General features: G+C 63.2%; 40 protein-coding genes (1 of these 40 cut by a window edge). 15 read left to right on the top strand and 25 right to left on the bottom strand.

Annotated elements, in window-relative coordinates; genetic code table 11:
* Nucleotides 1-247: 247 nt before the first annotated feature.
* Both ACIP1G_RS19490 and ACIP1G_RS19485 read left to right on the top strand, forming a co-directional pair.
* The gene (locus ACIP1G_RS19490; RefSeq protein ID WP_400740036.1) at nucleotides 248-604 is read left to right on the top strand and encodes a VOC family protein; all 357 of its coding nucleotides are present in this window, start codon (nucleotides 248-250) and stop codon (nucleotides 602-604) included.
* Nucleotides 604-1,224 (top strand): TetR/AcrR family transcriptional regulator, encoded by a 621-nt coding sequence (locus tag ACIP1G_RS19485; RefSeq protein WP_400740047.1) that lies wholly within the window; start codon nucleotides 604-606, stop codon nucleotides 1,222-1,224. The genes ACIP1G_RS19490 and ACIP1G_RS19485 overlap by 1 nt, the downstream gene beginning before the upstream one ends.
* Before the next feature lie 130 nt (nucleotides 1,225-1,354).
* On the opposite strand, the gene preA is transcribed toward ACIP1G_RS19485, so the two are convergent.
* From preA to hydA, 3 genes are all read right to left on the bottom strand, one after another.
* Nucleotides 1,355-2,629: an NAD-dependent dihydropyrimidine dehydrogenase subunit PreA gene (gene preA, locus ACIP1G_RS19480; RefSeq protein WP_400740033.1), complete on the bottom strand. Its 1,275-nt coding sequence runs from the start codon at nucleotides 2,627-2,629 to the stop codon at nucleotides 1,355-1,357.
* Entirely contained in the window at nucleotides 2,630-3,997 is a 1,368-nt protein-coding gene (locus ACIP1G_RS19475) for an NAD(P)-dependent oxidoreductase (protein ID WP_400740030.1), read from the bottom strand.
* 162 nt (nucleotides 3,998-4,159) lie between these two features.
* The gene (gene hydA / locus ACIP1G_RS19470; protein WP_400740027.1) at nucleotides 4,160-5,599 is read right to left on the bottom strand and encodes a dihydropyrimidinase; all 1,440 of its coding nucleotides are present in this window, start codon (nucleotides 5,597-5,599) and stop codon (nucleotides 4,160-4,162) included.
* Between the two features lie 341 nt (nucleotides 5,600-5,940).
* On the opposite strand from hydA, the gene ACIP1G_RS19465 reads away from it, so the two are divergent.
* The gene (locus ACIP1G_RS19465; RefSeq protein ID WP_400740026.1) at nucleotides 5,941-7,431 is read left to right on the top strand and encodes an NCS1 family nucleobase:cation symporter-1; all 1,491 of its coding nucleotides are present in this window, start codon (nucleotides 5,941-5,943) and stop codon (nucleotides 7,429-7,431) included.
* A gap of 128 nt (nucleotides 7,432-7,559) precedes the next feature.
* A complete protein-coding gene (locus tag ACIP1G_RS19460; RefSeq protein ID WP_400740024.1) occupies nucleotides 7,560-8,843 on the top strand; it encodes a Zn-dependent hydrolase in 1,284 nt (427 codons plus the stop codon).
* A gap of 362 nt (nucleotides 8,844-9,205) precedes the next feature.
* Here the strand turns inward: ACIP1G_RS19460 and ACIP1G_RS19455 are convergent, their stop codons facing one another.
* The 5 genes from ACIP1G_RS19455 to nhaB all read right to left on the bottom strand — a co-directional run bounded on the left by ACIP1G_RS19455 (nucleotide 9,206) and on the right by nhaB (nucleotide 14,050).
* A complete protein-coding gene (locus tag ACIP1G_RS19455) occupies nucleotides 9,206-10,165 on the bottom strand; it encodes a ribonuclease Z (protein WP_400740021.1) in 960 nt (319 codons plus the stop codon).
* A 16-nt stretch (nucleotides 10,166-10,181) separates the two neighbouring features.
* Nucleotides 10,182-10,643: an NUDIX hydrolase gene (locus ACIP1G_RS19450; RefSeq protein WP_400740018.1), complete on the bottom strand. Its 462-nt coding sequence runs from the start codon at nucleotides 10,641-10,643 to the stop codon at nucleotides 10,182-10,184.
* Between the two features lie 70 nt (nucleotides 10,644-10,713).
* Entirely contained in the window at nucleotides 10,714-11,259 is a 546-nt protein-coding gene (locus ACIP1G_RS19445) for a lipocalin family protein (protein ID WP_400740015.1), read from the bottom strand.
* A gap of 467 nt (nucleotides 11,260-11,726) precedes the next feature.
* Nucleotides 11,727-12,350, bottom strand: coding sequence for a dihydrofolate reductase family protein (locus ACIP1G_RS19440; protein ID WP_400740012.1), 624 nt, complete (start codon nucleotides 12,348-12,350; stop codon nucleotides 11,727-11,729).
* Between the two features lie 197 nt (nucleotides 12,351-12,547).
* Nucleotides 12,548-14,050 carry a sodium/proton antiporter NhaB gene (nhaB, locus tag ACIP1G_RS19435; RefSeq protein ID WP_400740010.1) on the bottom strand — a complete coding sequence of 501 codons (1,503 nt, stop codon included), beginning with the start codon at nucleotides 14,048-14,050 and terminating at the stop codon, nucleotides 12,548-12,550.
* A 150-nt stretch (nucleotides 14,051-14,200) separates the two neighbouring features.
* On the opposite strand from nhaB, the gene ACIP1G_RS19430 reads away from it, so the two are divergent.
* Together ACIP1G_RS19430 and nudC are read left to right on the top strand one after the other, a co-directional pair.
* Nucleotides 14,201-15,013, top strand: coding sequence for a crotonase/enoyl-CoA hydratase family protein (locus tag ACIP1G_RS19430; RefSeq protein WP_400740007.1), 813 nt, complete (start codon nucleotides 14,201-14,203; stop codon nucleotides 15,011-15,013).
* Between the two features lie 36 nt (nucleotides 15,014-15,049).
* Entirely contained in the window at nucleotides 15,050-15,880 is an 831-nt protein-coding gene (nudC, locus tag ACIP1G_RS19425) for an NAD(+) diphosphatase (protein WP_400740004.1), read from the top strand.
* Here nudC and ACIP1G_RS19420 read toward each other — a convergent pair.
* The 11 genes from ACIP1G_RS19420 to ACIP1G_RS19370 all read right to left on the bottom strand — a co-directional run bounded on the left by ACIP1G_RS19420 (nucleotide 15,848) and on the right by ACIP1G_RS19370 (nucleotide 29,531).
* A complete protein-coding gene (locus ACIP1G_RS19420; RefSeq protein ID WP_400740002.1) occupies nucleotides 15,848-16,627 on the bottom strand; it encodes a TSUP family transporter in 780 nt (259 codons plus the stop codon). The two genes, nudC and ACIP1G_RS19420, sit on opposite strands and share 33 nt — an antisense overlap.
* A 183-nt stretch (nucleotides 16,628-16,810) precedes the next feature.
* The gene (locus ACIP1G_RS19415; protein ID WP_400739999.1) at nucleotides 16,811-17,641 is read right to left on the bottom strand and encodes an alpha/beta fold hydrolase; all 831 of its coding nucleotides are present in this window, start codon (nucleotides 17,639-17,641) and stop codon (nucleotides 16,811-16,813) included.
* A 236-nt stretch (nucleotides 17,642-17,877) separates the two neighbouring features.
* Nucleotides 17,878-19,167, bottom strand: coding sequence for an NAD(P)/FAD-dependent oxidoreductase (locus tag ACIP1G_RS19410; RefSeq protein WP_400739997.1), 1,290 nt, complete (start codon nucleotides 19,165-19,167; stop codon nucleotides 17,878-17,880).
* Between the two features lie 221 nt (nucleotides 19,168-19,388).
* Nucleotides 19,389-21,350, bottom strand: coding sequence for a DNA topoisomerase III (locus ACIP1G_RS19405; RefSeq protein ID WP_400740045.1), 1,962 nt, complete (start codon nucleotides 21,348-21,350; stop codon nucleotides 19,389-19,391).
* A gap of 230 nt (nucleotides 21,351-21,580) precedes the next feature.
* Nucleotides 21,581-22,009, bottom strand: coding sequence for a GNAT family N-acetyltransferase (locus ACIP1G_RS19400; RefSeq protein WP_400739994.1), 429 nt, complete (start codon nucleotides 22,007-22,009; stop codon nucleotides 21,581-21,583).
* Entirely contained in the window at nucleotides 22,002-23,168 is a 1,167-nt protein-coding gene (locus tag ACIP1G_RS19395) for a JmjC domain-containing protein (RefSeq protein WP_400739991.1), read from the bottom strand. The genes ACIP1G_RS19400 and ACIP1G_RS19395 overlap by 8 nt, the downstream gene beginning before the upstream one ends.
* Nucleotides 23,169-23,249: 81 nt before the next feature.
* On the bottom strand, nucleotides 23,250-24,620 hold the full coding sequence (gene purB, locus ACIP1G_RS19390) for an adenylosuccinate lyase (protein WP_400739989.1): 1,371 nt from the start codon (nucleotides 24,618-24,620) through the stop codon (nucleotides 23,250-23,252).
* A gap of 247 nt (nucleotides 24,621-24,867) precedes the next feature.
* On the bottom strand, nucleotides 24,868-25,494 hold the full coding sequence (gene hflD / locus ACIP1G_RS19385; RefSeq protein WP_015270973.1) for a high frequency lysogenization protein HflD: 627 nt from the start codon (nucleotides 25,492-25,494) through the stop codon (nucleotides 24,868-24,870).
* On the bottom strand, nucleotides 25,491-26,615 hold the full coding sequence (gene mnmA, locus ACIP1G_RS19380; RefSeq protein WP_400739985.1) for a tRNA 2-thiouridine(34) synthase MnmA: 1,125 nt from the start codon (nucleotides 26,613-26,615) through the stop codon (nucleotides 25,491-25,493). The genes hflD and mnmA overlap by 4 nt, the downstream gene beginning before the upstream one ends.
* Nucleotides 26,616-26,673: 58 nt before the next feature.
* Nucleotides 26,674-27,114: an NUDIX hydrolase gene (locus tag ACIP1G_RS19375; RefSeq protein WP_400739982.1), complete on the bottom strand. Its 441-nt coding sequence runs from the start codon at nucleotides 27,112-27,114 to the stop codon at nucleotides 26,674-26,676.
* Nucleotides 27,115-27,305: 191 nt separating this feature from the next.
* On the bottom strand, nucleotides 27,306-29,531 hold the full coding sequence (locus ACIP1G_RS19370) for an NADP-dependent isocitrate dehydrogenase (RefSeq protein ID WP_400739979.1): 2,226 nt from the start codon (nucleotides 29,529-29,531) through the stop codon (nucleotides 27,306-27,308).
* Between the two features lie 414 nt (nucleotides 29,532-29,945).
* Between ACIP1G_RS19370 and icd the strand changes: the two genes are divergently transcribed.
* Nucleotides 29,946-31,202 (top strand): NADP-dependent isocitrate dehydrogenase, encoded by a 1,257-nt coding sequence (icd, locus tag ACIP1G_RS19365; protein ID WP_400739976.1) that lies wholly within the window; start codon nucleotides 29,946-29,948, stop codon nucleotides 31,200-31,202.
* A gap of 73 nt (nucleotides 31,203-31,275) precedes the next feature.
* On the opposite strand, the gene cspD is transcribed toward icd, so the two are convergent.
* A complete protein-coding gene (gene cspD / locus ACIP1G_RS19360) occupies nucleotides 31,276-31,536 on the bottom strand; it encodes a cold shock domain-containing protein CspD (protein ID WP_400739974.1) in 261 nt (86 codons plus the stop codon).
* Nucleotides 31,537-31,766: 230 nt separating this feature from the next.
* On the opposite strand from cspD, the gene clpS reads away from it, so the two are divergent.
* Both clpS and clpA read left to right on the top strand, forming a co-directional pair.
* Complete coding sequence (gene clpS, locus ACIP1G_RS19355) at nucleotides 31,767-32,129, top strand: ATP-dependent Clp protease adapter ClpS (RefSeq protein ID WP_003251220.1); 363 nt, start codon at nucleotides 31,767-31,769, stop codon at nucleotides 32,127-32,129.
* Between the two features lie 30 nt (nucleotides 32,130-32,159).
* Nucleotides 32,160-34,430: an ATP-dependent Clp protease ATP-binding subunit ClpA gene (gene clpA, locus ACIP1G_RS19350; protein ID WP_400739972.1), complete on the top strand. Its 2,271-nt coding sequence runs from the start codon at nucleotides 32,160-32,162 to the stop codon at nucleotides 34,428-34,430.
* A gap of 184 nt (nucleotides 34,431-34,614) precedes the next feature.
* On the opposite strand, the gene infA is transcribed toward clpA, so the two are convergent.
* From infA to aat, 3 genes are all read right to left on the bottom strand, one after another.
* Complete coding sequence (gene infA / locus ACIP1G_RS19345; protein WP_002553999.1) at nucleotides 34,615-34,833, bottom strand: translation initiation factor IF-1; 219 nt, start codon at nucleotides 34,831-34,833, stop codon at nucleotides 34,615-34,617.
* Nucleotides 34,834-34,935: 102 nt separating this feature from the next.
* The gene (locus ACIP1G_RS19340) at nucleotides 34,936-35,643 is read right to left on the bottom strand and encodes an arginyltransferase (protein WP_322362595.1); all 708 of its coding nucleotides are present in this window, start codon (nucleotides 35,641-35,643) and stop codon (nucleotides 34,936-34,938) included.
* Between the two features lie 56 nt (nucleotides 35,644-35,699).
* The gene (gene aat, locus ACIP1G_RS19335; RefSeq protein WP_400739969.1) at nucleotides 35,700-36,383 is read right to left on the bottom strand and encodes a leucyl/phenylalanyl-tRNA--protein transferase; all 684 of its coding nucleotides are present in this window, start codon (nucleotides 36,381-36,383) and stop codon (nucleotides 35,700-35,702) included.
* A gap of 445 nt (nucleotides 36,384-36,828) precedes the next feature.
* Here aat and ACIP1G_RS19330 point away from each other — a divergent pair, with 445 nt between their 5' ends.
* The 6 genes from ACIP1G_RS19330 (at nucleotide 36,829) to cysG (ending at nucleotide 44,455) form a co-directional block, all read left to right on the top strand.
* Nucleotides 36,829-39,357, top strand: a complete 2,529-nt coding sequence (locus tag ACIP1G_RS19330) for a DNA translocase FtsK (protein WP_400739966.1) — start codon at nucleotides 36,829-36,831, stop codon at nucleotides 39,355-39,357.
* 62 nt (nucleotides 39,358-39,419) lie between these two features.
* The gene (gene lolA / locus ACIP1G_RS19325) at nucleotides 39,420-40,043 is read left to right on the top strand and encodes an outer membrane lipoprotein chaperone LolA (protein WP_346646098.1); all 624 of its coding nucleotides are present in this window, start codon (nucleotides 39,420-39,422) and stop codon (nucleotides 40,041-40,043) included.
* 12 nt (nucleotides 40,044-40,055) lie between these two features.
* Complete coding sequence (locus ACIP1G_RS19320; protein ID WP_400739963.1) at nucleotides 40,056-41,381, top strand: replication-associated recombination protein A; 1,326 nt, start codon at nucleotides 40,056-40,058, stop codon at nucleotides 41,379-41,381.
* Nucleotides 41,378-41,752: a fluoride efflux transporter CrcB gene (gene crcB, locus ACIP1G_RS19315; RefSeq protein WP_400739960.1), complete on the top strand. Its 375-nt coding sequence runs from the start codon at nucleotides 41,378-41,380 to the stop codon at nucleotides 41,750-41,752. Before ACIP1G_RS19320 ends, crcB begins: the two co-directional genes overlap by 4 nt.
* A gap of 30 nt (nucleotides 41,753-41,782) precedes the next feature.
* Entirely contained in the window at nucleotides 41,783-43,063 is a 1,281-nt protein-coding gene (gene serS / locus ACIP1G_RS19310; RefSeq protein ID WP_400739958.1) for a serine--tRNA ligase, read from the top strand.
* Nucleotides 43,064-44,455, top strand: coding sequence for a siroheme synthase CysG (gene cysG, locus ACIP1G_RS19305; RefSeq protein WP_400739956.1), 1,392 nt, complete (start codon nucleotides 43,064-43,066; stop codon nucleotides 44,453-44,455). It abuts the gene before it with no gap.
* 137 nt (nucleotides 44,456-44,592) lie between these two features.
* On the opposite strand, the gene ACIP1G_RS19300 is transcribed toward cysG, so the two are convergent.
* Nucleotides 44,593-45,552 (bottom strand): glutathione S-transferase family protein, encoded by a 960-nt coding sequence (locus tag ACIP1G_RS19300; protein ID WP_400739953.1) that lies wholly within the window; start codon nucleotides 45,550-45,552, stop codon nucleotides 44,593-44,595.
* 94 nt (nucleotides 45,553-45,646) lie between these two features.
* Nucleotides 45,647-45,675 carry the 3' portion of a glycosyl transferase family protein gene (locus tag ACIP1G_RS19295; RefSeq protein WP_400740043.1) on the bottom strand. Its footprint extends 973 nt past the window's final position, so only the last 29 of its 1,002 coding nucleotides appear in the window; the start codon falls outside the window, past its right edge; its stop codon occupies nucleotides 45,647-45,649.

Here is a 45,675-nt window from a genome sequence, read left to right as displayed (position 1 = left end):
CCGCATCGTTGATGCGGGGCATTTTGCAGGAGCTGGCTCAAAATTTCAGGTTTTCACACAGCCTGTGTAGGAGCGGCCTTGTGTCGCGATCGGGCCGCGGAGCGGCCCCAGCGAGTTCAGCGGCGAAGCTGAAAATTTGGGTCCGCTCCGCGGCCCGATCGCGACACAAGGCCGCTCCTACAGGGATTGCACCAGCTTCGAACAAGCGGAGTAGACTAGGCCAAACACCATTCGGCACGGAGCACACATGGGTATTCGCGGTACGGATCGGCAGATCGACAACATCGAGTTCAATGTCAGTGACATCGCACGCAGCAAGGCCTTCTATGGCAGTGTGTTCGGCTGGGCCTTCACCGACTACGGGCCGACCTACGCCGAGTTCAGCGATGGTCGCCTGACCGGCGACTTTACCACAGGTGAGCCGGTGCGCCCGGGCGGGCCGCTGGTGATCCTGTACGCCGATGACCTGGAAGCCACGCAGCAACGGGTCGAGGCGGCGGGGATGAAGATCAGCCGGGCGACCTTTGCCTTCCCTGGCGGGCGGCGCTTCCATTTCATCGACCCGGACGGCTATGAACTGGCGGTGTGGACGGCCCAAGCCTGATGGCCAACCACAAGATCGAAATCCGCCGACGCAATATCGAGAAGATTCTGCAGGCGGCGGAAAAGATGTTCGCCGAGAAGGGCTTCGGCGCCACCTCCATGGGCGATATTGCCGAGCAGGCCGAGTTGCCGCGTTCCAACCTGCATTACTACTTCAGCACCAAGGACGAGCTGTTCCGCGCAGTGCTGCAGGACCTGCTGGATGTATGGAAGCAGGACGCGCTGTGCTTCGAGAATTTCGACGACCCGCGTGTGGTGCTGACCAGTTACATCCGGGCGAAAATGGGCCATTCGCGCTCACGGCCGTTGGGCTCGAAGATCTGGGCCGAAGAGATGCTGCACGGGGCGCCGGTGCTGGGGGTGAACCTGGACGAAAGCCTGGTGCCCTGGGCCAAACTGAAGGAAGCCAAGATCCGCCGCTGGGTGGAGGAAGGGCGCATCCTGCCGGTGGAACCGTCGGCGCTGCTGTACATGATCTGGGCTTCGACCCAGCACTATGCCGACTTTGGTTACCAGGTGGAACTGCTCAATGGCGGTGAGGCGCTGTCGGACATGGCCTTTGAAAGTGCAGTGCAGACGGTGACCAGCGTGATCTTGCGGGGGATTGGGCTGGAGCCTTGAATCGGCGGTTGCCTGAGCGAATGGGGCCGCTGTGCGGCCCTTCGCGGGTAAACCCGCTCCTATAGGTTTATCGTTGCCCTTGTAGGAGCGGGTTCACCCGCGAAGGGCTGCGCAGCAGCCCCAATCTACCTCAACTGGCCTCGCGATAGGGGTTGCGCGGGTCTTGCGTCCAGTTCAAATAAGGCTTGCCGGTGTCCTGCGCCTCCATGTCGATGCAGTTCTCCACCGGGCAGGTTATCTGGCACAGGTTGCAGCCCACGCATTCCTCCTCGATTACGCTGTAGGCATGCGTGCCGTCAGCCTTCAGCGTGCTGGCAATGGCCTGGTGCGAGGTATCCTCGCAGGCAATGTGGCAGCGCCCGCAGCCAATGCACGCCGCCTGGTCGATGTGCGCCACCGATTTGTAGTTCATGTCCAGGTACTTCCAGTCGGTGGTGTGCCCCACCGCCTGGCCACGGAACGCTTCGATGTTGCGGTGGCCGTGCTGGTCCATCCAGCGCGCCAGGCCGTCCTTCATGTCCTCGACAATGCGGAACCCATGCAGCATCGCCGCCGTGCACACCTGCACGGCGCCACTGCCCAGGGCCATGAACTCCGCCGCATCACGCCAGTTGCCAATGCCGCCAATGCCACAAATCGGCAAGCCGCGGGTTTCCGGGTCGCGGGCAATTTCCGCCACCATGTTCAGCGCAATCGGCTTCACCGCCGAACCGCAGTAACCGCCATGGGTGCTCTGGTCGCCGACGATGGGGTGGGCCACCATGCGGTCGAGGTCGACGCTGGTGATGGAGTTGATGGTGTTGATCAGCGACACCGCATCGGCCCCGCCTCGGTGCGCGGCGCGGGCTGACTGGCGGATGTCGGTGATGTTCGGCGTAAGCTTGACGATCACCGGTAGCGAGCAGTACGTCTTGCACCAGCGGGTGACCATCTCCACGTATTCCGGCACCTGGCCCACCGCAGCGCCCATGCCGCGCTCCGGCATGCCGTGCGGGCAACCGAAGTTCAGCTCGATGCCATCGGCACCGGTGGCCTCCACCAGTGGCAGGATGAACTTCCAGGATTCTTCTTCACATGGCACCATCAGCGACACGATCAGCGCACGGTCGGGCCAGTCCTTCTTCACCTGGGTAATTTCACGCAGGTTGATTTCCAGCGAACGGTCGGTGATCAGTTCGATGTTGTTGATGCCCTGCACCTGGCGGTTGGGGCCATAGTGCGCCGAATAGCGCGACGACACGTTGACCGCTGCCGGGTCTTCGCCCAGGGTTTTCCAGACCACGCCGCCCCAGCCAGCCTCGAAGGCGCGGACCACGTTGTAGGCCTTGTCGGTTGGCGGCGCGGAAGCCAGCCAGAACGGGTTGGGTGCCTTGATGCCGGCGAACACAATAGACAAGTCGGCCATTTATGCTGCCTCCACGTTGAGCATGAGTTGGGCATGGATGGCTTCGGCGGCCAGCTTGCCGTGTTGCACAGCCTGGACAGTGAGGTCCTGGCCCAGCGCGGTGCAGTCGCCACCGGCGTACACGCCCGGCAGGCTGGTCTGCAGGGTTTCGTCGACGCGAATGCGTTCACCTTCGCGGGCCAGTTGCGCGGCCACCGGGTCACCAAGGCTGGCGCCGTCGAAGCGCTGGCCGATGGCCTTGAAGATGGCATCGGCGGCCAGCTCGAAGGTTTCGCCGGTGTCGCGCAGGCGGCCGTCCGCCAGTTCGGTGCGGGCAAAGCGCATGCCACGCACCTTGCCGGTGTCGTCCAGCAGCACGGCATCGGGGCGCGCCCAGGTGTGCAGGCGGACCTGGTTGGCCTTGGCGATGTCCTGCTCGTGGCCGGTGGCGCCCATGTCGGCGTGGCCACGGCGGTATACCAAATTGACGTCGCGGGCCCCCAGGCGGCTCATCTGCACGGCCATGTCGATGGCGGTGTTGCCGGCGCCGATCACCAGGCAGCGGTCGGCCAGCGGCAGCTGGCTCAGGTCATCGGCCTGGCGCAGTTCGCGGATATATTCAGTGGCGGCGAGCAGGCCGGGGGCTTCTTCATCGGCCAGGCCGAGTTGGCGCACTGCATTCAGGCCGAGGCCGAGGAACACCGCGTCGTACTGGTCGCGCAGCTCGCCCAGGCTGAGGTTGCTGCCCAGGCGCTGACCATGGCGAATCTCGATGCCGCCGATGCCGAGTAAAAACTCCACCTCACGCTGGGCATAGTCGTCCACCAGCTTGTAGCGGGCGATGCCGTACTCGTTGAGGCCGCCGGCCTTGTCGCAGGCTTCGAACACCACCACATCATGGCCGTGCATGGCCAGGCGGTGTGCGCAAGACAGCCCGGCAGGGCCGGCGCCGACCACGGCAATGCGTTTACCGGTAGCGGGGGAGCGCTTGAACGGGTGCTCGCTGAACTGGGCGTTGTCCAGGGCATAGCGTTGCAACTGGCCGATCAGTACCGGTGCACATTCCTGGGCATTGTTGCGCACGCAGGCTTGCTGGCAAAGGATTTCGGTGGGGCAGACGCGGGCGCAGCTGCCGCCGAGAATGTTGGCCGAGAGAATACGTTCGGCGGCGCCTTGCAGGTTTTCGTCGCTGATGCGGTGGATGAAGGAAGGGATGTCAATTTCGCTGGGGCACGCGTTGACGCAGGGGGCGTCGTAGCAATACAGGCAGCGCGCGCTTTCCACGGCAGCCTGGCGGGCGGTGAGGGGTGGGGCCAGGTCGCTGAAGCGCTCGGCCAACTGGTCGGCGCCGGCCCGGGGGCGCGGCAAGTGGTTCAGGGCGTCGATCACGGTTGTAGCCTCTCTATTTTTTATGGTGCAGGCGACAGGTGTTGCGAGGGTGGGGGCCGCTGTGCGGCCCATCGCGACACAAGGCCGCTCCTACAAGGGACCGCGTACTCCTGTAGGAGCGGCCTTGTGTCGCGAAAGGGCTGCGCAGCAGCCCCAATGGCCTCAGCGCTGAACCGGCGTCGGCCGCTGCAGGTCGGCCCGCCGCCCCAGCACCTCATACACCGACGGATACGCCGGCCGCTCCACATAGCGCCCCGCGCCCGCCTCGGCGCGCAGGTCGCCATCGGCCCAGAGCACCTTGCCCTGGCTGATGGTGTGGCTGGGGATGCCGCGCACGGTGCGGCCTTCGAAAATGTTGAAGTCCACCCGCTGGTGGTGGGTCTGGGCCGAGATGGTGCGGGTGCCTTGCGGGTCCCACAGCACCAGGTCGGCATCGGCGCCAACGCGGATGGCACCCTTGCGCGGGAACAAGTTGAAGATCTTCGCGGTGTTGGTCGACGTCAGTGCAACGAACTCATGCATCGACAGGCGCCCGCTGTTGACCCCGGCATCCCACAGCACCGCCATGCGGTCTTCGATGCCGGCGGTGCCGTTGGGGATGCGGCTGAAGTCGTCGCGGCCCATGGCTTTCTGCTCGGCGCAGAAGCAGCAGTGGTCGGTAGCGGTGGTGTGCAGGTTGCCCGACTGCAAGCCGCGCCACAGCGCTTCCTGGTGTTCGCGCGGGCGGAACGGTGGGCTCATCACATAGCCGGCGGCGGTGGCCCAGTCGGGGTCACGGTAGACGCTGTCGTCCAGCAACAGGTGGCCAGGCAGTACCTCGCCGTATACCGGCTGGCCCTTAGCCCGGGCGTAGGTGATTTCGTCCAGTGCTTCACGGCTGGAAATGTGCACCACATACAGCGGCGTACCAATCGTTTCGGCGATGCGGATAGCGCGGCTGGCCGCTTCACCTTCTACTTGGGAAGGGCGCGAAAGCGGATGCGCCTCTGGCCCGGTCAACCCTTGGGCCAGCAGTTTTTTCTGCAGGTGGTACACCAACTCGCCATTCTCGGCATGCACGGTGGGCACCGCACCCAGTTGCAGGCAGCGCTCGAAGCTGGCCACCAGGGTGTCGTCGGCGGCCATGATCGCGTTCTTGTAGGCCATGAAGTGCTTGAAGCTGTTCACCCCATGCTTGGCTACCAGTTCGCCCATCTCTTCGGCCACCTGCTCGCTCCACCAGGTGATGGCGACGTGGAAACCATAATCGCTGGCGCTTTTCTGCGCCCAGCCACGCCAGGTATGGAAGGCCTCCAGCAACGACTGCTGCGGGTTGGGGATGACAAAGTCGATGATCGAGGTGGTGCCACCGGCCAGGCCTGCCGCGGTGCCGCTAAAGAAGTCTTCGCTGGCCACGGTGCCCATGAACGGCAACTGCATGTGGGTGTGCGGGTCGATGCCGCCGGGCATCAGGTACTGGCCGCTGCCGTCTAGGATCTCGCAGTCGGTAGGCGGTTCGAGGTTTTGCCCAATGGCGCGAATCAGGCCATCGGCACACAGGACATCGGCGGGGTAACTCTCTTCGTGGGTAACCACGGTGGCGCCACGGATCAACAGGGACATGCCGTTTTCCTCGCAGGCTGACCGGTCTGGGCCGGTTCTTGGAATTGTCTGGGTGCCGGGCGGGCAGGGCGGTTAATCCTGTCAGGCCTGACAAGATTGGAGGCTAGATGCTGATCCGTAATTCAGCAAGGAAGTTTTCTTATAAATATTTTGGTTTTTAAATTATTGAATTTAAAAGATTATTTTGTTCAGTTGTGCTGACTACGGGTCTTTCAGAAATTTTGACTAACTTGACAAGATGAAAATCTGGTCGAGATTTCTAAGCACAATATGCGTGTGTACTCCGGCCATCGAATTAGCCCGATGAGCAAACAACTACAAGAAAATCTGGAGAAGGGCCCATGCAACAGAGCAGATCGGAAGTGGTCGAGAAGGATGGCCTGTTCGAGCTGTCCGAGGGCAGTGATGTTCTCGACAGCCCGCGCTACAACCACGACATCGCACCGACCAAGGTGCACCAGCGCACCTGGAACAAATGGCACATCACCGCCCTGTGGGTAGGCATGTCCATCTGCGTGCCCACCTACACCCTCGGCGGCGTGCTCACCGCCTACTTCGGCCTCAGCGTGGGCGAGGCCTTGCTGGCGATTCTGCTGGCCAACCTGATCGTGCTCATCCCGCTCACCCTCAACGCCTTTCCGGGCACCAAGTACGGCATCCCGTTTCCGGTGCTGCTGCGTTCGTCGTTCGGCATTCTCGGCTCCAACGTGCCGTGCCTGATCCGCGCGGTGGTGGCCTGTGGCTGGTTCGGTATCCAGACCATGTTCGGCGGGCTGGCCATTCACCTGTTCCTTGGCTCGGTGTTCGACGGCTGGAAGGCCCTGGGCGGTACCGGCGAGGTGATCGGCTTCATGATCTTCTGGTGCCTGAACCTGTGGGTGGTGCTGCGCGGCGCCGAATCGATCAAGTGGCTGGAAACGCTGTCGGCACCGCTGCTGGTGGCGGTGGGTGTGGGCCTGCTGTTCTGGGCCTTGCCGCACATGTCGATGACCGAACTGCTGGCCCAGCCACCCAAGCGCCCGGAAGGGGCGAGCGTGGTCAGCTACTTCTGCGCCGGGCTTACCGCCATGGTCGGCTTCTGGGCCACGCTGTCGCTGAACATTCCCGACTTCAGCCGCTATGCCCGCAGCCAGAAGGACCAGATTCTCGGACAGATCTTCGGCCTGCCGCTGACCATGTTCCTGTTCGCCGCGCTGGGGGTGGTACTGACTGCCGCCTCGGCGTCGCTGGTAGGCGAGACCGTTTCCGACCCGGTCAGCCTGATCGGCAAGATCCACAGCCCGTTCTGGGTGGCCCTGGCCATGGCGCTGATCGTGATCGCCACGCTGTCGACCAACACTGCGGCGAATATCGTGTCACCCACCAACGACTTCCAGAACATCGCCCCACGGTTGATCGGGCGCAGCCGGGCGGTATGGCTGACCGGCTTCATCGGCCTGGCGCTGATGGGCCATGAGTTGCTGAAGAAGCTGGGTTGGATCGTCTCCGACCTGAGCCTGGAGAGCGTGTACTCCAACTGGTTGCTGGGCTATTCCAGCCTGCTCGGGCCGATTGCCGGGATCATGGTGGTGGACTACTTCCTGATCCGCCGGCAGAAGCTGGACCTGGCCGGGCTGTACCGCGACGACGTGTACCCGGCGTGGAACTGGGCTGGCTTCGCCGCTTTTGCGTTGCCGGTGGCGCTGACGGTGATGGCCATTGGTAACAGCAGTTTCAGCTGGTTCTACGACTACGGCTGGTTTACCGGCTCGCTGCTGGGTGGGGGGCTGTATTACCTCTTCGCCGGCGTGGTCGCGCGTAGTCCGGCGCGGGTGGCCAAGCCCTTGCCTTGAGACCGCGCTGGCTTCTTCGCGGGTGAACCCGCTCCTACAAAGATCGCGGGCTGCGCTGGCCTTTGTAGGAGCGGGTTTACCCGCGAAGAGGCCAGCACAGACAACAAAAAAGCCTGAAGGAAAAACCCATGACCCCAGTCAAAGAGATCCTGAAGACCACCGCCCACCACATCAACAGCACCCGCCTGTGGCAATCCCTGATGGACCTCGCCCACCTCGGCGCCACCGCCAAGGGCGGCGTGTGCCGCCTGGCCCTGACCGACCTCGATCGCCAGGCCCGCGACCTGTTCGTCCAATGGTGCGAGGCTGCCGGTTGCACGGTCAGCATCGACGCCGTCGGCAATATCTTCGCCCGTCGCCCGGGGCGTAACCCCAAGCTGCCCCCGGTGATGACCGGCAGCCATATCGACACCCAACCCACCGGCGGCAAGTTCGATGGCTGCTTCGGTGTGATGGCCGGGCTGGAGGTAATCCGCACCCTCAACGACCTGGGCGTGGAAACCGAAGCGCCGCTGGAAGTGGTGGTGTGGACCAACGAAGAAGGCTCGCGCTTTGCCCCGTGCATGATGGGTTCGGGGGTGTTCGCCGGCAAGTTCACCCTGGAGGAGACTTTGGCCAAACGCGATGCCCAAGGTGTCAGCGTTGGCGAAGCCTTGAACGCCATCGGCTACGCCGGCCCACGCGCGGTGCTGGGGCACCCGGTGGGGGCGTATTTCGAAGCGCATATCGAACAGGGGCCGATTCTCGAAGACCAAGCCAAGACCATCGGCGTGGTGCTGGGTGCCCTGGGCCAGAAGTGGTTCGACCTTACCCTGCGCGGTGTCGAAGCCCATGCCGGCCCTACGCCCATGCACCTGCGCAAGGACGCCTTGGTCGGCGCGGCGGCCGTGGTGGAGGCGGTCAACCGTACTGCCCTTGGCCACCAGCCGCATGCTTGTGGCACGGTGGGTTGCCTGCAGGCGTACCCAGGCTCGCGTAATGTGATCCCGGGCGAAGTGCGCATGACCCTGGACTTCCGTCACCTGCAAGGCGAGCAACTAGATGCGATGATTGCCGAAGTGCGGGGAGTAATCGAGGCGACCTGTGCCAAGCATGGTTTGAGCCACGAGTTGGTGCCTACGGCCGACTTCCCGGCGCTTTACTTCGATAAAGACTGTGTGGATGCCGTGCGCGAGTCGGCCAAGGCGCTGGGCTTGCCGCACATGGACATCGTCAGCGGCGCCGGGCATGACGCAATCTTCCTGGCCGAACTGGGGCCAGCGGGGATGATTTTCGTGCCGTGCGAAAACGGCATCAGCCACAACGAGATCGAGAACGCTACGCCTGACGATCTGGCGGCGGGTTGTGCGGTGTTGCTGCGGGCGATGCTGGCGGCGTCGGAGGCGATTGCCAGCGGGCGTCTGGCGGCATAGTGGAACGGCGGGTTGTGAAGGGCTTCGCATGTGTTCGCCACAACATCTTCATTGCCTGTGAAATCGAGCGCCGCCCGCGCGGCGCTTCGCGGCACAAGGCCGCTCCCACTGTCTGTTTCGGGCCAGTCACTTCTGTGAAGTCACCGCTGTCCGCCTTGTTTGTTCCATTGGATATCGAAGGGAACGCAGTTGTTCTTCATCAATTTCCAGCCATGCACCAGGGCTGCAACCCACCTGGCACAGAAATAACTGGCCCGAAACAGACAGTGGGAGCGGCCTTGTGCCGCGAAGCGCCGCGCGGGCGGCGCTCGATTCCACAGGCGATGAAAATGTAGTGGCAAGCACCCGCGAAGCTCCACAATTCATCCCGCCGGCTCCAGACAGCCATCACGGCCGATGTGGTAGCGCTGCAGGTCCTGCGCCAGAACCAGCCGCCCGTTATAGTGGGCCAGCGCCTCGGCACGCACATCGTCGATGCTCGGGCTGCGTTTCGGGTCGTTCTGGTAGCGGGCACTGAAGTGCGTCAGTACCAGGTTGCGCACACCTGCAGCTTCGGCAAAGCGTGCCACCGCAGCCGCGGTGCTGTGGCCGAAGGTAACCCCGGTGCGCTCGACCACCGCCTGGGTGAAGGTGGCTTCGTGTACCAGCACATCCGCGCCTTTGGCGGCGTCAGCCAACAGTTCGGGGTTGTCGTTGTCCCCGCACACGATCACCCGCCGTGGTGGGCGCGAGGGGCGCAGGTAGTCGTTGCCGTTCAGCACCTGCTCGCCATGCTGCACCGCCAGGCCCTTGGCCAGGTCGCCCCACAGCGGGCCACGGGGTATGCCTTCAGCCTCCAGGCGCAGGATGTCCAGGCGTGGTTCGGGGTTGCGTTCGGTGAACACGAAACCCACGCTCGGCACCCGGTGCGACAGCTGCACGGCGGTCACCTGCTGGCTCTGATTGTGCCACTCGCTCAGGCCTTCCAAGGCCAGCAGGCGCAGCTCGAACGACAGGAAGGTGTCGCTGGCCACCAGGCCCTGGCGTACCCAGTCGTGCAGTGCAGCGGGCAAGACGATGTCCAGCGGCTGGGTGCGCCCGCTCATGCTGGCGCTGGCCAGCAATCCGGGCAGGCCGAAGCAATGGTCGCCATGCACGTGAGTAATGAAGATCGCCTGCAGGTCGCGGATCGACAGCGGCGTGTGCAGCAACTGGTGCTGGGTGCCTTCGCCGCAGTCGACCAGGTACCAGTGGCTACCGCTGGCCTCGATCACCGCGGTGGCGCTGACATTGCGTGCCTTGGTCGGCACCCCGGCGGAGGTGCCGAGGAACAGCAGGTCCATGTTCAGGCTCCTTGTTTCAGCCTATCAGTGCCAGGTCGCGCAGCAACGCCTGCAGCCCTTGTGGCACCAGCGGGCCAATACGCGAAAAATCGGCGTTGTCGCACCAGCGGGCGCGGAACGGGCTGCCGTCGGACTCATGGCCGTCCAGCCAATCTTGCTGGTACAGGCTGGCATCATCGAAGCGTGCATCGTACACCTGCACAATCTCATGCCCTGGCTTGCCGGCATAGGTGAACAGGCTTTCCAGGGTGCCGAGCAGGCGCACATCGCTGATCGGCTGGCCCAGTTCTTCATGGACTTCCCGGGCGATGGCATCGCGGCCCAACTCACCGAACTCGATGCCGCCACCCAATGGGCGGCACAGTGTCTGACCGCTGGCCGGGTCTTCGAATACATTGACCAGAATCTTGCCCTGGTGATGGAACACGCACAGTGCGAGAAACCGGATGCGGGGTGCCAATGGCGGCTGGGTAGTCAACGGCTCGTTCCTTCGAGGCGATAAAAGGGCGCACACCTTAGCCGGATTGCCGCATGGAGTCGATGGCTCGCTACTCGTCCTGCCGCCAGATCAGCTTGCTGGTGTCATAGCCTTGTTCGCGGGCGATGGTGAGCAGTTGCTCGCGCTGCTGGTCGGTGACTGCAGGCGTGCGCGAAAGCAACCACAGGTACTCGCGGTTGGGGTGGCCGACCAAGGCCACGCGGTAGTCCTTGTCGTGGTACAGCACCCAGTACTCGCCCTTGGTCAGGCCGGGCGCGAGGCGGCTGAACCAGTTGTCGAAGCGCACCCACAGCTTGTCGGTGCTGCCCGCTTGCTGGGGCTCGGCGATACCCTTGGCCTCATTCCACTGGCCGTCCTTCTCCTTGCAGCGGTTGGTTACGTCGATCCGGCCGTCGGTGCGCAGGCCATAGTGCGCCTCGGACTGTTCGCAGTTGCGCTGGAAGAACATCGGCAGCCGCGCCAGTTCGTACCAGGTGCCCTGGTAGCGTTGCAGGTCCACCTGCTGGGTGCGCGGCGGCGCCGGGTGATCGTTGCCGGCGCAGCCGAGCAGGGCCAGGGTCATGCAGGACAATAACAGCGTGGTGCGTAGCGCCATGGCGAACCTCCTTGATACGGATGGGGGCTTACCTGTGTTTCGATGCCGGCGCGGGGCAAAAGTTTTTTTGCCTGCTCTGATAAAGCATTTCGGCTGAGAGGTGCTTGGCACAACATTTTTATCGGCTTTGAGATCGAGCGCCGCCCGCGCGGCGCTTCGCAGCACAAGGCTGCTCCTACATCTGTTTCGGGCCAGTTATTCCTGAGGCATAGACGCGCGGCCCCTTGGTGTTCACCTCGATATCGCGGCGGACAAACAGGGCGGTCGCGCGCTCTGGCACAGGCGATACTGGCCCGAAACAGATGTAGGAGCAGCCTTGTGCTGCGAAGCGCCGCGCGGGCGGCGCTCGATCTGTGCATCACCCCAAATCCCAAACCATGCACCTAAAAGCCCTCATCCCATCCCCCGACGGCCAAATCGCAGCCACTCCTCCCCAGTTTCCCGTGAAGAACCAAAGTTGTACGCAATTACACCGCATCGAACGAACCGGTCTGCACCTGGCCTGCGCGCACGTAACGGGTGATGACCACGCCCTTTGGCGAAACCTGCGAGTGTTGCAGGGTGAAGGCCGCCGCTGCCGCATCGTTGCCGAACAGGCGTTTGCCGGGGCCGAGCAGCAGTGGGTGGATCAGCAGTTGCAGTTCATCGACCAGGTCTGCCGCCAGCAGTTGCTGCACCAGTTCGGCGCTGCCCTGGGTCAGCAGGCTGGCGCCGGCCTGCTGTTTAAGTGTGCGCACTGCCGCAGCTACATCCGCGCCCAGGGCATGGCTGTTGTGCCAGTCGAGGGTAGCGGGGGTATGGGTAGCCACGTGCTTGGGCACGCTGTTGAACAGGTTGGCGATGGAGAAGTCTTCCGAGCTGTCTTTTATCTTTGGCCAATAGCCGGCAAAGATGTCGTAGGTACGCCGGCCAAGCAGCAGCTCGAAGGGTTGGCTGAACAGCGCCTGCATGGCCTGGCCGAACACTTCCTCGGCGTAGGGCACTATCCAGCCGCCGTAGGTGAAGCCGCCGCTGGTGTCTTCCTGCGGGCCGCCGGGGGCCTGCATGACACCGTCGAGGCTGATGAAGGCGGCTACGATAAGTTTGCGCATGGGGACTCTCCTGGTGGCAGCCGGGGTGGCTGGGGGCATGGGATAGTCGAATGGCAGAAGGCAGAATCGACAGCGTAAACCTGTACCGGCCTCTTCGCGGGTAAACCCGGTCCTACGCAGGTATCGCCGCATTCGAAAGCGGTTCAATACCTGTGTAGGAGCGGGTTTACCCGCGAAGAGGTCGGCACAGGCCAACATCACAACCAGTAGGTCACCGCCCACCACCCCAGCCCACCCATCACAACGGTATAGGGCAACGCCATCCACACCATCCGCCCATACGACAACCGGATCAACGGCGCAATCGCCGAGGTCAGCAGGAACAGGAACGCCGCCTGCCCATTCGGCGTTGCCACGCTGGGCAGGTTGGTGCCGGTGTTGATCGCCACCGCCAGCATCTCGAAATGCTCACGGCTCATGCCGCCATTGAGAAACGCCTGCTTTACCTCGGTGATGTAGATGGTGGCAACGAACACATTGTCGCTGATTGCCGACAGCAAGCCGTTGGCCAGGTACAGCATGCCCGGCTGTTGCTCGGCCGGCAGGGTCAGCACCCAGGCGATCAACGGGCTGAACAGCTGTTGCTGGTGAATTACCGCGACCACGGCGAAAAACACCACCAGCAACGAGGTGAACGGCATGGCGTCCTGGAAGGCACGGCCCAGGCGGTGCTCGTCGGTGATGCCGGTAAACGCAGTGATCAGCACAATCACCATCAGGCCGATCAGGCCGACCTCGGCCACGTGCAGCCCCAGGCACACAATCAGGATCAGCGCCGCCAACCCTTGCACCCACAGCGCAATACGCTGGGCCTCGGTACGCGCGGCATCGTCCTCAGCGGCATAGGCCGCCAGCACCTGGCGCACCGGCTCGGGCATCAGCGTGCCGTAACCGAACAGGCGCAGCTTTTCCAGCAGCACGCAGGTCAGCAGGCCGGCCCCCAGCACTGGCAACGATACGGGCGCCACCTTGAAGAAGAAGTCGGCGAAGTGCCAGCCCATCTCGTGGCCGATCAGCAGGTTCTGTGGCTCGCCCACCAGCGTGCACACACCACCCAGTGCAGTACCCACGGCACCATGCATCAGCAGGCTACGCAGGAAGGCGCGGAACTGGTCGAGGTCTTCACGGTGCAGTTGTGCAATCTGCTGGTCGCTGTCCAGCGGGCTGTCTTCGCGCGGGTTGGCCCCGGAAGCGACGCGGTGGTACACCGCGTAGAAACCGACCGCCGCGCTGATGATCACGGCCGTCACGGTCAGCGCATCGAGAAACGCCGAGAGGAACGCCGACAGCACGCAGAACAGCAGCGACAGCATGGCTTTCGAGCGCACGCCCAGCAAAATGCGCGAGAACAGGAACAGCAGCAGTTCCTTCATGAAATGGATGCCGGCCACCATGAACATCAGCAGCAGGATTACCGGGAAGTTGTGTTGCAGCTCTTCGTACAGCGCCTGTGGCGTGGTCATCTGCAACAGCATGGCTTCGATAAGCAACAGCCCGCCGGGCATCAGCGGGTAGCACTTCAGCGCCATGCCCAGGGTGAAGATGAACTCGATCACCAGCGCCCAGCCCGCGGCAGCCGGGCCAACGGTTACCAGCAGCAACGGGTTGAGCACCAGGAACAGGCAGATGACCGCCTTGTACCACTGCGGGGACTGGCCCAGAAAACCGTGGGCGAGGGCGCCGGGCAGGGAGCGTGACATGAATATGTATCCTTATAATTCGGCGATGGCGCACGGTGCCGGATCAGCGCGCCTTAGGCAAGGCGCGCAGTCCCGTTTTTGGCACAAGTGCGGTCATCGGCCTGGGTTACCATCCGCGCTATGAACCTTTCACCCGCAGGAGTGCCGCCCGTGACCGAGTACAGCGCGTTCAAGGTCGAACTGACCGACAACATCGCCCACGTTCAGATCAACCGCCCGGAGAAGGTCAACGCGATGAACGCGGCCTTCTGGGAGGAGATCATCGACATCTTCCAGTGGGTCGACGACACCGATGCCGTGCGCGCGGTGGTGATCAGCGGTGCCGGCAAGCATTTCTCCGCCGGTATCGATCTGATGATGCTGGCTTCGCTGGCCGGGCAGATGGGCAAGGATGTGGGCCGCAATGCGCGCTTCCTGCGCAAGACCATCCAGCGCCTGCAGGCCTCGTTCAACGCCGTGGACAACTGCCGCAAGCCGGTTCTGGCTGCCGTGCAGGGCTACTGCATTGGTGGCGCCATCGACCTGATCTCGGCCTGCGACATGCGCTACTGCAGCCGCGACGCGCAGTTCTCGATCAAGGAAATCGACATGGGCATGGCCGCCGATGTCGGCACACTGCAACGTTTGCCACGTATCATTGGCGACGGCATGATGCGTGAGCTGGCCTTCACCGGGCGTAATGTCGAGGCTGACGAGGCGCTGCGCATCGGCCTGGTCAACCGGGTCTATGATGATCAGGCCGCGCTGCTCGACGGGGTCTTTGCCATTGCCCGCGAGATTGCCGCAAAATCGCCAATTGCCGTGGCCGGCACCAAGGAAATGCTCAGCTACATGCGTGACCATCGCATCGACGATGGCCTGGACTATATCGCCACCTGGAACGCCGCGATGCTGCAGTCCGAAGACCTGCGCGTGGCCGTGGCGGCGCACATGAGTAAACAGAAACCGACGTTCGCCGACTGATCAAACCGGGGGACGCGCAGTAAAGGAACCCCCGACATGTCAGCACGCTGGACTACCGCAGTACTCGACCCGCAGATTACCGGGGGGCTGGCCGTGGCCCGCAGCCCGGAAGGGTTCCTGGTGGACGCCAACGGCGCGCTGTTCCCTCGCGACTGGCTTAAGCGCCAGGACCTCGACGTACTGTGCGAGCATGGCATTGGCCACTTCGACGGCCAGCCAGTGTTCCTGCTGGAGCTGCGCAGTGCCACCGACGTGCCAGGCTGCAGCTGGCGCGGCTTGCGCGCGTTCATGCTCGAAGGCGACTTCGACACCTACAAAGTGCTGGGCTACGCCGCGCAGATTGGCACCTGGGCCCGCGAGCACCGTTTCTGCGGCAGCTGTGGCCAGGCGATGATGCAAATCCGCTGGGAGCGGGCGATGTACTGTCAGCCCTGCGACCTGCGCAGCTACCCGCGCATTTCACCGAGCATGATCGTGCTGGTGACCCGTGGCGACGAAATCTTGCTGGCGCGCTCACCACGCTTCGTCGCTGGCGTGTACAGCACCCTGGCAGGCTTCGCCGAGCCGGGCGAGTCGGCCGAAGACTGCCTGGTGCGCGAAGTGCGTGAGGAAGTGGCGGTGGAAGTGCAGAACATCCAGTACGTCGGCAGCCAGTGCTGGCCGTTCCCGCACTCGATGATGCTCGGCTTCCATGCCGAGTACGCTGGCGGCGATATCGTCATGCAACCGGACGAGATCGAGGACGCCCAGTGGTTCAGCGTTCACGACCTGCCGCCACTGCCGGCCGGGCGCTCCATCGCCCGCTACCTGATTGACCTGTATGTCGCCAGACGTTTAGGCCTGCCCGAACCAGTGCTGCCACGCTAGGCGCACGGTCAACGCCAGCACCACGGTGATGAACACCGGGCGGATGAACTTGCTGCCGCCGCTGATCGCCGTGCGTGCGCCGAAGAAGGCGCCGACCATCACTGAAAGGCCCATGCACAGGCCGACGATGTAGTCCACCTGCCCGGAAATGATGAACACCGTCAGCGCCGCGATGTTGCTGACGAAGTTCATGCTGCGCGCCACGCCGCTGGCGCGGACCAGGTCGATGGGATACAGCAGCAGGGTGCTGACTGTCCAGAACGCCCCGGTACCCGGGCCGGCCACGCCGTCATAGAAGCCCAGGGTGAAGCCTTGCGGCACTTGCCATTTTTTCTTGATCGGCGCATCGGCGTCCAGCGGTGCCTTGGGTGTGCCGCCGAACAGCAGGTAGATGCCACAGGCGAAGACGATTACCGGCAGCATCTTGTTCAGCCATTCGGCGGGCATGTAGTGGGCAATGACTGCGCCGAGCAACGCCCCGACCAAGGTGGCGAACAACGCCGGGCGCCATTGTGCCGGGTGGAACAGTTTGCGCTTGTAGTAGGTGAAACCGGCGGTGGCCGAACCGAAGGTGGAACTGAGCTTGTTGGTGCCCAGCACCAGGTGCGGCGGCATGCCAGCGGTGAGCAGGGCCGGGGTGGTGAGGAGGCCGCCGCCACCGGCGATGGCATCGATGAAACCGGCGACGAAGGCGACCAGGGCGAGGATCAGCAGGGTTAGGGGTTCTACGGTGAGTTCGAAGGGCATGGGGTTTTGGCAGGCAGGGAGGCAAGGGGGCGGCAAATGGCAGCGCTAGAAGGGAGACATGGTAATCCTGGGGGAGGTGTGTTGCCAGTGCCGGCCCTTTCGCGGGTAAACCCGCTCCTACATGGGTAGCGTAACCCTGTAGGAGCGGGTTTACCCGCGAAAGGGCCGGTACAGGCGAGCACATCAGCTACGAATAAACGCCAGCAAATCCGCATTGATCACATCGGCATGAGTAGTCGGCATGCCATGCGGGAAGCCTTTGTAGGTCTTCAGCGTGCCATTGGGTAAAAGCTTCGCCGACAGCGGCCCGGAGTTTTCATACGGCACGATCTGGTCATCGTCGCCATGCATCACCAGCACCGGTTGCTGGATGCCCTTCAGGTCTTCGGTGAAGTCGGTTTGGGAAAACGCCACGATGCCATCGTAATGGGCCTTGGCGCTGCCGATCATGCCTTGGCGCCACCAGTTGCCGATGATGCCTTCGCTGGCTTCGACACCGGGGCGGTTGTAGCCGTAGAACGGCCCGGTCGGTACATCCCGGTAGAACTGCGCACGGTTGCTGGCGACCTGGGCCTGGAAACCGTCGAACACCGACTTGGGCAGGCCACCCGGGTTGCCGGATGTTTGCACCATCAGGGGTGGTACGGCGGCGATCAGCACGGCCTTGGTCACCTTGTCGTCGGGGTACCTGGTCATGTAACGCACCACCTCGCCACCACCGGTCGAATGGCCGACATGCACGGCGCCCTGGGTGCCCAGGTGGGCGACCACGGCGGCCACGTCGTCGGCGTAGTGGTCCATGTCGTGGCCGTCCCAAACCTGGCTGGAGCGGCCATGGCCACGGCGGTCGTGGGCGACCACGCGGTAACCGTGGGCGAGGAAGAACAGCATCTGTGCGTCCCAGTCGTCGGCGCTGAGCGGCCAGCCGTGGTGGAAGTGGATGACCGGCGCATCGCGTGGGCCCCAGTCCTTGTAGAAGATTTGTACGCCGTCCTTCGTGGTTACATAGCTCATGGTCGTGTCTCCTGGGTGCAGGAAGCGAAGGGAGCTATTGAGAATAGGAGGAATTACGAAAGCCAGCAGGCCATGTGTCGCCTGTGCGGGCCTCTTCGCGGCGGTTCGACGCCTCGATGAACCCGCTCCCACAGGAACTGCACAGGTCTTGATATCTGTACATAACCTGTGGGAGCGGGTTCATCGAGGCGTCGAACCGCCGCGAAGAGGCCCGCACAGGCGACACAAATTACCCTTCAGACGCGATCGCGCATGCGGTACCAGGCCTTGGCAGCGGCTTCCAGCGGTGCGGCCAGCAGGTCGCCGCCAGGGAAGCGGCCGTTGTCGATGCCTTGGTACAGTGCCAGCAGGTCTTCATCGCCAAGAATGGCATCGCTCACCGCCCGTGCCGCCGCCAGGGTCGGTAGCACGCCGTGGCCGGAAAAACCCTGCAGCCAGTAGCGCTGGCCGTCGCGGCCGACGTCCGGGGTGCGCTGGATGCTGCAGTCGATGTGGCCACCCCAGGCATAGTCGATGGCCACCCCGGCCAGCTGCGGGAACACCCGCTCCAGGTAGGGGCGGGTAGCGCTGGCGACGTCCTTGGGAATACCACCCAGGTAGGTGCAGCCGCCGCCGAACAGCAGGCGGTGGTCCGGGGTGAGGCGGAAGTAGTCAGGCACGAACTGGTTGTCGATCACGCAACTGTTGCGTGGTAGCAGTGATCGGGCGAAGTCGGCATCCAGTGGTGCGGTGGCTACCTGGTAAGAGCCGACCGGCAACAGGCGCCGCGACAGGTCACGGTCGAGGCGGTCGATGTAGGCATTGCAGGCCAGCACCAACACATCGCAACGTACTTCGCCACGGTCGGTACGGGCGACATAGCCGTCGCCAGCCTGTTGGTAGCTGAGCACCTGGCTCTGCTCGTAGATGCGCCCGCCGGCTGCCTCGATGGTGCTGGCCAGGCCCTGGGCCAGCTTCAGCGGGTTGAGGTGGGCGCCCCTGGCGTCGTACAGCGCAGCCTGGTAGCGCGGGCTGTCGATCCATTGCGGCAGCTCGTCACGGCCGATCAGGCGCAGGGCGTCGTAGCCCCATTTGTGTTCAGCCTCGTGCAGGGCCTCTTCAAGCATTTTCACCCGGCGCGGCATTACCGCGGTCCACAGGCTGCCCAGCCGGTAGTCGATGTCGAAGCCGTGGCGCTGGGGCAGTTCGTGCATCTCGTCGGCGGCCCAGCACATGCTGGCCCACAGGCGTTGGGTGCGTTCGACGCCCAAGGCCTTTTCCAGTGGCTGCATGTCGCATGACCAGCCCAGCAGCGCCTGGCCACCGTTGCGCCCGGACGCGGCCCAGGCTACCCGGCTGGCTTCCAGCAGGGTGACGCGCTTGCCGGCCTGGGTCAGGCGCAGGGCGGTGTGCAGGCCACTGAAACCGGCGCCGATGATCAGTACATCGGTGTCGTGAGTGCCTTGCAGGGCAGGGCGTAGCGGGATGTTGGCGGGGTAGGTCTGGGCATAGTAGCTGGCGACGTGCTGGGCGGACTGCTTGAACATGCAGGGACCTCATGAAAATTATTGTGATTATTTTCATGAAAACTTAGCAGGTAAATTTCATGGTGCCAATGAGTCGGGCGGGATTTGTGGTTTGCCTGTGGTTGATGTGTTGGTTGGGCTGGCCTCTTCGCGGGTGAACCCGCTCCTACACAACAGCATTGCGCGCTCTTGTGCAGGAGCGGGTTTACCCGCGAAGAGGCCGGGCCTGAATTGCATAAACCTCAGGTCATCGCTTTTTTTCGGGGCTGACGCGGCTTGGTTGCTGCCGACTTGCTTCCGGCCGCTTTGCTTTTCCCACCGCCACCGCGACGCTTCTTCTTCCACGGCGGCGCCGCCCCGGCCGCCGGCCCGCTGATGGTCATGCGCATACCACTGCAACGCTCCACCAGCTTGCCCATCCACGCCGACTGCCGGGAGACGAACTCTTCCAGGGTCATCTCGCCGCTCTGCACCATGTCCAGCGCCTGCTCCCAGATCGCCGTGGTGCCGGGGTCGGCAATGGCGCGGGGCACGGCGTCGATCAGGCTGAAGGCTGCAGGCGTTGCCGACAGCGCTTTACCGTTTTTCACCAGGTAACCGCGATCGAGCAGGCCCTGGATGATGCTGGCGCGGGTGGCCTCGGTGCCGATGCCGGTGGTTTCCTTGAGCTTCTGCTTCAGCCGTGGGTCGTCCACAAGCTTGGCCACGTTCTTCATCGCCTTGATCAGGTCGCCTTCGGTAAACGGCTTGGGCGGCTGGGTCCACAGGTCTTTCAGTTGCAGGCCCTGCACGCTGCAGTCCTGGCCTTCGCGTAGCGCTGGCAGTACCTGGGCTGGTGGTGCCTCGCGGCCCTTGGTTGGGGTCAGCGCTTCAGGCAGGGCGCGGCGCCAGCCCGGCTCGACGATCTGCTTGCCCACCGCGCGCAGGGCATGGCCAGCGCAGTCGAAGTCGGCCTGGGTGCGGTCGTACTCGTGGTTGGGCAGGAACTGCGCCAGGTAGCGGGCGCGGATCAGGGTATACACCGCTTTGTGCTTGGCCGGCAGGCGCGATGGGTCGCTGGCGGCGGCGGTGGGGATGATGCCGTGGTGGGCGCTGACCTTGGCGTCGTTCCACGCCCGCGAGCGGCGCTGCGGCTCCAGGTAGGGCTGTAGCGGCGCCAGGCTGGCATCGGCCCGCTGCAGGGCGGCAAGGATGGCCGGTGCCTCGGCGTGCTGGCTTTGCGGCAGGTAGCCGCAGTCGCTACGGGGGTAAGTGATCAGCTTGTGGGTTTCGTACAGCGCCTGGGCGATGTCGAGGGTTTCCTGGGCGCCCAGGCCGAACTTTTTCGAGCACAGCTCCTGCAGGGTGCCGAGGTCGAAGGGCAGCGGCGCGGCTTCACGCACGCGCTCGGTGGCTACCTTTACGGCCCGGGCAGTACCGGCATTGCCAATGTCGGTGGCTGCTTGTTGCGCCAGGTCTTGCTTCAGGCAGCGGCCTTGGTCATCGCAGGCGTCTTCGGGAGCGCGCCATTGGGCGTTGAAGCGCTGGCCGGCATGTTCCAGTTGCACGTCGATGGCCCAGAACGGCACCGGCACAAAGTCGGCGATGCTGCGGTCGCGGTCGACCACCAGGCGCAGGGTAGGCGTTTGCACCCGGCCCACCGGCAGCACGCCCTGGTAGCCGGATTGGCGGCCCAGCAAGGTGAACAGCCGGCTCATGTTCATGCCGATCAGCCAGTCGGCGCGCGAACGGCCCAGCGCCGAGTGGTACAGGTTGAAGGTTTCGTGACCCGGCAGCAGGCGTGCCAGGGCCTTGCGGATAGAGGCGTCGTCCAGTGCCGACAGCCACAGGCGCTGCACCGGGCCGCGGTAGCGGCAGTGCTCGACCAGCTCGCGGGCGATCATTTCGCCTTCGCGGTCGGCGTCGGTGGCGATCACCAGTTCCCGCGCTTCGCCGAGCAGGCGCTTGACCGCCTTGAACTGGCTGGCGGTCTTGGGTTTGACCAGCATCTTCCACTTGTCCGGGATGATCGGCAGGTCGGCCAGGTTCCAGCGCTTGTAGCGTTCGTCGTAGCTGTCGGGCGGGGCGGTTTCCAGCAGGTGGCCGATGCACCAGGTTACGCAGACGTCGGTGCCTTGCCAGCAGCCGTCGCCCTTGCGGTTGGCGCCGAGCACTTTGGCGATGTCTTTTGCCTGGGAGGGTTTTTCGCAGAGGAACAGGCGCATGGCCGGGGACGCTTCATCGGGGGTGATGGGCACTAGGATGCGCAAGCGGGGGCGCGGAGGCAAGTTTTATCTGGATGGATGTACAGGTTTTTTTGTCTGGGGAAGTGTCATAAGCCTGTGCCGGCCCATTCGCGGGTAAACCCGCTCCCACAGGGACCGCACAATATCTGAAGTTTGTGGGGTCACTGTGGGAGCGGGTTCACCCGCGAAGAGGCCGGTGCAGTTAGGTATCAGGCGCGCGAGTCGCGCACCATGTCCACGTGCGGTATGCCGGCTTCGAGGAATTCCTCGCTGACTACGCGAAAGCCCAGCCGCTCGTAGAACGGCGTGGCGTGCACCTGGGCGCTGAGCATCTGCTGCTTCAGGTCGCGGTTCTGCGCTTCAACGATCAGCGCGTTCATCAGCGCGTCACCCACCTTCAACCCGCGCCAGTCCTTCAGCACCGAAACCCGGCCGATGGTGCCGTCGGGCAGCAGGCGCGCGGTGCCGATCGGGTAGTCGCCTTCCAGGGCCAGGAAGTGCGCGGCGCTCGGGTCGTCTGAGTCCCATTCCAGCTCCGGCGGTACGTGCTGTTCGGCAATGAACACCGCTTCACGGATACGGCGGATCTCAGCGTTGTCCTTGTGCCAGTCGGCGAGGCGCACACGAATTTTATTCATTGGCGAATCCCAGGCTTCCTTGTTTGACCAACTGCTGTACCAGCATAAGGCCATCTTCGTCCTGGAGCCACTCTGCCAGATTGTCGATGTGCAGGGCGTCGGCCGAGCAAACCAGCTTCAGCAGCTCGCGCAGCTTGCCTGGCAGCGGGCAGCTGCGACCGCTGGCGAACAGCAGCAGGTCGTCTTCGAACTCCGACCAGGCCAGGCGCGCGCTTGGGTTGCGGATCAGGATGGCGCCTTGTTCAAGGGCGTCGACCAGCTCTTCCTCGCTCAGCTCTTCGCCAACGATCTGCTCGGGGTAGCGTGGCTCGGTCATGAACTGGCCGAACCAGGTCAGCAGCAGGTCCTTGTCGTTGGTGTGTTTGTCGATCAGCGCCTTGAGGCGGTCAAGGGCATCATGCTGGATCTGGTACGGGTCGCTGGCCGGTTGCGCGTCGGCGTCGCTGTAGCGTTCTTCTTCCGGCAGGAACTGGCCGAGGAAGTCGGTGAAGTGGGTCAGCACTTCGGCGGCGCTTGGCGCGCGGAAGCCGACCGAGTAGGTCAGGCAGTCGTCCACGGCCACGCCGTAGTGGGCCAGGCGCGGTGGCAGGTAGAGCATGTCGCCTGGTTCAAGGGTCCACTCTTCGCTCTGCTCGAACTCGGCCAGGATGCGCAGGTCGGCGTGTTCCAGCAGCGGGCTGTCGCTGTTGCACATCTGGCCGATCTTCCAGTTACGCTCGCCGTGGCCCTGCAGCAGGAACACGTCGTAGTTGTCGAAGTGTGGGCCGACGCTGCCACCCGGGGCGGCGAAGCTGATCATCACATCATCGATACGCCAGCTCGGCAGGAAACGGAAGTTTTCCAGCAGCTCGGCCACTTCCGGGACGAACTGGTCGACGGCCTGTACCAGCAGGGTCCAGTCTTTTTCCGGCAGCTCGGCGAAGGTGTCTTCGTTGAACGGGCCGCGGCGCAGCTCCCACGGGTTGGCGCCGTGCTCCAGCACGATACGCGACTCGACTTCCTCTTCCAGGGCCAGGCCGGCCAGCTCGTCGGGGTCGATCGGGCTGATGAAGTCCGGGAAGGCCTGGCGCACCAGCAGCGGCTTCTTCTGCCAGTAGTCGCGCATGAATTCGCGGGCCGAGATGCCGCCGAGCAGCTGCAGTGGAGTATCAGGATTCATGTTCAACCTATTGAAAAAACGTAATTTTCGTCCGGGAATAAAAACGCCCGGCCAGGCCGGGCGTTGTACGCGACGGTCAGCTTAGATGCGTTTGGCCTGGGCTGCCGCGTTACCGATGTAGGTAGCGGGGGTCAGCAGCTTCAGCTCGGCCTTGGCGTCGGCTGGCATGTCCAGGCCGTCGATGAAGGTCAGCAGCGCTTCAGGGGTGATGCCCTTGCCACGGGTCAGCTCTTTGAGCTTCTCGTAGGGGTTTTCGATGTTGAAGCGGCGCATCACGGTCTGGATCGGCTCGGCCAGCACTTCCCAGCAGGCGTCCAGGTCGGCGGCGATGCGGGCCTGGTTGACTTCCAGCTTGCCGATGCCTTTCAGGCTGGCTTCGTAGGCGATGACGCTGTGGGCAAAGCCCACGCCCAGGTTGCGCAGCACGGTGGAGTCGGTCAGGTCACGCTGCCAGCGCGAGATCGGCAACTTGCTGGCCAGGTGCTGGAACAGCGCGTTGGCGATACCCAGGTTGCCTTCGGAGTTTTCGAAGTCGATCGGGTTGACCTTGTGCGGCATGGTCGACGAGCCGATTTCGCCAGCAACGGTCTTCTGCTTGAAGTAGCCCAGCGAGATGTAGCCCCACACGTCACGGTCGAAGTCGATCAGGATGGTGTTGAAGCGGGCGATGGCGTCGAACAGCTCGGCGATGTAGTCGTGCGGCTCGATCTGGGTGGTGTACGGGTTGAACTGCAGGCCCAGCTCGTCTTCGATGAAGGCGCGGGCGTTTTCTTCCCAGTCGATCTGCGAGTAGGCCGACAGGTGGGCGTTGTAGTTGCCCACGGCGCCGTTGATCTTGCCCAGCAGCGGTACGGCGGCAACCTGGGCGATCTGGCGCTCCAGGCGGTACACGACGTTGGCCAGTTCTTTACCCAGGGTGGTCGGCGAAGCCGGCTGGCCGTGGGTGCGCGACAGCATCGGCACGTCGGCGTGGGCGTGGGCCAGGGCGCGGATGGCGTCGGCGATCTGGCGCATCAGCGGCAGCAGCACGTCGTCACGGCCGGCGCGCAGCATCAGGGCGTGGGACAGGTTGTTGATGTCCTCGCTGGTGCAGGCGAAGTGGATGAACTCGCTGACCTTGGCCAGCTCAGGCAGCTTGGCGGCCTGCTCCTTGAGGAGGTATTCGATCGCCTTGACGTCGTGGTTGGTGGTGCGCTCGATTTCCTTGACGCGCTCGGCGTGCTCAACCTTGAAATCGGTTGCCAGGTTATCCAGCAGGGCGTTGGCTTCGGCGGAGAACGCCGGCACTTCGCCGATCTGCGGGTGGGCGGCCAGGCGCTGCAGCCAGCGCACTTCGACCAGGGCGCGGAAACGGATCAGGCCGAATTCGCTGAAGATGGGGCGCAAGGCCTGGGTTTTGCCGGCGTAACGGCCGTCTACAGGGGAAACCGCAGTGAGCGAAGAAAGCTGCATGGGGTGTTCTCGGACAGTCAGGCTTTTGGAAGGGCGCATATCATACATGAAAATTGCGCCCGAGTCGGGTGGCTGACCAAAGGTCGGGCCTAAAACGCATGTCGCGGTCCCTGTGTAGGAGCGGCCTTGTGCTGCGAATGGGCTGCGCAGCAGCCCCAGCAATCTGTACCAGGGCCGAAATCCTGGGGCTGCTGCGCAGCCCATTCGCAGCACAAGGCTGCTCCTACACAGGGATTGGTGTCGCCTGTCAGGAAGGCGAACGCATCATGTCGTACAGTTCGTTAAGCAACTTGCGCCGGCTGAACACCAGCTGCCAGCGGTGCCCGCCCAGCTGGCGCCACAGGCGCGCGGCACGGATGCCGGCCAATAGCAGGGCGCGGATCTTCGAGGCGTTGCTGGCCTGCTGCAGGAAGCGCATGTCGCCATGCACCTGGATACGCTGGCGCAAGGTGCTGAGGGTGTCCTGGTACAAGGCTCCACTGGAAGCGATGACGTTTTCGTGAACCAGGCCAAAATGCTCGGCCTGGGACTGGATTTGCGGCAGGCGGTTGCCGATGGTGTCGAGCAGGTCGCCGCGCTTGTTCAGCTGGCGCTCCAGGCCCAGCATCGACAGGGCATAGCGCAGCGGCTCGCGCTGCAGGCTGCTGGGGTCGCGCTCAAGGGCGCCGACCAGCGCACGGTAGCCGTCACGCAGGTTCAGGTCGTCACCGCCGAACACCTCCAGGGTGTCCTTGGGGTCACGCACCAGCAGGCTGCCGAGCATGCAGCCGATGTTGGCCTCACTGGCCTGGCCGGTGCGGGCGATGCGGTCGACCAGTACGGCGGCTTGAAATACGCCGCCCAGGGCAATCAATTGCTCCTGCAGGTTGCTCATGCGCGCGGGCTCCACGGCTCGGCCGCTTCGATCACGCCGCCGCCCAGGCACACTTCGCCGTCATAGAACACCACCGACTGGCCCGGGGTAACGGCGCGCTGCGGCTCGTCGAACACGGCGCGGTAGCCGCTTTCGGTCAGCTCCAGGGCGCACTGCTGGTCGCTCTGGCGGTAGCGCACCTTGGCGGTGAGCTGGCGCGGGCTGCTGAGGTCGATCGGGTTGACCCAGAAGATTTCCGAAGCGAGCAGGGCGCGGGAGAACAGCCATGGGTGTTCGTTGCCTTGGCCGACCACCAGCACGTTGCGGGTCAGGTCCTTGTGCAGCACGTACCACGGCTCGTCGCCGGCGTCCTTCAGGCCGCCAATACCCAGGCCCTGGCGCTGGCCGATGGTGTGGTACATCAGGCCGTGGTGGCGGCCGATCACTTCACCGTCGGTGGTTTCGATCTCGCCTGGCTGGGCCGGCAGGTACTGCTTGAGGAAGTCGCTGAAGCGGCGTTCGCCAATGAAGCAGATGCCAGTGGAATCCTTTTTCTTGGCGGTGGCCAGGCCGTGTTTTTCGGCGATGGCACGGACTTCGGGCTTTTCCAGTTCGCCAACCGGGAACAGCGTGCGGGCGATCTCCTTGCCGCCGACGGCGTGCAGGAAGTAGCTCTGGTCCTTGTTCGGGTCCAGGCCCTTGAGCAGCTGGGTGAGCTCGCCGGTATCGCGGCGGCGCACGTAGTGGCCGGTGGCGATCAGGTCGGCACCCAGCGACAGGGCGTAGTCGAGGAACGCCTTGAACTTGATTTCGCGGTTGCAGAGGATGTCCGGGTTCGGCGTGCGGCCGGCCTTGTACTCTTCAAGGAAGTGCTCGAACACGTTGTCCCAGTATTCGGCGGCGAAGTTGGCGGTGTGCAGCTTGATGCCGATGCGGTCGCACACGGCCTGGGCGTCGGCCAGGTCTTCACGGGCGGTGCAGTATTCGGTGCCGTCGTCTTCTTCCCAGTTCTTCATGAACAGCCCTTCCACCTGGTAGCCCTGCTCCATGAGCAGAAGGGCGGAGACGGAAGAGTCCACGCCGCCGGACATGCCGACGATGACGCGGGTCTTGGCGGGGTCTTTGAGTGCTGGGCTGGTCATGGGTACCGGTGTGTATCAAAGGGAAAAACGCCGATTCTATCAAACCCGTGGCGCCGCGTCAGTCGCGCAACAGATCGAGGCTGTGCAGCGGGCCTTTGAGGTAGTCGTCCAGGCAGCGCGGTACCAGTTCGCTGCGCCAGCGGCTGGGGTCGGCCAGCAGTTCGTCGCGGGTCAGCCACACGGCGCGGACGATGTCGCTGTCCAGGGCCAGGTCGGCGTGGTGGCGCACGGGGCGGGCAGCGAAGCAGATGCGCTGGTAGGTCACGCCGTTGCTGGGGGCGGTGTACAGGTAGATGCCGACCACGCCGGTGAGCTCGACTTCCCAGGCGGTTTCTTCGAGGGTTTCGCGCAGGGCGGCCTGGGGTAGAGTTTCGTTGGCTTCGAGGTGGCCGGCGGGTTGGTTGAAGACGTGCTGGTTGGCTTTGAATTCTTCGACGAAGAGGAACTTGCCCTCGTGTTCGACGATGGTGGCGACGGTGATGTGGGGTTGCCAGGTCATGAACAGCTCCATCAGGACCGATACGGACCCTGTGGGAGCGGGTTTACCCGCGAATGCGTCAGTGGACCCAGCATCGCATTCGCGGGTAAACCCGCTCCCACAGGTTTCGCGTTGGCCGCTAGCAATCAATTATCCAGAAAGCACAAACCCCGGTGCGTGGCCGGGGTTTGGGCTGTTACTTCAAGCGAACCTTACAGGGCAGCAATGGCGCTGTTCAGGGTCTGGCTTGGGCGCATCACCTTGGCGGTCAGCGCGGCATCCGGGGCGTAGTAGCCACCGATGTCGGCCGGCTTGCCCTGAACAGCGTTGAGCTCGGCGACGATAGTCTCCTCGTTCTCGGTCAGGGTCTTGGCCAGAGGGGCGAAGCGTGCCTGCAGGGCAGCGTCGTCGCTCTGGGCAGCCAGGGCCTGGGCCCAGTACAGGGTCAGGTAGAAGTGGCTGCCGCGGTTGTCGATACCACCGACTTTGCGCGAAGGCGACTTGTTGGTGTCGAGGAACTTGCCGGTAGCCTGGTCCAGGGTGTTGGCCAGGACTTTGGCGCGCGGGTTGTCGTAGGTGTTGCCCAGGTGCTCCAGGGAAGCGGCCAGGGCCAGGAATTCACCCAGCGAGTCCCAACGCAGGAAGTTCTCTTCAACCAGCTGCTGTACGTGCTTCGGTGCCGAACCGCCGGCGCCGGTTTCGAACAGGCCACCGCCGTTCATCAGCGGCACGATCGACAGCATCTTGGCGCTGGTGCCCAGTTCCATGATCGGGAACAGGTCGGTCAGGTAGTCGCGCAGCACGTTGCCGGTCACCGAGATGGTGTCCTTGCCTTCGCGGATGCGGGCCAGGGAGAACTTGATGGCGTCGACCGGTGCCAGTACACGGATGTCCAGGCCAGCGGTGTCGTGATCCTTCAGGTACGTCTGTACCTTCTCGATCATCACGCCGTCGTGGGCGCGGGCCGGGTCCAGCCAGAACACCGCAGGGGTGTTGCTCAGGCGGGCGCGGTTGACGGCCAGCTTGACCCAGTCCTGGATCGGCGCGTCTTTGGTCTGGCACATGCGGAAGATGTCACCGGCTTCGACGTTCTGCTCCAGCACGACCTTGCCCTTGCCATCGACCACACGCACGACGCCGTCGGCCTTGATCTGGAAGGTCTTGTCGTGGGAACCGTACTCTTCGGCCTTTTGTGCCATCAGGCCAACGTTCGGTACGCTGCCCATGGTGGTCGGGTCGAAGGCACCGTTGACTTTGCAGTCTTCGATGGTGGCCTGGTAGATGCCGGCGTAGCAACGGTCCGGGATCACGGCCTTGGCGTCTTGCAGCTCACCAGCGGTGTTCCACATCTTGCCCGAGTCACGGATCATGGCCGGCATCGAGGCGTCGACGATCACGTCGCTCGGCACGTGCAGGTTGGTGATGCCTTTGTCGGAGTTGACCATGGCCAGGGCTGGGCGCTCGGCGTACAGGGCCTGGATGTCGGCTTCGATCTCGGCCTGCTTGTCAGCTGGCAGGTCCTTGATGCGAGCGTACAGGTCGCCGATACCGTTGTTGGCGTTGAAGCCCACTTCGGCCAGCGCAGCGGCGTGCTTGGCCAGCACGTCGTTGTAGAACTCTTCGACGATGACGCCGAACATGATCGGGTCGGAGACCTTCATCATGGTGGCTTTCAGGTGCACCGACAGCAGCACGCCAGAGGCCTTGGCATCGGCGATCTGCTCGGCGATGAAGGCTTTCAGGGCCTTGCGGCTCATGGTGGCGCAGTCGATGATTTCAGCGGCTTTGACCGCGGTCTTTTCTTTCAGGACGGTGGTGTTGCCGTCTTTGCTGACCAGCTCGATGCGCAGGCTGTCGTCAGCCTCGATCAGTGCGGCTTTCTCGCTGCCGTAGAAGTCGCCTTGGGTCATGTGGGCAACGTGCGACTTGGAGTCGGCGGCCCAGGCGCCCATCTTGTGCGGGTGCTTGCGAGCGTAGTTCTTGACCGACAGCGGCGCGCGGCGGTCGGAGTTGCCTTCGCGCAGTACCGGGTTCACGGCGGAGCCCTTGATGCGGTCGTAGCGGGCGCGGGACTCTTTTTCTTCCGCGGTGGCCGGCTCGTCGGCGTAGTCAGGGATGTTGAAGCCCTTGCCTTGCAGCTCCTTGATCGCGGCTTTCAGCTGCGGTACCGAGGCGCTGATGTTCGGCAGCTTGATGATGTTGGCTTCAGGGGTGGTAGCCAGCTGGCCCAGTTCCGCCAGGTGATCGCCTACTTGCTTCTCTGCGCCCAGTTGCTCCGGGAAGGCGGCGAGGATACGGCCAGCCAGGGAGATGTCGCGAGTTTCGACGGCGATGTCAGCCGAAGCGGTGAAGGCTTCGACGATCGGCAGCAGCGAGTAGGTGGCGAGGGCGGGGGCTTCGTCGGTGAAGGTATAGATGATCTTGGAACGGGTGGGCATGCGGGTTAACTCTCTGTGTGCTGAGCGTGCTCGAGTCTCGTGGTGCGCAGGGTAGGCGCATCGCCCTGGCAACGCCATGAGCGGAAAGTCGAGAGGCTGCGAGCGGTGATGGTGGATGCATCAGTCGAGCGTCAAGTGCTGAGCTGCGGTAACAGGCCAGGCTTTACGGCCATTCTTGGCCTAGGGCGGTCCGCATTTTCCTGGGATTCGCCCCGATGACCCTTCGGTCGCGGCGGAGTATACCAAACCATTCGGGCTAATCAGCAAGGCCAAGTGATATCGGCCCGTTTATAAGACCAAAGACTAAGCGGCAATGTGGCGTAATGCCGCATGCCTTGCAGGTCGGCAGATGTGGTTTAGGCTCATTGCAGCGCATGATGTCCAAACCACACCCGACAGCGGAGTAGTGCAAGCATGGGATACCAGAAAATCAAGGTTCCGACCGACGGCACCAAGATCACCGTCAATGCGGACCATTCGCTCAACGTTCCAGACCACCCGATCATTCCTTATATCGAAGGCGACGGGATTGGCGTCGATGTCTCGCCCGTGATGATCAAGGTGGTCGACGCCGCCGTGCAAAAGGCCTATGGCGGCAAGCGCAAGATCGCCTGGATGGAGGTCTACGCCGGCGAAAAAGCCACCCAGGTGTACGACCAGGACACCTGGCTGCCGCAGGAAACCCTCGATGCCGTGCGTGATTACGTGGTGTCGATCAAGGGCCCGCTGACCACCCCGGTGGGCGGTGGCATCCGTTCGCTCAACGTGGCCTTGCGCCAGCAGCTCGACCTGTATGTGTGCCTGCGGCCGGTGCTGTGGTTCCAGGGTGTGCCAAGCCCGGTTAAAAAACCTGGCGACGTCGACATGGTGATCTTCCGCGAGAACTCCGAGGACATCTATGCCGGCATCGAGTGGAAGGCCGGTTCGCCCGAGGCGAACAAGGTGATCAAGTTCCTTAAAGAGGAAATGGGCGTCACCAAGATCCGCTTTGACCAGGACTGCGGCATTGGCGTCAAGCCGGTGTCCCGCGAGGGCACCAAGCGCCTGGTGCGCAAGGCCCTGCAATATGTGGTGGACAACGACCGCGAGTCGCTGACCCTGGTGCACAAGGGCAACATCATGAAGTTCACCGAAGGTGCCTTCAAGGACTGGGGCTATGAAGTGGCCCGCGACGAGTTCGGCGCCGAACTGCTCGATGGCGGCCCGTGGATGAAGTTCAACAACCCCAAGACCGGCCGTGAAGTCATCGTGAAAGACGCCATTGCCGACGCCATGCTGCAGCAGATCCTGCTGCGCCCGGCCGAGTACGACGTGATCGCCACCCTCAACCTCAACGGTGACTACCTGTCCGACGCCCTGGCGGCGGAGGTGGGCGGCATCGGCATTGCCCCGGGCGCCAACCTGTCCGACACCGTGGCCATGTTCGAGGCCACCCACGGCACTGCGCCCAAGTATGCCGGGCAGGACAAGGTCAACCCGGGCTCGGTGATTCTCTCGGCAGAAATGATGCTGCGGCACATGGGCTGGACCGAGGCGGCCGACCTGATCATCAAGGGCACCAATGGCGCAATCGCGGCCAAGACCGTGACCTACGACTTCGAGCGGCTGATGGACGGCGCCAAGCTGGTGAGCAGCTCAGGCTTTGGCGATGAAATGATCAAGCATATGTAAGGCAATAGAAAACCGGCCGCTTCCCTTAAAGAAGCGGCCGGTTTTTTCGTATACCGGCAGACGGCGCTGCAGATCAGGCGTCGGCAGTGCTGCTGGCTGGCCGTGCGCTGGCCGGCGCTGGCGAGGCAGTCGAAGCGCTGCTGATGTTGATCGCGTGCAGGCCTTTGGGGCCCTGGATGATCTCGAAACTCACGGCTTGACCGGCCTTGAGCGTCTTGTATCCGTCCATCTGGATGGCTGAGTAATGGGCGAACAAGTCTTCATCCTTACCCTCTTCATTGATGAATCCATAGCCTTTGGCATTGTTGAACCACTTGACTTTACCGCTTGCCATCCCTAAGTCCCTCTGCAAAGGACTCCATCACTGGAGTATCATCCACGTCATCCGCATACGAACCTTGCGAAAAATCTGGTTGACTGCGCGGATCTTTATCGACCACGGTGGGTTCTTATTGGTTGTAACACCGTTTTGCCGATAGTCAAGGTCATGCGGCGCGTGCGCCGGTTGCGGCCTTTGCAGTCAACCCACAACCTTAACCTGTCGCTCATGATGAAATTCTTTCCATGCATGCACCTAGTGAGATTCGACTAACATTCAATCAGGATCGCCCGCAATCGAATGAGGACGACGGCTCGGGTCTTGCAGTCCAGGAAGCCAAGCCGATCCTGCAGGCGCCACCGATGTACAAGGTGGTTTTGTTCAACGATGACTACACGCCGATGGATTTCGTCGTCGAAGTGCTCGAAACGTTCTTCAGTCTGAACCGCGAGCTGGCGACCAAGATCATGCTGACCGTCCATACCGAAGGGCGGGCAGTGTGCGGATTGTTTACCCGTGACATCGCCGAAACAAAGGCTATGCAGGTCAACCAATACGCCAGGGAAAGCCAGCATCCGCTACTCTGTGAAATCGAGAAGGACGGTTAATCGCCGACCACTTGGGTATGAGGTGAAGCTATGTTAAACCGCGAGCTCGAAGTCACCCTCAATCTTGCCTTCAAGGAGGCCCGTTCGAAGCGTCATGAGTTCATGACCGTCGAACATCTGCTGCTGGCACTCCTTGACAATGAGGCTGCCGCGACCGTTCTGCGCGCCTGTGGCGCCAATCTCGACAAGCTCAAGCACGACCTGCAAGAGTTCATCGATTCCACTACGCCGCTGATTCCTGTCAACGACGAAGACCGTGAAACCCAGCCAACCCTGGGCTTCCAACGCGTGCTGCAGCGTGCCGTGTTCCACGTGCAAAGCTCCGGCAAGCGCGAAGTCACCGGCGCCAATGTGCTGGTAGCGATCTTCAGCGAACAGGAAAGCCAGGCCGTGTTCCTGCTCAAGCAGCAGAGCGTGGCCCGCATCGACGTGGTCAACTACATCGCTCATGGCATCTCCAAGGTGCCGGGCCATGGTTCGCAGTCTGAAAGCGACCAGGAAATGCAGGACGAAGAGGGCGGCGAATCTTCCTCTTCGAGCAACCCGCTGGATGCCTATGCCAGCAACCTGAACGAGCTGGCCCGTGCCGGCCGTATCGACCCGCTGGTAGGCCGCGAGCAGGAAGTGGAGCGCGTGGCGCAAATCCTTGCCCGTCGGCGCAAGAACAACCCGCTGCTGGTGGGCGAGGCCGGTGTGGGCAAGACGGCTATCGCCGAAGGCCTGGCCAAGCGCATCGTCGATGGCCAGGTGCCCGACCTGCTGGCGCAGAGCGTGGTGTACTCCCTCGACCTGGGCGCATTGCTGGCCGGTACCAAGTACCGCGGCGACTTCGAAAAGCGCTTCAAGGCGCTGCTTGGCGAGCTGCGCAAGCGCCCGCAGGCAATCCTGTTCATCGATGAAATCCACACCATCATCGGCGCCGGTGCTGCGTCGGGCGGGGTGATGGATGCGTCCAACCTGCTCAAGCCGTTGCTGTCGTCGGGTGAAATCCGTTGCATCGGTTCGACCACTTTCCAGGAGTTCCGCGGCATCTTCGAGAAAGACCGTGCCCTGGCGCGGCGCTTCCAGAAGGTGGATGTCAGCGAGCCTTCGGTCGAAGACACCGTGGGCATCCTGCGCGGCCTGAAAGGGCGCTTCGAGAGCCACCACAACATCGAGTATAGCGACGAAGCCCTGCGCGCCGCCGCCGAACTGGCCTCGCGTTATATCAATGACCGGCACATGCCGGACAAGGCTATCGACGTGATCGACGAGGCCGGCGCCTACCAGCGCCTGCAGCCGGAGGCCAACCGTGTCAAACGCATCGATGTGCCACAGGTCGAGGACATCGTAGCCAAGATCGCGCGGATTCCGCCAAAGCACGTCACCAGTTCCGACAAGGAGCTGCTGCGTAACCTTGAGCGTGACCTGAAGCTGACCGTTTTCGGTCAGGACCAGGCCATCGACTCGCTGGCCACCGCCATCAAGCTGTCCCGTGCCGGCCTCAAGTCGCCAGACAAGCCTGTCGGTTCGTTCCTGTTCGCCGGCCCTACCGGCGTTGGCAAGACCGAAGCGGCGCGGCAGCTGGCCAAGGCGCTGGGCGTGGAGCTGGTGCGCTTCGACATGTCCGAGTACATGGAGCGCCACACCGTGTCGCGCCTGATCGGTGCACCGCCTGGTTATGTTGGTTTCGACCAGGGTGGTTTGCTGACCGAGGCAATCACCAAGCAACCGCATTGCGTGCTGCTGCTCGACGAAATCGAGAAGGCCCACCCGGAAGTCTTCAACCTGCTGCTGCAGGTGATGGACCACGGTACCCTGACCGACAACAACGGGCGCAAGGCCGACTTCCGCAACGTGATCGTGATCATGACCACCAACGCCGGTGCCGAAACCGCCGCGCGGGCCTCGATCGGCTTCACCCATCAGGACCATGCGTCCGATGCCATGGAAGTCATCCGCAAGAGCTTCACGCCGGAGTTCCGCAACCGCCTGGACACCATCATCCAGTTCGGCCGCCTGAGCCACGAAACGATCAAGAGCATCGTCGACAAGTTCCTTATCGAACTGCAGGCGCAGCTGGAAGACAAACGTGTGCTGCTGGAGGTCAGTGATGATGCTCGTGGCTGGCTGGCGGCGTCGGGCTACGATGTGCAGATGGGCGCGCGGCCAATGGCGCGGCTGATCCAGGACAAGATCAAGCGGCCGTTGGCCGAGGAGATCCTGTTTGGTGAGCTGGCCGAGCATGGTGGCGTGGTGCACGTCGACTTGCGCGATGGTGAACTGGTGTTTGACTTCGAGACCACGGCTGAGGTTGCGTGACGCAAGGGCCGGGGCTGTGTCTGTGGGAGCGGCTTTAGCCGCGAACACCGGCGCAGCCGGTGCCATCCATCGCGTTGGGTTCTTCGCGGGTGAACCCGCTCCCACAGGGCTGCAACGCAGCGCCCTACGATCTTGAAGGCACAAAAAAGCCCGGCGCATGGCCGGGCTTTTTCATGGCTTGAGCTTAGCGCGCACGGTAAGTGATGCGGCCCTTGCTCAGGTCGTACGGCGTCAGTTCGACGCGGACCTTGTCGCCAGTGAGAATACGGATGTAGTTCTTGCGCATCTTTCCGGAGATGTGCGCGGTTACGACGTGCCCGTTTTCCAACTCCACGCGGAACATGGTGTTGGGCAGGGTGTCGACGACAGTACCTTCCATTTCGAAGCTGTCTTCTTTCGACATGCAGTTGAGCCCTCGGTATCCAGTGTTGGCCCGACGCATAACCGCACCGGGCAAAAAAGTGGCGTGGATTATGCCCGAAAACTGCGTGTCAAGCCAATGCTTTCAGTTGAGGGTGACCCAGCGCTGATTTATCAGCAGCTCGATAGGCCGATACTGCGTCTTGTAATTCATTTTCTTGCAGTTCTTGATCCAGTAACCCAGGTAAACCGCCTCCAGGTCCTGCCGCAAGGCTTCGGTGATCTGCCAGAGGATGGCAAAGCGGCCAAGGCTGCGGCGTTCTTCATCCGGCTCGTAGAAGGTGTACACCGCCGACAGGCCGTTGGGCAGCAGGTCGCACACCGCCACCGCCAGCAACCGGCCCTCCAGGCGGAACTCGTAGAACCAGCAGAACGGCAGGTCGCGCACCAGGAAGGTGGAAAACTGGTCGCGGCTGGGCGGGTACATATCACCGTCGGCGTGGCGGGTTTCGATATAGCGCCGGTACAGGTCGAAGTACTCTTCCTTGAATGCCGGGCGCGCCGCCGTCACGGTCAGGTCGGCGTTGCGCTTGAGGATGCGCCGTTGCTGGCGGTTGGGGATAAAGCGCGCCGCCGGGATGCGTGCCGGCACGCAGGCGTTGCAGTTCTGGCAGTGCGGGCGATACAGGTGGTCGCCACTGCGGCGGAAGCCCATTTCCGACAAGTCGGCGTACACGTGCACGTCCATCGGCTGGCTGGGGTCGAGGAACAGTGTGGTCGCCTGCTCGTCGGGCAGGTAGCTGCAGGAGTGGGGTTGAGTGGCATAAAACTTCAACCGCGCCAACTCTGTCATGATCAACCCCCATCGGTGAGACTTTGTTTAAGTGTAAGCCAGCTATGGCAAACCGCCTAGGCAACCACCCATGTAGCGCTGTTGGGCTGGTCGAGGTGGCGGGCCAGGTAGCCGGCGAACTCGGCGCGGCTGATGGCATGGGCGCCCAGGCTGTGCAGGTGGTTGGTTGGCATCTGGCAGTCGATAAGCACAAAGCCCGCCTGGCGCAGGTGCTCGACCAAGGTCACGAAACCGACCTTGGAGGCGTTGTCGGCGCGGCTGAACATGGATTCGCCGAAGAACAGCTGGCCCATGGCCAGGCCGTACAGGCCGCCGACCAGCTCGCCGTCCTGGCGCACCTCCACCGAATGGGCGATGCCGCGGCGGTGCAGTTCGCAGTAGGCGTTACGCATGGTGTCGGTGATCCAGGTGCCGTCGGCGTAGTCGCGTGGTGCTGCGCAGGCGGCAATCACGGCCGGGAAGTCAGTGTCGAAGCTGACCTGGTAGCGGCCCTGGCGCATCAGCTTGGCCAGCGAGCGCGATACGTGCAGCTGGTCTGGCAGCAATACTGTGCGCGGGTCGGGTGACCACCACAGGATCGGCTGGCCGTCCTGGTACCACGGGAAGCAGCCATGGCGATAAGCCTGCACCAGGCGCTCGGGGCTCAGGTCACCGCCGGCGGCGAGCAGGCCGTTGGGGTCGTGCAGGGCCTTTTCCAGGGGCGGGAAGGTCAGCGAGTCGCGGGTCAGCCAGGTGAGCATGGTCTATTGTGCGGTGGGGGAGGGGAGAGGGCAGCATGGCTTGCGCGCATGGCAGGGTCAATGGTTGTGGCTTCTTCGCGGGTAAACCCGCTCCCACAGGTATTGCACAGGTACTGAAGGCAGTGGGGTACCTGTGGGAGCGGGTTCACCCGCGAAGAGGCCGCCACAGACAATGAAAATAGGCAATTTCCTACACATTCATGAAACCGCAGGCACCATCCGCTACATTTGCTGTCACACCTGTGCAAAAACACAGCATAAGCCTTTGTCACAAAAGAAAATGCATGCTCAAATTGCAGCTATATGAAAGTCGCCCCCGGCCGAACCCCCATACGGCGTGCCGCCATGGCGGCTGGCGGGCAGTAATGTTAAAAGTAGTGGTTCATTGGTCGCACCGCCGGCCGATCACTATTGGACGCGCAGCACGCGCAGGAATAGACGCGTTTTGAAGAAATCCACTGCAACCCCAGCTCCCTTGCCCGTGCCGCTATGGCGGCAGCAGATGCATTATCGCCTCAAGGAAGGTGCGTTGATCGCTGTCGGCGCCCTGTGCCTGTACCTGTGGATGGCGCTGCTGACCTACGACACCTCGGACCCGGGCTTCAGCCACACCAGCAACATCGACCAGGTGCAGAACGCCGCCGGGCGTGCCGGTGCCTACTTTGCCGACATCCTGTTCATGGTGCTGGGCTACTTTGCCTACATCTTCCCGCTGCTGCTGGCGATCAAGACTTGGCAGATCTTCCGTGAGCGCCACCAGCCCTGGGACTGGAGCGGCTGGCTGTTCTCCTGGCGCTTGATCGGCCTGGTGTTCCTGGTGCTGTCCGGTGCCGCGCTGGCACACATCCATTTCCACCCTCCGGCGAGCATGCCGTTCTCTGCGGGTGGTGCCCTGGGCGAGAGCCTTGGCGAGCTGGCGCGCAACCTGCTGAACGTGCAGGGCAGCACCCTGATGTTCATTGCCCTGTTCCTGTTCGGCCTGACCGTGTTCACCGATTTGTCGTGGTTCAAGGTGATGGACCTGACCGGCAAGATCACCCTCGACCTGTTCGAACTGGTACAGGGCGCCGCCAACCGCTGGTGGGAAGCACGCAACGAGCGCAAGCGCCTGGAGGCGCAACTGCGCGAGGATGAACCGGTGGTCAAGGCTGCGCCGATGGCCGCTGAGAGGCGCGAACCGGCCAAGCCGGCGTTGCGTGAGCGCATCTTCAAACGTGAAGAAGCGCCCGGCCCGGTAACCGAGCAACGTGAGCCGACCCTGGGCCGCGAGCCCGTCGTGGCGGCTCGTGAACCTGTCGTACCCGCTCGTGAACCAACCCTCACCCGTGAACCTGTCGTGCCGCGCGAGCCGGCGGTGCCCCGTGCGCAGCCTGCAACCCCGATGATCGTGCCGCCTGCAGCCGACAAGGCGCCAGAGCCGATCAAGCGGGTGTTCAAGGAAAAGCAGGCGCCGCTGTTCATCGACAGCGCCGTGGAAGGCACGTTGCCGCCGATCTCCATCCTCGACCCGGCCGAGCAAAAGAAAATCGAGTACTCGCCAGAGTCCCTGGCCGGTGTCGGCCAGTTGCTGGAAATCAAACTCAAGGAATTCGGCGTTGAAGTGACGGTGGACTCGATCCACCCGGGCCCGGTGATTACCCGATACGAAATTCAGCCGGCCGCTGGCGTGAAGGTCAGCCGCATCGCCAACCTGGCCAAGGACCTGGCGCGTTCGCTGGCCGTGACCAGTGTGCGTGTGGTCGAGGTCATCCCCGGCAAGACCACCGTGGGTATCGAGATCCCCAACGAGAACCGGCAGATGGTGCGCTTCTCCGAAGTGTTGTCGTCGCCGCAGTTCGATGAGTCCAAGTCGCCAGTCGCCCTGGCCCTGGGCCATGACATCGGCGGCAAGCCGGTGATCACCGACCTGGCCAAGATGCCCCACCTGCTGGTGGCCGGTACTACCGGTTCCGGTAAGTCGGTAGGTGTGAACGCGATGATCTTGTCGATCCTGTTCAAGTCCGGGCCGGAAGACGCGCGACTGATCATGATCGACCCGAAAATGCTTGAACTGTCGATCTACGAAGGTATCCCGCACCTGCTGTGCCCTGTGGTCACCGACATGAAGGACGCCGCCAACGCGCTGCGCTGGAGCGTGGCCGAGATGGAGCGACGCTATAAGCTGATGGCGGCCATGGGCGTGCGTAACCTGGCCGGCTTCAACCGCAAGATCAAGGATGCCGAGGAAGCCGGCGAGATCATTCACGACCCGTTGTACCGCCGTGAAAGCATGGACGATGAGCCGCCGGCCCTGAAAACCCTGCCAACCATCGTGGTGATCGTCGACGAATTCGCCGACATGATGATGATCGTCGGCAAGAAGGTCGAAGAGCTGATCGCCCGTATCGCACAGAAGGCGCGGGCGGCCGGTATTCACCTGATCCTGGCCACCCAGCGCCCGTCGGTGGACGTGATCACCGGCCTGATCAAGGCCAACATCCCGACCCGCATGGCCTTCCAGGTCTCCAGCAAGATCGACTCGCGCACCATCATCGACCAGGGCGGTGCCGAACAGCTGCTGGGCCACGGTGACATGCTGTACATGCCACCGGGCACCAGCCTGCCGATTCGCGTGCATGGCGCGTTCGTTTCCGATGACGAAGTGCATCGCACGGTCGAAGCGTGGAAGCTGCGCGGCGCCCCGGACTACAACGACGACATCCTAAACGGTGTCGAAGAGGCCGGCAGTGGCTTTGATGGCGGCGGCGGTGGTGGCGATGGTGACGATGCCGAAACCGATGCCCTGTATGATGAAGCGGTGCAGTTCGTGCTTGAGAGCCGTCGTGCTTCCATTTCTGCTGTGCAGCGCAAGCTGAAGATCGGCTACAACCGTGCCGCGCGCATGATCGAGTCGATGGAAATGGCCGGTGTGGTCACCCCGATGAACAGCAACGGCTCGCGGGAAGTGATTGCCCCGGGCGGCCCGCGCGACTGATGAACACCTTGCTGGGCGCCAACGGTGGCGCCCGGCGTTTTCAATGCCCAATGAGGATTTCCATGCGCGCGATTCGCATGCTGTTGGTTTCTGCCCTTACCCTGGGCACTGTTACGGCTTATGCCGGTGAGCAAGATGTACAACGCCTGACCCAGCTGCTGGAAAAGTCGCAGACCATCGAGGCCAACTTCTCCCAGCTGACCCTGGGTGCCGATGGCACCAGCCTGCAGGAAACCTCGGGCAAGATGACGGTCAAGCGCCCGGGCCTGTTCTACTGGCACACCGATGCACCGCAGGAGCAGGTGGTGGTGTCGGACGGCAAGAACGTCACCCTGTGGGACCCGGACCTGGAACAGGCCACCATCAAGAAGCTCGACGTGCGCCTGAATCAGACCCCGGCGCTGCTGCTGTCCGGTGACGTGTCGAAGATCAGCCAGAGCTTCGACATCGCCTCGAAAGAGCAGGGCGAAGTGGTGGACTTCACCCTCAAGCCGAAGACCAAGGACACCTTGTTCGACTCGCTGCGCGTGTCGTTCCGCAAGGGCCTGATCAACGACATGCAGCTGATTGACAGTGTTGGTCAGCGTACCAACATCCTGTTCAATGGCGTCAAGGCCAACCAGGCGGTGCCGGACAGCAAGTTCAAGTTCGACATCCCCAAGGGTGCGGACGTGATCAAGGAGTAACCAGAGCCCGTCATGGACCTGTTTCGAAGCGAACCCGTCGCCCAGCCTCTGGCCGCCCGCCTGCGCCCGTCCAACCTGGACGAGTACGTCGGCCAGGAGCACCTGCTGGCGCGTGGCAAACCGCTGCGCGAGGCGCTGGAGCAGGGTGCGCTGCACTCGATGATCTTCTGGGGGCCGCCAGGGGTGGGCAAGACCACCCTGGCGCGGCTGCTGGCGCAGTTCTGTGATGCGCACTTCGAGACGGTGTCGGCAGTGCTGGCCGGGGTGAAAGAGATTCGCCAGGCGGTCGAGGTGGCCAAGCAGCAGGCCGGCCAGTACGGCCGCCGCACCATCCTGTTCGTCGATGAAGTGCACCGCTTCAACAAGTCGCAGCAGGACGCCTTCTTGCCCTATGTGGAAGACGGCACGCTGCTGTTCATCGGCGCCACCACCGAAAACCCCTCGTTCGAGCTGAACAACGCGCTGCTGTCGCGGGCGCGGGTGTATGTGCTCAAAAGCCTGGACGAGGCGGCGCTGCGCAAGCTGGTGAACCGCGCGCTTAGCGAAGAGCGCGGCCTGGGCAAGCGCAACCTGCGGGTTGGTGACGACGCCTTCAAGATGCTGATGGCCGCCGCCGACGGCGATGGCCGGCGCATGCTCAACTTCCTTGAAAACGCCTCGGACCTGGCCGAAGACGGCAGCGAGATCGACGTCGAGATGCTGCAGAGCCTGCTGGGTGACAGCCGCCGCCGCTTCGACAAGGGCGGCGAGGCGTTCTACGACCAGATTTCCGCGCTGCACAAGTCGGTGCGCGGCTCCAACCCCGATGGCGCCCTGTACTGGTTTGCGCGCATGCTCGACGGCGGCTGCGACCCGCTGTACATCGCCCGCCGCGTGGTGCGCATGGCCAGCGAAGACATCGGCAACGCCGACCCGCGCGCGCTCAGCCTGTGCCTGGCGGCGTGGGATGTACAAGAGCGCCTGGGCAGCCCCGAAGGTGAACTGGCGGTGGCCCAGGCCATCACTTACCTGGCCTGTGCGCCGAAGAGCAACGCGGTGTACATGGGCTTCAAGACCGCCCTGCGCGAAGCGGCCGAGCATGGCTCGCTGGAGGTGCCACTGCACCTGCGCAACGCGCCGACCAAGCTGATGAAGCAACTGGGCTACGGCGACGAATACCGCTACGCCCACGATGAACCTGACGCCTATGCCGCCGGTGAAGACTATTTCCCCGATGAGCTTGAGCCGCGCCAGTATTACCAGCCGGTGCCGCGAGGCCTGGAGCTGAAGATTGGCGAGAAGCTGCGCCACCTGGCCGACCTCGACCGCAACAGCCCCCGCCAGCGGAGAAAACCGTGATTGCACTGATCGCCGCGGTCAGCGCGGGCGGTATTGCCGGCACCTTGTTGCGCTTTGTGACCTCGAACTGGGTAGCGGCCCACTGGCCACGGCACTTCTATATCGGTACGCTGGCGGTCAACCTGGTTGGCTGCCTGCTGATCGGCTTGCTCTATGGCTTGTTTCTGCACAAGCCGCTGGCGCCGGTCGAATTGCGCGCCGGCCTGATTGTCGGCTTCCTTGGCGGCCTGACAACCTTTTCCTCCTTCTCGCTCGATACCGTGCGCCTGATGGAAAGTGGGCAAGTGCCCCTTGCCTTGGGCTATACCAGTATCAGCGTGGTGGGCGGGCTACTGGCCACCTGGGCCGGCCTGTCCCTGACCCGATTCTGAACCAACACCTACCTATAACGAGAGAACGATATGCTCGATTCCAAACTGTTACGCGGCCAACTTCAGGAAGTGGCGGATCGCCTGGCCTCCCGTGGCTTCAGCCTGGATGTCGCGCGCATCGAATCACTGGAAGAGCGCCGCAAGGCGGTACAGACCCGCACCGAGCAGCTGCAGGCCGAGCGTAACGCCCGCTCCAAGTCGATCGGCCAGGCCAAGGCCAAGGGCGAAGACATCGCGCCGCTGATGGCCGACGTCGAGCGCATGGCCAATGAACTGGCCGCTGGCAAGACCGAACTGGACGAGATCCAGGCGGAACTGGACGGCATCCTGCTGACCATTCCTAACCTACCAGACGCCAGCGTACCGGTCGGTGCCAGCGAAGAAGAAAACGTCGAAGTGCGCCGTTGGGGCACGCCGAAGGCCTTCGACTTCGAAATCAAGGACCACGTCGCCCTTGGCGAAGTCAGCGGTGGCCTGGACTTCGAAGCTGCGGCCAAGCTGTCCGGCGCGCGCTTTGCCGTGCTGCGTGGCCCAATCGCCCGCCTGCACCGCGCCCTGGCGCAGTTCATGATCAACCTGCACACCGGTGAGCACGGCTACGAGGAGCACTACACCCCGTACATGGTCCAGGCCCCGGCCCTGCAGGGCACCGGCCAGCTGCCGAAGTTCGAGGAAGACCTGTTCAAGATCACCCGCGAAGGCGAGGCTGACTTCTACCTGATCCCGACTGCCGAAGTGTCGCTGACCAACCTGGTGGCCGGGGCAATCCTCGACGCCAAGCAGCTGCCGCTGAAGCTGGTCGCCCATACCCCGTGCTTCCGTAGCGAAGCCGGCGCTTCTGGCCGTGACACCCGCGGCATGATCCGCCAGCACCAGTTCGACAAGGTCGAGATGGTGCAGGTGGTAGAGCCGGCCAAGTCGATGGAAGCCCTGGAAGGCCTGACCGCCAACGCCGAACGCGTGCTGCAGCTGCTGGAGCTGCCGTACCGCGTATTGGCCCTGTGCACTGGCGACATGGGCTTTGGCGCGGTGAAAACCTACGATCTGGAAGTGTGGGTACCAAGCCAGGACAAGTACCGCGAAATCAGCTCGTGCTCCAACTGTGGCGACTTCCAGGCGCGCCGCATGCAGGCCCGCTGGCGCAACCCGGAAACCGGCAAACCAGAGCTGGTGCACACCCTCAATGGCTCCGGCCTGGCGGTAGGCCGTACCCTGGTTGCTGTGCTGGAGAACTACCAGCAAGCCGACGGTTCGATCCTGGTGCCAGAAGTGCTGAAGCCGTACATGGGCGGCGTTGAGGTCATCCGCTAAATGGATTACCTGCCGCTGTTCCACAAGCTGCAAGGCGGCCGCGTGCTGGTCGTCGGTGGCGGTGAGATCGCCTTGCGCAAGGCGCGCCTGCTGGCTGATGCCGGCGGCGTGCTACGCGTGGTGGCGCCGGACGTCGACGGCCAGTTGGCCGCGTTGGCCCGGGAAGGTGGCGGTGAGGTGCTGGTGCGTGGCTATCAGGCCGCCGACCTGGTCGGCTGCCGGCTGGTGATCGCGGCCACCGACGACCCTGGGCTGAACGCCCAGGTGTCGGCGGATGCGCAGGCCCTCAGCCTGCCGGTCAACGTGGTGGATGCGCCGGCCTTGTGCACGGTGATCTTCCCGGCGATTGTCGACCGTTCACCGTTGGTGATTGCGGTGTCCAGCGGCGGTGACGCCCCGGTTTTGGCGCGCTTGATTCGCGCCAAGCTGGAGGCCTGGATCCCTTCCGCCTACGGTGAGCTGGCCGGGTTGGCAGCGCGTTTCCGGCACAAGGTCAAAACCTTGTACCCAGACGTCAACCAGCGTCGTGGCTTCTGGGAAACCGTGTTCCAGGGGCCGATCGCCGAGCGCCAGCTGGCCGGGCAGGGCGCTGAAGCCGAACGCCTGTTGCAGGCGATGGTAGAAGGCGTGCCGGTGCAACAGGGCGGTGAGGTGTACCTGGTAGGCGCAGGTCCGGGTGATCCGGACTTGCTCACCTTCCGTGCCTTGCGCCTGATGCAGCAGGCCGACGTGGTGCTGTACGACCGTTTGGTTGCGCCTGCGATCATCGAGATGTGCCGGCGTGATGCCGAGCGCATCTACGTAGGCAAGCGCCGTGCTGACCATGCCGTACCGCAGGACCAGATCAATCGCCTGCTGGTCGACCTTGCCCAGCAGGGCAAGCGCGTACTGCGCCTGAAGGGTGGCGACCCGTTCATCTTCGGCCGGGGTGGCGAAGAGATCGAAGAGCTGGCCGAGCATGGCATTCCGTTCCAGGTGGTGCCGGGCATTACTGCGGCCAGTGGTTGTTCCGCTTATGGCGGGATTCCGCTGACTCACCGCGATTATGCACAGTCGGTGCGCTTTGTTACCGGGCACCTGAAGGATGGCACCAGCAACCTGCCTTGGGATGACCTGGTGGCGCCGGCACAGACCCTGGTGTTCTACATGGGGTTGGTCGGTTTGCCGACTATCTGTGCCGAGCTGATTCGCCATGGCCGTGCGGCCAGTACCCCGGCGGCCTTGGTGCAGCAGGGGACTACGCGTAACCAGCGGGTGTTCACCGGTACCCTGGCGGATTTGCCGGACCTGGTGGCCCAGCATGAAGTGCATGCGCCGACCCTGGTGATTGTTGGGGAAGTGGTGCAGTTGCGTGACAAGCTGGCCTGGTTCGAAGGTTCGCAGAACAGCTGAAATCGTTGGGGCCGCTTTGCGGCCCATCGCGACACAAGGCCGCTCCTACAAAGTACCGCGCAATGCCCGAGGCGAGCGCGATCCCTGTGTAGGAGCGGCCTTGTGTCGCGATGGGCTGCAAAGCAGCCCCAACGATCTCAAGCCTGCCAAATCCCTTTACCCACCAACCGCTCCCGATCATGCGGCTGGTTGAAGTCCTGCAAAGGCCCCTTAGGCACGATCCCATTCGGGTTGATGGTCTTGTGGCTCATGTAATAGTGCTTCTGGATATGCTCCATATCCACCGTCCCCGCTACCCCCGGCCACTGGTACAGCTCACGCAGCCAGTTCGACAAGTTGTGGTAATCGCTCAGCCGGCGCAGGTTGCACTTGAAGTGCCCGTGGTACACCGCATCGAAACGCACCAGCGTGGTGAACAGGCGTACATCAGCCTCGGTCAGGTACTCACCCGCCAGGTAGCGATTTCGGCCTAGCAAGTCTTCCAGATAATCCAGCTCGTTGAACACTTCATCAAACGCCGCTTCATAGGCGTCTTGCGTGGTAGCAAAGCCCGCCCGGTACACGCCGTTGTTCACCGCCGGATAAATACGCTCGTTCAGCGCCTCGATGGTCGGGCGCAGCGGCTCGGGGTACAGATCCAGAGTATTGCCAGTCAGTTCGTTGAACGCGCTATTGAAGATGCGGATGATCTCCGACGACTCGTTGTTGACGATGCGCTTCTCTTTCTTGTCCCACAGCACCGGCACAGTCACCCGACCGGTGTAGTGCGGGTCGTCCTGGGTGTAGCGCTGGTGCAGGTACTCCAAGGCGTCGAGGTGATCGCCGCTGGAGCCTTGCTGTTGGTCGAAGGTCCAGCCATGGTCCTGCATCAGCCAGCTGACCACCGATACATCGATCAAGGGCTCCAGGCCCTTGAGGGCGCGGAGAATCAGCGTGCGATGGGCCCATGGGCAGGCCAGCGATACATACAGGTGATAACGGCCGGCTTCTGGCGCGGGCAGTTGGTTGCGGCGCTGGGCGTTTTCGCGTTTGAACGTGCCGTCCTTGCCGTTTTCATACCACTGGTCATGCCAGCGGCCGTCGATCAAAAGGCCCATGGTGAGCTCCTGAAACAAAGTTGTTTGTCGTTGGAGCCCAGTCTAGGCCAAATCGTTCGAACAAATAGCGCAAAGATCCGGGTGGTATGATCGGTTAAATCGATTGATCGCGCTTATCCCAAT

The sequence above is a fragment of the Pseudomonas sp. NPDC089392 genome, from assembly GCF_044749595.1.
Lineage (GTDB): Bacteria > Pseudomonadota > Gammaproteobacteria > Pseudomonadales > Pseudomonadaceae > Aquipseudomonas.
This window is presented reverse-complemented; position numbering and strand designations above follow the sequence as displayed.

What these genes read in the sequence shown, in the direction of transcription:
- hydA (WP_400740027.1), bottom strand. Translation starts at nt 5,599, where the DNA reads ATGTCCCTGTTGATCCGTGGCGCCACCGTGGTTACCCACGAAGAGAGT.
- ACIP1G_RS19375 (WP_400739982.1), bottom strand. Translation starts at nt 27,114, where the DNA reads ATGACCTGGCAACCCCACATCACCGTCGCCACCATCGTCGAACACGAG.
- purB (WP_400739989.1), bottom strand. Translation starts at nt 24,620, where the DNA reads ATGCAGCTTTCTTCGCTCACTGCGGTTTCCCCTGTAGACGGCCGTTAC.
- preA (WP_400740033.1), bottom strand. Translation starts at nt 2,629, where the DNA reads ATGGCCGACTTGTCTATTGTGTTCGCCGGCATCAAGGCACCCAACCCG.
- ACIP1G_RS19370 (WP_400739979.1), bottom strand. Translation starts at nt 29,531, where the DNA reads ATGCCCACCCGTTCCAAGATCATCTATACCTTCACCGACGAAGCCCCC.
- ACIP1G_RS19395 (WP_400739991.1), bottom strand. Translation starts at nt 23,168, where the DNA reads ATGAATCCTGATACTCCACTGCAGCTGCTCGGCGGCATCTCGGCCCGC.
- ACIP1G_RS19465 (WP_400740026.1), top strand. Translation starts at nt 5,941, where the DNA reads ATGCAACAGAGCAGATCGGAAGTGGTCGAGAAGGATGGCCTGTTCGAG.
- lolA (WP_346646098.1), top strand. Translation starts at nt 39,420, where the DNA reads ATGCGCGCGATTCGCATGCTGTTGGTTTCTGCCCTTACCCTGGGCACT.
- ACIP1G_RS19340 (WP_322362595.1), bottom strand. Translation starts at nt 35,643, where the DNA reads ATGACAGAGTTGGCGCGGTTGAAGTTTTATGCCACTCAACCCCACTCC.
- hflD (WP_015270973.1), bottom strand. Translation starts at nt 25,494, where the DNA reads ATGAGCAACCTGCAGGAGCAATTGATTGCCCTGGGCGGCGTATTTCAA.
- ACIP1G_RS19420 (WP_400740002.1), bottom strand. Translation starts at nt 16,627, where the DNA reads ATGCCCTTCGAACTCACCGTAGAACCCCTAACCCTGCTGATCCTCGCC.
- ACIP1G_RS19460 (WP_400740024.1), top strand. Translation starts at nt 7,560, where the DNA reads ATGACCCCAGTCAAAGAGATCCTGAAGACCACCGCCCACCACATCAAC.
- nudC (WP_400740004.1), top strand. Translation starts at nt 15,050, where the DNA reads ATGTCAGCACGCTGGACTACCGCAGTACTCGACCCGCAGATTACCGGG.
- ACIP1G_RS19455 (WP_400740021.1), bottom strand. Translation starts at nt 10,165, where the DNA reads ATGGACCTGCTGTTCCTCGGCACCTCCGCCGGGGTGCCGACCAAGGCA.
- ACIP1G_RS19490 (WP_400740036.1), top strand. Translation starts at nt 248, where the DNA reads ATGGGTATTCGCGGTACGGATCGGCAGATCGACAACATCGAGTTCAAT.
- mnmA (WP_400739985.1), bottom strand. Translation starts at nt 26,615, where the DNA reads ATGACCAGCCCAGCACTCAAAGACCCCGCCAAGACCCGCGTCATCGTC.
- ACIP1G_RS19300 (WP_400739953.1), bottom strand. Translation starts at nt 45,552, where the DNA reads ATGGGCCTTTTGATCGACGGCCGCTGGCATGACCAGTGGTATGAAAAC.
- ACIP1G_RS19320 (WP_400739963.1), top strand. Translation starts at nt 40,056, where the DNA reads ATGGACCTGTTTCGAAGCGAACCCGTCGCCCAGCCTCTGGCCGCCCGC.
- clpA (WP_400739972.1), top strand. Translation starts at nt 32,160, where the DNA reads ATGTTAAACCGCGAGCTCGAAGTCACCCTCAATCTTGCCTTCAAGGAG.
- aat (WP_400739969.1), bottom strand. Translation starts at nt 36,383, where the DNA reads ATGCTCACCTGGCTGACCCGCGACTCGCTGACCTTCCCGCCCCTGGAA.
- nhaB (WP_400740010.1), bottom strand. Translation starts at nt 14,050, where the DNA reads ATGTCACGCTCCCTGCCCGGCGCCCTCGCCCACGGTTTTCTGGGCCAG.
- ACIP1G_RS19440 (WP_400740012.1), bottom strand. Translation starts at nt 12,350, where the DNA reads ATGCGCAAACTTATCGTAGCCGCCTTCATCAGCCTCGACGGTGTCATG.
- ACIP1G_RS19400 (WP_400739994.1), bottom strand. Translation starts at nt 22,009, where the DNA reads ATGAATAAAATTCGTGTGCGCCTCGCCGACTGGCACAAGGACAACGCT.
- cysG (WP_400739956.1), top strand. Translation starts at nt 43,064, where the DNA reads ATGGATTACCTGCCGCTGTTCCACAAGCTGCAAGGCGGCCGCGTGCTG.
- ACIP1G_RS19415 (WP_400739999.1), bottom strand. Translation starts at nt 17,641, where the DNA reads ATGAGCTATGTAACCACGAAGGACGGCGTACAAATCTTCTACAAGGAC.
- ACIP1G_RS19485 (WP_400740047.1), top strand. Translation starts at nt 604, where the DNA reads ATGGCCAACCACAAGATCGAAATCCGCCGACGCAATATCGAGAAGATT.
- serS (WP_400739958.1), top strand. Translation starts at nt 41,783, where the DNA reads ATGCTCGATTCCAAACTGTTACGCGGCCAACTTCAGGAAGTGGCGGAT.
- ACIP1G_RS19405 (WP_400740045.1), bottom strand. Translation starts at nt 21,350, where the DNA reads ATGCGCCTGTTCCTCTGCGAAAAACCCTCCCAGGCAAAAGACATCGCC.
- ACIP1G_RS19410 (WP_400739997.1), bottom strand. Translation starts at nt 19,167, where the DNA reads ATGTTCAAGCAGTCCGCCCAGCACGTCGCCAGCTACTATGCCCAGACC.
- ACIP1G_RS19445 (WP_400740015.1), bottom strand. Translation starts at nt 11,259, where the DNA reads ATGGCGCTACGCACCACGCTGTTATTGTCCTGCATGACCCTGGCCCTG.
- cspD (WP_400739974.1), bottom strand. Translation starts at nt 31,536, where the DNA reads ATGGCAAGCGGTAAAGTCAAGTGGTTCAACAATGCCAAAGGCTATGGA.
- clpS (WP_003251220.1), top strand. Translation starts at nt 31,767, where the DNA reads ATGCATGCACCTAGTGAGATTCGACTAACATTCAATCAGGATCGCCCG.
- icd (WP_400739976.1), top strand. Translation starts at nt 29,946, where the DNA reads ATGGGATACCAGAAAATCAAGGTTCCGACCGACGGCACCAAGATCACC.
- infA (WP_002553999.1), bottom strand. Translation starts at nt 34,833, where the DNA reads ATGTCGAAAGAAGACAGCTTCGAAATGGAAGGTACTGTCGTCGACACC.